Source organism: Desertivirga arenae, assembly GCF_017355785.1.
Lineage (GTDB): Bacteria > Bacteroidota > Bacteroidia > Sphingobacteriales > Sphingobacteriaceae > Desertivirga > Desertivirga arenae.
The window spans coordinates 922,743-980,413 of record NZ_JAFEWE010000001.1 but is presented as its reverse complement, the minus strand read 5'-3'; the positions used below and the strand labels follow the sequence as shown (position 1 = coordinate 980,413).

The following is a 57,671-nucleotide window of genomic DNA, read 5'->3' as shown; positions in this document are numbered from 1 at the left end:
TTGCATTCCCCCTAATTGCCCCTTATTTTCTCCCTTGTAAACGTAAGCCATACCCAGGAGAAGAAGAACGCCCACTAATCTCAATATGAAAATTTTTCCTTTTGTAAAGCCTTTGGGGTACTGCAACCAGATCAGGAAGAAGGCTGATGTTACCAGAAAGATCCACGTTGCTTTGGGTAATCCTGAAGCGTCGTTGTAGGTTTCTGCATTCACATGAAAGAATCCCATAATAATTAATGCCAAAGATCGCCCAAGGATATAGAGAGCTATCGAAAGTGAAGTTTTTCCTTGTTTAATTTTCCCATTAATGGCTAGTGGAATGGAGAGACCCGCTATAAATAAAAATGCCGGAAAAATTGTGTCAGCGAAGCCGAGTCTGCTTTCAGTTACTTCAGCATGCCCTATCCATTTAGGGAGGTTAGAAACGCTGCTCAGATCATTCACTAAGATCATCAGAAGCATAACGACAGCTCTAAGAACATCGATCGATGGTATTCTGAGGCTCGCGTGGGGCCGCAATTCAAGGTGACCTTCAGAATAGGCAGATCTATTGGTTTTTGAAAGAGTCTGAGTCATAAATTATTTAGTTAAAAAACACGGGGCCCTTTAGACCCCGCGTGTAACCAATTTATATAATTCCGGATGATGAGAAGGATTGATGAATCCCGCCGGAGAAGTGAGGCAAATTATTCTGTGATTTTGTCCAAAGGAGCAACGTTGTTCTCGTAGCCTGAGTAACCTTTGTTTTGGTTGATCCGACCGTTGGTGTTGAACCGTTGAGCATCTGCTGGAATTGGCCATAATACATGGTAAGGTGCTATCCTGTATTTAACACCTTGCACCGTAGGTACTTCATTCTTATAAAAATCATTTTTCTCTATAATCCTATCGTAGAAGAAGTTGTTGTCTGAGAAAGCCGCCAATGTATAGGTCTTACCGTTATATGCTGGCTTTCCTGTTGCGGCAAAAATGTAAGCGATCCGGGTTAGCTCAGTTTTCCGTGGCTCTTCCCAATACAGCTCGCGGGCTCTCTCGTCAAGGATTGTTCCTATTGTTACCTTTGACGCATCTGTTAGTAATTGAGCCTGAGCTCTGCCTCTTACTGCATTAATATCCGCCATTGCAAGTCCCAGATCATTTTTCCAATAGTATGCTTCAGCTCTTAGTAGCAATGTTTCAGCTACGCGGAAAACATACCAGTCTGTATTTGTACCTCTTGGTGGAGTCCAATAAGGATCGTTCGCGTATTGGTTGGTTGAATTGATGAACACTTTGTAGTGAGGCCAGCCAAACCAGTGGCGAATAGTATCGAATCCTCCGTTAGTAAACCTTTGATTTAAGTTAGAGCTCGAGTATTCCTGGAGCGGCTTCCCATAGATAGCTTTGTCTGCCGCATCCGTAGAGGTTTTTAAGGCGGGATTGTTATATACAAGGTCTGTCATGTCCATCCACATCCCTTTAGCATGACGCAGGTCTGTGTTGTCGGTCCAAATGTATTTAGTGCTGTATGGTGTTCCCCGGTACCGGCCAATTCCTCTACCGTACATCCTTGTTAGTGGAAACTCTGCTGTTACAGCATCCACAATCCCTTGTTTTCCTGTAGGCGTTTTTAGATTTGCAAAATGCCAGGCAGGAACACAGTTCCTCATCACCTGACTTCCGAATGGAGTAAACCCTGAAGCAAGATTATCGCGGTCAATAACAAGAAACAAAGCTTCTCTATTAGTTGCTAAAGCTTTATTGTCCATCCTGTGCAGGTCCCAAACAACATTCTTCGTTACATCTCCTGCTGTACTGCCGAAGCGCTGGGTCATTAAGCCATAGGGAGATCCGCTTATTACACTCGTTGCAGATGCAATAGCATCATCAAATTTTCCTAATGCGAGGTTAATTTTGGTTAAAAGGTGATTTACAGCTCCTTTGGTAACCTCTCCTTTGTTAACATTATCCGGAACCCAGGTTTTCGCCAGGTCCAGATCCTCTTTCATCTTTTGTAAGATCACCTCTCTCTTTGTGGTGTAAAAATCTTTTTTAGGTTCAGACAGATCCTTTAGGAGTAAAGGAACGTCTCCGAACTGATGAACCAGGCGATAGTAAAAATAGGCCCTATAGAAATAGGCAGATCCCAAAATTGCATTTTTTTCTGCCTCGGAAGCGTATTTCGGACGGTCAATGTTTGTAATTATGGTGTTGGCGTAGCGCACTCCCCTAAACCCTTCGTCCCAATAATATCCAATTTTATTATAGTCGTTGTTATTCAGTTCCGCATCAGGAGTGATCCTGGTTATAAGGTCCTGCGCTGGTGTGCTTTTGTCTGTTGTTCCTTCAACCGCAACATCCGAGAATATTGATTCCGTTAACATTGGCGCCGAGTCTCCAAAGTATTCTCCGCGAATTTGTAACCCACACTGATTTAACATTGCTTTCATCGCCGTTGCAGTACCTAATGAGGTTTCTGGCGCATAGCTGGACAACTGATCAGCGTCCAGATAACTTTTCTTGCAACCGCCGGCAGCTACTAATGCTGCCGCCATAAAAAATATACTAAGTTGTTTTCGAGTATTCATCTTGATAAAAATTATAAGGTTACATTGAGGCCAAGGGTATAATAACGTGGAGTTGGACCATTATTCTGAGGATCCCAGTAGTCCCATGTTGGAGCATAAAGAGCTGCATTGTTCACATTAAGATAGAGCTTAGCGCTTTTTAATCTAACCTGATTCACGAATTTGTTAGGCACAGAGTAGGCAACTGCAACTGTATTAAGGCGGATAAAAGAGTTATCACGATAAACGCCAAAGCTTGTTCCACTTAATCCGGAATTTAAACGAGCGAAGTCATTACGCGGATTTTCAGGAGTCCAGTAAGGAAGGATGTAAGAAGAAGAACGGCCGAATCCCACACTTCCTGGTTGATTTTTCGCTTGGTCAAAACGTTTCTTCTGCCCCCAGTTGGATAAAAGCTGGAATGAGAAGTCGAAGTTTTTAAGGATATTAAACTCGTTTCTCATTGACCAGGTGAACCTCGGACTTGTATAGCCCAGGAATTGTTTGTCGACGTCATTATAAACGTAATTCCCGTCCACATCCAGAAGTTTGAAGTCTCCTGCCTTTATTCCCTTATTGAATTTATTCGCCTCGGCTAATTCACTTTCCTGCCATACCCCTAGAATCTTGTAGTCCCAGATAACATCAATATCCTTTCCGATGAACCAGCCATTACCTGGATCGTCAGTTGGACTTGCAAGCATTTTTATCTGGTTGCGGTTGAAGAAGAGATTGAAGTTGGTATTCCAGTTAAAATTGTCTTTGCGAATGTTTTTTGTGTTTAAACTGAATTCGAAACCTCGGTTAGAAACTTTGGCAATATTTGAAAATACGTTATTGTATCCTGAAACTCTAACTACCGACTCTCGAATCAAAAGGTCAGATGTCTGTTTATCGTACACCTCTATAGTTCCGCCTATTCTGTCTCTAAGGATAGAGAAGTCCAATCCAGCGTTGAATGAAGCGGTCTGTTCCCACTGCAGGTTAGGATTTGGCATTCTTGGGTTTAAAGCAGCTGTATTTGCTTCAACCGCTGTTCCGCTCGGCGTCACTAACTGGTATTTTCCAGTATTTAATATGGCAAGTGCAGCATAAGGGTCAACAGTTCCATTATCAGGATTCCTTAAATCACGATTCCCGTTGATACCATATGAAACGCGTAGCTTTCCATAATTCAACCAGGGAAGGGATTTCATAAAGGATTCTTCCGTAAATGTCCATGCTAGAGCAGCTGCGGGAAATACAGCTCTTTTAGATTTTACCCCGAATACAGAGTACCCGTCCCTTCTTACGGATAATGTTAAATTATAGCGTTGCATCAAGCTATAGTTTAATCTACCCATTAGTGCATCGCCGGTATAAACCTTATCTTCTGAGTTTACGGCAGGTTTAACTCCGCTTGACACATTGTGGTAGGAAAGAAAGTCGCCCGGTACAAACCCTTCATTATATGCTGAGGTCCACCAGGTCTGATATTTTTCAGCATTTGCCAAAAGCGTTACATCAACATTATGAATTTTCGCGAAGGTTTTATTCCATTTAAGGAGATTATCCACTTGCCAGTTGTACCTTGTTTCCTGTGCACGTGTAACTGAACCTCCGGGAGTGGTTACATTAGGATTCAATGACGACGCGTGATTAAAAGTCCGGAACATATCAATGCCCGGACTAAAGTTGAGCTGATAAGAAATGCCAAAAGGCAGGGCTACTTTTGTATAAAGACTTCCAAATAGCGTATTCTGTCTGTCAAACCGGTCATTGTAAGTCATATCAAGAAATGGATTTCTTGCATTTAAACCGTTGTCGTCCGTTGGAATACGACGCAATGTTCCATCGGCATTATACATATCTCCATAGGGCGACAAATTGGTTAGCTGATTCCAATCAGCTTCAATAGCCCCCTCATTCCGGTCTGCATATTGCAGGTTGAGTCCAAGGGTAAGAAATTTGGCTGCCTTTGCCTCCAAATTAACACGGGTACGAAAAGTACTGAACTGTCCGCCCTGAATCAGGTTCTCATTTTTAAGATAGCCAAGAGACATATAGTAGTTTACCTCATCTTTTCTACCGGCAATGCTAACTGTATGGTCTTGTCTCTGGCCTGTTCTGAAAATCTCATCATACCAATTAGTAGTCTTTCCAGAGAGATAATTAGCTTGCTCATTCGCAACCAAGCCGAGGCGGTCAAGCCAAATCTTGGTAAGGTCTCCTGTTACACCATTGCGCCATTGTGCTTCCGTTACACCCTCTGGTAAATTATTAGGGTTATTGTAGAGATACGCAGCACTTGTCGCACCACTTCTGGCAACATCGGCCCGCCAGTCTAGAAATCCCTGGCCGTTGTAAACTTCCTGGTCTCTGGCAAGCTTTGCTAAACCGATGTTAGTATTAACTGTAATTGTCGGCGTACTGCTTTTCCCTTTTTTTGTTGTAATAGCCACAACTCCTGTTGCTGCTTTCGCTCCAAATACAGCGAGTGAACTGGCATCCTTAAGAACATCTACGGTCTCAATGTCATTAGGGTTTATATCAGACAACTGCCCGTTATAAATAACTCCATCCAATACAATCAGGGGAGATGTGCCAGCACTTAAAGTAGTTTTTCCCCGAACAAGAAGATCTCCTCCACCTTTCGCGCTCGTACTTAAACCTACGTTAAGACCGGGAATATTACCTCTAAGTATATCAGAAACACTCTGAGGGTTCTCATTTTCAAGCTGTGTAGCCTTTACACTTGATACTGCTCCGGTTACGTCCTTCTTTGTTGCAGTTCCATACCCAATAACAACGACTTCTTGTAATTGAGTATTGTCTGTACGAAGGGTGACGTTTACTGTGGAACGGTTATTTACAGGTACCTCCTGTAAGGAGAACCCTATACTGCTGAAAACCAAGGTGGCTGTTTGAGGAACGGAAATAGAATACTTTCCATTTGCGTCTGTGGCTGTGCCTCTGGTAGTTCCTTTTTCTTTTACAGATACCCCAGGTTGGGTTTCCCCTTTACTGTCTTTCACAACTCCTGTTACGGTAATGTTTTGTGCTCTCGCTCCTGTGATGATGACAAGTAAAAACGCAATTAATAGCGTAATTTTCTTTCTCATAATAATTGGTTAATAAAAAAATGAATAAACATTCGTTAACGAGGGCTAAGGTAAATGCAATAATTGAATTATAAAATACATAAATATCTGTAAATCAAACACTTAAAATGTATTTGATGCGCTTGCTTAACAATTTTATAATCTTGTAATTGTCTGATAAACAGACTGCTCTTTTCCTTAAGGCAGATCTAGGTGATACGCATAAAAAGCAATGAAAAAAAATAAAATAATTTTTAGCCATCTATTCGGATGCCGTTATGACGACTTCTATGTACATCACAGCCAACTGAGGTTCTTATTTTTTTTAATTGTGTGTAAAACGTATCGGAAAATAAATTGATCCCTGGCCGAATCCTATTTTAGGGCATCTCTATCAGCCGGATAACGATTTATATTCAGGCGATTTAAGCGTATTGTTTTTGTTTTAATCTTTTGATTTTCAATATTTTAAGTGATTTTTCTCTTGTTTGGTATAGATATTCTACACTAACTTTACAAAACCAGTTATAGACAATAGCCATGGTAATGGATTAGGCAAGTGCTCAAAGTACCGTATGGCAACATCGTAATTAGGATGGTTTGTAAGATGAATAAAAAGGGAAATGAACTTAGAGCGTGTTTTAAATCAATTTGAATTTAGAGGAATAATGTCAAGGGCCAGGTATGTTCAAATCCTGGTATTTATCATCACGATTAGTGTTGTTGGTCCAGCCTTCGCGCAACAGGGAAGGTTGGTGCTGAACCTCAGTCAAGGATGGTATTTTACCAAGGATAGGGTAGTGGTAGATAAAGTTGATCCTGAGACCAAATGGGAGAGGATAAATCTTCCGCATAGTTGGAATACTGAAGATGTAGTTGATGATACCCCGGATTACTACAGGGCAGCTTGTTGGTATAAGAAGGAACTTACAATAGACAAGTCACTGAAAGGGAAGAAAATTTTCCTTCAATTTGAAGGAGCTAATCAGGTTAGCCATGTATATATAAATGGTAAACAAGCGGCCACTCATACCGGTGGGTATACCGCGTTCATTGTTCCTGCAGACAATTTTCTAAATTTCCAAGAGGGAGCTTCCAATACGCTTCTTGTGAAGGTAGATAATAGTCATAACGATAATATTCCACCACTTTCAGCGGATTTTACTTTTTTCGGCGGGATATACCGTAATGTTAACCTCATCATCAATAACCAGGTACACTTTCAGCATTCTAAAGGAACAAGCAGTGTTTTCGTTTCAACTCCTTCTGTGTCTGAAAAGAAGGCATATGTACTTGTAAAAGGTGTTATTGAAAACCAGTCTTCCAAAGTTCAGAAGTTCATTTATAAAAATATAATTCTGGATGCTTCGGGAAAAGTTATTAAAGAAAGTGCAACATCGCTTTCTTTAAGATCCGGGGAACACAAAGATGTTAAGCAAGCCTTAGATAATATTCTAAGTCCTTCTTTATGGAGTCCGGAAAATCCTTATTTGTACCGGGTGGTATCTCAAATAAAGGATGCTAAATCAGGTGATATTTTGGACCAGGTGGTAAATCCTTTAGGAGTTAGGTGGTTTAGGTTCGACGGCGCTACAGGCTTCCATCTAAATGGAAAACCCTATAAACTTATCGGGGCAAGCCGGCATCAGGATTTCAAGGGTATGGCCAACGCTATCCCTGAAAACTTTAACTATAGGGATGTAAAGCTATTAAAAGATATGGGCGGCAATTTTTTGCGTGTAGCTCATTACCCTCAGGATCAAGCTGTGCTTAATGCTTGTGACATGTTGGGTATCCTTACCTCGGTAGAAATTCCGGTAGTCAATGCAATTACTGAGACAGAAGAATTTTCTCAGAACTGCAGAAATATGCAAGTGGAGATGATCAGGCAAAATTATAACCACCCTTCCGTAGTTCTTTGGGGCTATATGAATGAAATTATGCTTCGGCCTAAATTTATAGGTCAGGCAGAACGTCAAAAGACCTATTTCAATAATATTACCAGATTGGCGCAATCGCTTGATAGTCTTACAAGGGCAGAAGATCCTTCCCGGTATACCATGATTGCTCATCACGGCGACTTTAACCGCTATAAGCAAGCAGGCCTTATTGATATTCCTCAAGTGGTAGGATGGAATCTGTATCAGGGATGGTATTCGGGATCACCAGCCAATTTTGGAGAATTTTTAGATCGTTATCACAAAGAGTTCCCCGAAAAGCCAACCATGATCACCGAATATGGAGCAGATGCTGATCCCCGGATCCGGGCTTCAAACCCTGAACGCTTTGATAAGAGTATCCAGTATTCATTGAATTTTCATGATATTTACCTCAAAGCGATGATGGAAAGGCCCTTTGTTGCTGCCGGTATGATATGGAACCTGGCCGACTTCAACTCTGAAACAAGAGAGGAAACTATGCCGCATATTAATAATAAAGGTTTACTTACCCTGGACCGTGTGCCTAAAGATTTATATCGCTTTTATCAGTCGCAACTCCTGAAGACACCTTATCTAAGTATTTCAGATTGGAGAAAGAGAAGCGGGGAACAAGATTCGGCATCAGTAACCAGTACTCAGGAACTAGATGTTTTTTCAAATTCCTCTGAAGTGGAACTCTTTCATTCAGGGAGATCATTAGGTCATAAAAAGCCACTTAATGGACGCTTCACCTGGCTTGTTCCTTTTACAGACGGACAAAACCAAATTGAGGCGAGGACCTTGATTAATGGTAAGGAATACCGTGACGTTGCGGTAATAGACTACGATGTGCAATCTCCCGATAAGATCAATCACCTGAACCTGCTTTTAGGGGCAAAACGCTCTTTTGAGGACGATAAAGGGCAGGTATGGATACCCTCTAATCAGTATAAGGCGGGCTCATGGGGCTATATAGGTGGCAAACCTTTTAAACTTGGAAATGCCCGTCAAAGTTACGGTACTGATCGTGATATTAAAGAAACTCCTAATGACCCTGTTTATCAAACTCAGGTTACCGGGATACAAAAATATAAGCTGGATCTGGCAGACGGAGAGTATTCACTCACCCTTCATTTTGCAGAACTTACTACCTCAGAAGCTAAGGAAGCTCTTGCTTATAATCTGGATAACTCGGTTCAAAAAAATAAGGCAGAGAACCGGGTTTTTAATATTTCTGTCAATAAGATTCCTGTTTTCCAAAACTTCGACATCTCCAAACGTTATGGGCCGCTAAGAGCAGGTTATGAAAGCTTAAAAGTAGTAGCTGAACATGGCAAAGGAATAGAGATCTCTTTCAATGCTATTGTAGGACAACCTGTTTTAAATGCCCTGCAGGTAACTAGAATTAATTAAACAAGCAAAAAACAGCACCAGAATCAATCGTGAGAAGATTTTATATTTTACTTTTTAGCCTTGTAGTTACCTCCCTCTATAGCTATAGCCAGCAAACCAAACGGATAAATAGTGGCTGGCAGTACCTTCGACAGGATCTGGGAAGCGTATGGGAAGCAGTCAGACCAGTAGCAAAGGGAAGTTCAGAGAGTGTTCCCCTATGGACAGATGTTACTTTGCCACATTGCTTTAATGCACAGGATGGAGTGGATCCGGAACTTAACTATTATCAGGGCCCGGGTTGGTATAAGACCAGTCTCCGCGTGGATAATCCTTATCATCAAGGCCGTACGTTACTACATTTTGAAGGAGCCGGGCAGAAGACCTCGGTATACGTTTATACTACTAAAGTTGCAGAGCACACAGGTGGATATGACGAATGGACTACTGATATTACGGAAGCAGTAGAAGCATTCAAAAGAACTGAGGCTTTTACGAAGCAGTTTAAAGGAATGGTACCTGTTTCCATTCGTTGTGATAACTCCCGGGATGCTGAAATGATCCCTTCCAGCCTGAGTGACTTTAATATCTATGGGGGAATTTACCGGTATCTCAATCTTGTTTATGTGCCGGCTTTAAGTTTCGACAAATTATTTGCAGAAGCAGTGCTAAGTAATGATCTAAATACTGGGACAATTCAGGTAAGGGGCCGATTCTACAATCCTCATCATCTGGTTAAGGGGAACCTTGTTCTTAAGCTCAAGGATCCGAAAGGTAAAGAGATCGGTACTATAAAAAGTCCTTTAACGTCTTTGAATGGAGATTTAACGTTAGGCACATTAAAGATTAAGAATCCTGATAAATGGCAACCTGACAAGCCACTCCTATATTCAATAGAAGCTTCGGTGATCAGTCCGGAAGGAAGTTTTAAGCAGGTGGAGAAGGTTGGTTTTCGCAAATTTGAGTTTCAGGATAAGGGACCATTTATTCTGAATGGAAAAAGATTACTTCTCAGGGGAACTCACCGCCATGAAGATCATGCAGGCGTAGCTGCAGCGATGACTGAAGATCAAATTAGGAATGAAATGCTGCTGATCAAGCAGATGGGAGCAAATTTCATTCGCCTGGGGCATTATCAACAGTCTCGCATAGTACTCAACCTATGTGATAGTCTTGGGATACTGGTATGGGAAGAAATACCCTGGTGCCGTGGAGGTTTAGGCGGAGAGGTTTATCAAACACAGGCAAAAAGGATGCTTACCAATATGATCGAGCAGCATTACAACCATCCTTCCGTTATCATCTGGGGATTGGGGAATGAGAACGATTGGCCAGGGGACTTTCCTGCATTCGATCAGCAGCAGATCCGTACTTTTATGAAAGAGCTGAACAATCTGTCTCATCGTCTTGATCCAACACGAAAAACTGCCATACGTCGATGTGATTTTTGCAAAGATATTGTTGATGTTTATTCTCCTTCAATTTGGGCAGGCTGGTATCGTGGAATCTACACCGAATACAAAAAGGTGTCAGAGGAGGAGAACCAGAGGGTAAAACATTTTTTTCATGCAGAGTGGGGAGGCGACAGCCATGCCCGCCGTCATTCGGAAAACCCCGACAATGCCTTGATTCAGGTGAAGGAAGGTGACGGTGCAGACGAACGGGCCGGAGATGCTTCCCTTTTTGGAGGTTCAGCCCGTGTTTCTAAAGACGGCGACTGGAGCGAATCGTATATATGTAATTTGATGGATTGGCATCTTAAGGAGCAGGAGACCATGCCATGGTTAATCGGCTCTGCTTTTTGGACCTTTAAGGATTTCTCAACCCCTGTTCGACCAGATAATCCTGTTCCATACGTAAATCAGAAAGGTGTGGTGGAAAGAGATCTTACAAAAAAAGAAGCCTATTATGTCTTTCAATCCTATTGGACCACCGAGCCCATGGTGCATATCTATGGCCACAGCTGGCCGGTAAGGTGGGGCGGTGCAGGCCAATCTAAAATGGTTAAGGTATACTCCAATTGTGAGAAAGCCGAGCTTTTTCTGAACGATAAAAGCTATGGCATTAAAACCAGAAACAGTCAGGATTTCCCTGCTGCCGGATTACGATGGAACCTACCACTGCAGGCCGGTAAAAATACGATCAGGGTGGCGGCAACAAAGGGAAGGACCGTAGTTTCGGATACGATCAGCTTCAATTATGAAACAAGGAAGTGGACAGCACCAGCAAAACTCGAAGTTCAAAAAATAGATGAAAGGGACGGAACTATCACCGTGGAGGTAAAACTGTTTGATGCTGCGGGGGTACAATGCCTGGACGCAGCGAATGTTGTAAAGTTCGGACTTGCAGGGGATGGTAAGCTGATCGATAATCAAGGAACCTCAACGGGGGCAAGGGTTGTACAGCTATACAATGGCCGCGCTATTATTAAGGTAAATACGGGTAAGGGAAACAGTATTGTAAGTGCATCGATAGATGGCATCGGAACAGCTTTCTTAAAACTTGGAGATTAAACGCCAGCTGCGTAAAAAAAAATATCAGAACACATACTCAAACGAAAACCAATATGAAACGTACACTGCTTTTAACTGCGCTTATCGCTGGCTTAAATACGCTTTATGCCCAGAAGGTAAATGTGAAGAAAGAATTTGATTTCGCCCAAAGTCAGACCAGCTATATGCTTCGGGAAATACCTAAAGCCGAAGCTAAACCGGGACAGGTATCCCCCCGCACTTTCGAAGACGCAAAATTAAAACTTGTAGTGTCAAAGGATTGGACAAGCGGGTTCTTTCCCGGAATTCTATGGTACCTGTATGACTATACCAAAAGCCCGAAATGGCTTGATGAAGCTAAAAGATTTACTGCAAATATAGAGAAAGAGCAGTTCAATAAAGGTACCCATGATCTGGGTTTTATGATCTACTGCAGCGTTGGCAACGCTTACCGTTTAACAAAAGATGAGAGATATAAGCCGATAATTATTCAGGCAGCAAAATCCCTTTCCTCTCGTTTTAACCCTCAAACGGGGGTTATCCGCTCCTGGGATCACCATCAGGATATCTGGCAGTACCCTGTTATAATTGACAATATGATGAACCTTGAATTGTTATTTGATGCAACTAAGTTTTCAGGAGATTCTTCTTTTTATAAGATAGCTGTTACACATGCTAATACAACGATGAAGAACCACTTTCGACCGGACTATAGCTCGTATCATGTAATAGATTACAATCCACAAACCGGCGGGGTGAATAAAAAAATGACTCATCAGGGATATGCTGATGAATCAGCCTGGGCAAGGGGACAAGCTTGGGGCCTTTACGGATATACGCTCTGCTACCGGGAAACTAAGGATAAAAGGTATCTTGAACAGGCTAAACATATTGCTTCATTTATCCTGAATAATCCTTCAATGCCTAAAGATCTCGTTCCTTATTGGGACTACAATGATCCTGAAATACCTAATACCAGTCGCGATGCCAGTGCTGCAGCAATTACAGCTTCTGCCTTATATGAACTGTCGGGCTATGCAAATGATAAAACATACAGGGCAAAGGCTAATGCTATTCTTTCCTCTTTAAGCAAAAACTACCATTCTCCTAAAAATCAGAATGGAGGCTTTATTCTGATACACAGTACCGGGCACCGTCCGGCAAAAAGCGAAATTGATGTTCCTTTGACCTACGCAGATTATTACTATCTGGAGGCCTTATTAAGGAGCAAGAAGAAGTAAGGTTAAGCATGAGAGTCCTAAGGATCATTATCTTACAGTTATTTATCGTAGCTCAGTGTTTTGCCAGCTTTCAAGGAAAAGCCATTAAAGTGTTACGGAGGCAAATTTTGGAAGAAGCGGCCTGGGCGTTGCAGCAACAACCTGTAACTGTTACTGCGGCTTCATCTCCAAGAAGTGCCGGAGGCAAACACGATTTTTATTCAGAGGGCGACTATTGGTGGCCAGACCCTAAAAATCCATCCGGTCCTTATATTCAAAAGGACGGCCTCACTAATCCTGAAAACTTTGTTGCGCATCGTCAGGCCATGATTCGCTTCAGTCGCATTATAGGAGCATTAGCATCAGCCTACAAAATAACGGGGGACGAAAAATATGTGCGTCACGCGTTGATGCATCTGAAAGCCTGGTTTGTAGATGAGGGTACTTTAATGAACCCCAATCTCCTTTATGCACAGGCAATTAAAGGACGGTTTACCGGTCGGGGTATAGGCATTATCGATACGATCCATCTTATTGAAGTGGTAAAGGGGATCATGGTAATGGAACTGGCAAAGGCGATGGAAAAGAATACTGTTGCTAAAATTAAGAATTGGTTCGGTCTATACATTACCTGGTTAACAACTCATCCTTACGGAAAGGACGAAATGAATGCTACGAACAATCATGGGACCTGTTGGGTAATGCAGGTTGCTGCTTTTGCAAGGTTCACTGATAACAAAAGCATCCTCTCTATTTGTAGAGATCGATACAAGAACACCTTACTACCAGGGCAAATGGCCCTGGATGGCAGTTTCCCTTTAGAGCTTAAGCGCACCAAGCCTTATGGCTACTCCATATTCAATCTTGATGCAATGGTTGTGACCTGTATGATCCTTTCAGATAAGACCGAGAACCTGTTCAATTACAAGTTAAGCGATGGTCGAAGCATAAAGAAAGGTATTGAGTTCCTGTATCCCTACGTTAAGAATAAGAAGCACTGGCCCTTTGCCTGGGATGTGATGTATTGGGAGAATTGGCCTGTTGCCCAACCTTTCCTGATACTTGGAGCAAAGGCCTATAAGCAAAAAGCCTGGTTCAATACCTGGAAAGACCTGGACCATAACCCACAGGTCGAGGAGGTATTAAGAAACCTTCCGGTACGTCATCCTATACTCTGGCTAAATTAAAGCGATTGATATTAATGCCGGTTAATTCCAGAAATTTGATAATAGACATATTCAGTATAAATTAAAACTCAGATATTGCCGCAATAACCAATAAATATTCAAATTTAGTATGTCGACAAATACCGAGTGCATGTATTGCGCAAAAGATCAGCGTCTTTCTGATCTGATGATAGAAGTTGCTGAATTAGATGCTTCGATCCTGTATCTTTTTAAAGAGCAGACCTATAAAGGCCGCTGTGTAGTAGCTTACAAAAAGGAACATAAGAACGAGATCTTTGAATTGAGCGAGGAAGAAATGATATTGTTCACCAAAGATGTTGCAAGAGTAGCAAAGGCTGTAAAAACGGCTTTTAGCCCGGGAAAGATCAACTATGGGGCTTATGGTGATAAAATGCCTCATATTCACTTTCACATCGTACCTAAATATGAGAATGCACCGAAGTGGGGAAGTACCTTCGACATGCAGCCTGATGAAAAAGTATATCTTTCAGAGAGCGAGTATACCGAAGTGATTAACAAGATCAAGGAAAATTTGTAACAGTTCGTTTTCGATCGAAAGAATACCCTCATGTTAAGCAGCCTCATCCCTTGAGGCTGCTTTTTAATTTTATAGACCGTCATTTCTTCTTGTATTCCTTTGTAACTGCTTTGTGATACATATCTCATCTTATTTCTCTTTAATAAGCTGTAGGTTTGCCCGGCGTATTCAGCAGCATTTTTGATTTGGCCTTGATCCAGGGCTTTCTGAATAACAGGCTTTTGAACCATTTTTTAACAGAATAAAATTTTCTTATACAATGCTCAATAAACATAGGGTTAAGCTCTCTGCCGTCAGGCAAGCTTTTGTTTTCATCCTTTCTGCTGCAACCTTTATTTCTTGTTCATCCACAAGAAGCAATATGCCTCAGAAATCCACTTCTGAAATTCCATCAGTTGAACAGGTGGGAGCTCTGAACCTCCCGGAGAATATTGAACCCATAAAGGCTCCCTTTAACATGCCTCAGCTGAAGAGACCAATGTTTCCAGCCCTGTCTTTAAGGATCACCGAAAGAGGAGCAAAGCAAGGAGCAAAAGTAACCAAAGAGATACAGGCAAGCATTGATGAGGTAAATAGCCGGGGCGGTGGAACCGTTACTATTCCTGAAGGAAAATGGAACACCGGAAGGATTAGTTTAAAAAGCAATGTTAATCTGCATTTTGAGGATGGTGCTGAACTCTATTTTAGTGGTGAAGTAGAGGATTACCGTCCAGCGGTTTTTACCAGGAATGAAGGTGTTGAAGTGATGTCGCTTGGCGCTTGTATTTATGCCAATAACCAGGAAAACATAGCTATTACAGGCAAGGGCCGTTTAATAGGGCCAGCCAAAGGGGGATCTGTACGTAAGCAGATCATGAAGAGTGATGTGATCGAAAAGTTTATCGATGCTGCTACCCCCGTGTCTGAGAGAGTGTTCGAAGGTTACAATGGGGCTGAGATCCTTCCTCCGATGTTTATATCTCCAACGAATTGTAAAAACGTGCTGATTGAGGGTATTTCTCTCGAGAATACTGCTTTTTGGAATATTGTTCCGGTGTACTGTGATGGAGTTATTATCCGCGGAATTACGGTTAATTCAGTTGGTGTTCCCCGGGGAGATGGGATAGATATTGAATCTTCTAAAAACGTATTAATTGAATACAGCACACTGAGCTGTGGTGATGATTGCTTTACGATTAAAGCAGGCAGGGGAGAAGACGGGATCCGAGTGAACAAGCCTTCCGAAAATATTGTCGTACGTTATTGTTTGGCCAGGGAGGGACACGGCGGGATAACGGTAGGTAGTGAGACTGCTGGCATGATCCGCGACCTATACATGCACGATTGTGTTTTTGATAATACAGGGATTGGTATTCGCTTCAAAACCCGCCGACCACGCGGAGGTGGGGGCGAAAACCTTTACTACGAAAGATTAAGGATGAACTTAACAGGTGCAGCATTCAGATGGGATATGCTTGGTGGCACGTTATACGTTGGTGAGCTGGCTAACCGGCTTCCAGTCAGAACAGTAAACTCACTTACACCAGTCTTCAGAAATATTGTTGCACGGGATATTCTGATAGAAAAATCTACTCAATTTGTTTCTGTTACCAGTATCCCTGAAAGTCCTTTAAAAAACGTGCTTATTGAAAATGTAACTGTTAAGGCGGATGACTTGTTTAAGGCGGCCGATGTAGATGGATTTACGGTAAGGAATGCTACTATAGCAACAAAAAATCCCGTTATATCCCTTCTTGATACAAAAAATATACTTTTCGATAATGTCAGATTCGATGGGTTAGGAAAAGAACTGGAGGTTAAGATGACCGGAATTACCGAAGATGATGTAAAGTTTAAAAATTGTACACCTGCAAAACCTAAAGGCTGGAAGGAATAAAATCTCCATCATACAACTCACATAGTTAGTCCCGGATCGAATCCGGGGCTTCAGACAGATCTGCAACATCCTGGTGACAAACTCTAAAAATGGATCAGTTTGAATGGTTTTTTGGACTGGTATTACTTATTTAGTGTTGTAGCCATGGCCTAATTTTATCCCGGCAATTATAAACCAGTTTGCCTTTGCAAAGAAGAGGCTGCTTAGTAACGAACCAACATTTGCTAACCAACAGAGGATTTAAGATAAGATACACCAGAATTAAAATGCAGAAATACATTCTCCAACCTAAGATTTTTAAAAGAGCAATTTGCCTTCTGATAAATACGCTTGTATTTGCAGGGCTTTTCGCTCAAACAGCCAGACTTAAATACAATTTCAATCCATCATGGAAATTGATGGTTGGAGATATACAAGGGGCAGAAGCCGCTGACTTCAATGATGAGAATTGGAAATCTGTAACCCTTCCTCATGCATGGAACGAAGACGCGGCTTTTAAAGTGGCGATAGATCAGCATCCTACCGGGATTGCCTGGTATAGAAAGCATTTTATCATTCCTAAAGATGCCGCTGGAAAGAAGGTATTTATAGAGTTTGAAGGTGTGCGTCAGGCAGGAGAATTCTATTTGAATGGCAAGCCTATTGGTCTCCATGAAAATGGGATAACAGCCTTTGGTTTTGACATTACTAGCTTAATTAAGTTTGGCGAGGAGAATGTGATCGCCGCCAGAATAGACAATTCCTGGGATTACAGGGAAAAGACAACGAACACAAAGTTTCAATGGAGCGATAAGAACTTCAACGCCAACTATGGAGGGATTTCGAAAAACGTCTGGTTGCATATAACTGATAAACTGCATCAAACACTTCCCCTTTATTCGTTTTTGCAAAGCACCGGTACCTATATTTATGCGAAAGACTTCGATATTAAGGGAAGGAAGGCCACTGTAGTAGCAGAAGCAGAGGTGAAGAATGAAAAAACAGAAGATCAGAGGTTTACTTACGAAGTGGAAGTCAAAGATCTGAACGATAAAGTTGTGAAAGTTTTCCAAGGCGGAGAAACGCTGCTCAAAGCTGGGGAATCCAAAATCGTTTCTGCAAGTGCCCGCCTTTCTGATCTCAATTTCTGGAGCTGGGGCTACGGTTACCTGTATACAGTTAGCACCAGGTTGAAAGTAAAGGGAACCACGGTAGATGAAGTTCCTGTAAAAACCGGTTTCCGTAAGGTGGAATACAAGAACGGAATGGTTTACCTGAATGACCGCGTACTGATGATGAAAGGGTATGCTCAGCGTACCAGTAATGAATGGCCAGCTATTGGTCTTTCGGTCTCTCCCTGGTTAAGCGACTATAGCAATGGACTGATGGTTGAAAGTAATGCAAACCTCGTAAGATGGATGCATATCACCCCCTGGAAACAGGATATTGAGTCATGCGACCGGGTTGGTTTAATTCAGGCGATGCCGGCAGGAGATGCGGAAGCTGATGTACAAGGTACGAGGTGGGAACAAAGGGTTAAAGTAATGCGCGATGCTATTATCTATAACAGGAACTCCCCAAGTATCTTTTTTTACGAGTGTGGTAACGAGTCGATCAGCGAAGAACATATGGCAGAGATGAAGGCCATCAAGTATAAATACGATCCTAATGGAGGAAGAGCTATCGGGTCTCGAGAGATGCTGGATAGTAAGGTCGCAGAGTATGGAGGGGAGATGTTGTATATTAATAAAAGTGCAGATATCCCCCTATGGGCCACCGAATATTCGAGGGATGAGGGTTTAAGAAAGTATTGGGATGAGTTTTCACCTCCCTATCACAAAGACGGTGATGGCCCTCTTTATCGCAATGCTCCGGCTAAGGAGTACAATCGCAATCAGGACTCGCATGCGATTGAAGATGTGGTTCGATGGTTTGATTATTGGAAAGAAAGACCTGGAACAGGTGAAAGAGCGAGTTCCGGTGGTGTAAACATTATTTTTTCTGATTCTAACACCCATTTCCGCGGTGCGGAGAATTACCGCAGAAGTGGTGAGGTAGATGCCTTGAGGATTGCCAAAGATGGATTCTATGCTCATCAGGTAATGTGGGACGGATGGGTTGATCCTGAAAAGTACCGCGTTCACATTATTGGCCATTGGAACTATAAGCCCGGAACTGTCAAGGACATCAATGTGGTAGCATCAGGAGAGAAAACTGAGCTGTTTATCAATGGGAAATCCATGGGTTTTGGCAGTCGTAGTAATAATTTCTTGTTCACCTTCAAGAATATAGTATGGCAATCCGGGCTTATCAAAGCGATCACCTACGATACTAAGGGTAAGGCTGTGGCTGAAAATGAGATTAAAACAGCAGGAGAACCAGCAGCGCTGCGTTTAACTACCCAGATGAATCCCACAGGGTTCAAGGCAGATGGGGCGGATCTGGTTCTCGCCCAAATTGAAGTAGTAGACAAAGACGGCAACCGTTGTCCTACCGCTTTAAATATGATCAACTTTAAGCTTGATGGAGAAGCAGAATGGCGTGGAGGCCTGGCCCAGGGACCGGATAATTATATTCTTTCTAAAAGCCTTCCTGTTGAGTGTGGTGTTAATAGAGTGTTGATCCGTTCTACGACCAGAGCAGGCCAGATCAGCCTGACTGCAGAGTCAGAGGGACTAAAAACTGTATCTGTGGCATTTAAATCAGTACCGGTAACCGTAGAAGGCGGTTTGTCATTGGATATGCCTGCAGATGGCTTGCAGCCGGCATTCAGAAGAGGACCTACCCCAACAACCTCGTCCTTTATTCCTTCCCGTAAAACGTTGAAGATAGCCGCCGTTACTGCAGGGGCGAACGCTGATAAAGCTGTGGCTAGTTATGATGATAACGAACTAAGCGATTGGGTAAATGATGGTAAATTAAATACCGCCTGGATCACCTATACATTAAAAGAAGCAGCAATAGTAAATGAAGTGAATTTGAAGCTGAATAATTTCAGGACCCGTGTATACCCGCTTCAGATCCTGGTGGATGATAAGATCGTGTTCGACGGAAATACAGAAAAAGGTCTTGGTTATTATTTAGCGAAATGCAAGCCTGTTAAAGGGAAGAAAGTAACGGTTCGCCTGAACTCAGAAAATTCAGGAAAGGATGATTCTAACATAGGCACCGAAATGGGCGGAAAGAAACTTGACGATGGCGTGGCAAGAACTGACGGCAACTCAAAAGGGTCCTTAAGTATTATAGAAGCAGAGATATATCAAAAGATCTAATTTAGGTTGTAGTGGCAATAGGAGCAATTCGGGATATCTGGTTGCTCCTTTTTTGTTTCTGCTATTTAACCTTGTCTAACCCAAATTCTCTCTGGTATTGAGCGGGAGACAATCCCGTATATCTTTTAAAGTAACGGTGAAAAGTAACCCCATTATTAAAACCACTTTCGTAGCAGATCTGCTTCAGGTTCAAACTATCCTCAATTAGCAATTTGCAGGCATGCCCAACCCGTATCTCTAATACGAAGTCTGAAAAAGTTTTTTTCATGCGCGATTTGAAATAGCGGCAGAAGGACTCGGGAGTCATTTTCGCTACTTCTGCAATTTCCTCCAGATAGATCTTGCGATGGAAATTGTTTAATGTGTAGTTATAAATGGCAGAAATACGGTCCTGTTCACTTTCACTGTATTCGGTGGTAAACCCAATTGACGAAAGGACCTGTTCCTCAGATTTCGAGTCAGCGATCAGATAGAGGATCTGCAGCAGTATAATCAAACGTTCCTGAACACCCACTTCGAGCATTCTCTCCATTAATGCAGCTACTTTCTTTTTCGCCTCACCATTGACAAGAATACCCCTGTGACTTCGTTCCAGCATTGATTTGATCGGAGCATTTTCAGGAATGTTTAAGAAGGTCTTCCCCCAAAAATCCTCCCTGAAGTGAACCACGAGGATATCAGGCTTTGAGGTAGAAAAGTAGTCAGGATCAAATTTGGTAAAATGTGGCAGGTTGGAACCAATCAGCACAACATCATTGTTGTTGAACCTTCTCACATTATCACCAATGAAGTGTGTTCCGCTACCTTCTTTGAAGCAAATTAGCTCGACAACATTGTGATAGTGCCACCGGTTATTGATGTCTGGTACCAGGTCTCTTCGTACACTAAAAGATTCTGTGACCCCCGAAGCAACTTTTCTTAATTCAGCCCTCATTTACATATCTAAATCATCATGCTAAAATAGTTTATAATCCTGTTAAAATTTACATCTATTATCAGATTCTAACCCGTTTTCTTTGTAATTATATTCAATTCCATAGGGGGATTATAAACTTAATTTACATTAAATCATTATTTATGTCATCAAATCTAAACGGCAAAGTAGCTGTCATCACCGGAGGTGGTGGAATACTTTGCAGCACCATGGCAAAAGCACTTGCTAAAGAAGGAGCAAAAGTTGCTGTATTGGACCTGAAAGCAGAAAATGCTGAACTGGTAGCTCAAGAAATTTCTGCAGCCGGAGGAGTTGCAATAGGTGTAGCGTGTAACGTACTTGATGTAAATAGTATAAAGGATGCGCATGCAATAGTACTAGAAAAACTAGGAGCATGTGATATATTGATCAACGGAGCAGGAGGAAATCATCCTAAAGGAACTACTTCAGGAACTCATTTAATAGCTGAAGAGGTAGATGCGCAAACAGAAGGACTCAGAACCTTTTTTGATCTGGACCCCGAAGGGATAAAATTTGTTTTCGATCTTAATTTTATAGGAAGTTTATTGCCAACACAGGTATTTGCTAAAGATATGGTAAGTAAACCCGGTTCGGTTATCATCAATATTTCTTCGATGAATGCTTTCCGTCCACTTACCAAGATCCCGGCGTATAGCGGAGCGAAAGCAGCTATTTCAAACTTCACTCAATGGCTGGCAACACATTTTAGTAAGGTGGGTATTCGCGTAAACGCGCTGGCGCCAGGTTTTTTCCTTACTGAACAAAACCGTACCTTGCTCACCAATGCTGATGGTAGCCTAACTGCGCGCGGTAATACGATTATCGAGCATACTCCGATGGGAAGGTTTGGTACCGCGGATGATCTGACAGGAACTCTGTTATGGCTGTGTGGCGATGGCTCTGAGTTTGTAACGGGTGTAGTAGTACCTGTCGACGGCGGATTCAGTGCATTTAGTGGAGTTTAATTTAATAGAAACACATAAAAAAATAATAGAATACAATGAGCTTAGAGCAAACCTGGCGTTGGTATGGCCCGAAAGATCCTGTTTCCCTTTGGGATGTTAAACAGGCTGGTGCAACAGGAGTGGTAACTGCTTTACACCACGTTCCTAATGGTGAAGTGTGGACAAAAGAAGAGATCTTAAAGCGTAAGGCTGAGGTGGAAGCGGTTGGCTTAACCTGGTCTGTTGTAGAGAGTGTTCCTGTACACGAGGATATCAAAAAAAGAACAGGTAACTACCAAACTTATATCGAAAACTACAAACAGAGCCTGAAGAACCTTGGGGACTGTGGCATCGACATCGTATGTTACAATTTCATGCCGGTACTTGACTGGACGCGCACGGATCTTGATTTCCGTATGGAAGATGGATCTACCGCGCTGCGCTTTGAAGCAGCTGCTTTTGCTGCCTTTGAATTATATATTTTAAAGCGCCCGGGTGCTGAGAATGACTACAATGACGAGCAGAAGGCGAAAGCTAAAGCTTTTCTGGATGGTCTTTCGGAGGAGAATCAAAAGCTTTTGATCAGAAATATTATTGCGGGTCTGCCAGGATCTGAAGAGGGTTATACTTTAGAGGAGTTTTTAAAGGTACTGGAAAGCTACAATGGAATTGGACCTAAAGAGCTAAAAGCTAACCTGTTTAGCTTCCTTTCAGAGGTTGTTCCCGCTGCGGAAGAGGCTGGAGTATTGATGTGTATTCACCCTGACGATCCTCCCTACCCAATCCTTGGCTTGCCCCGTGTAGTAAGTACAGAAGCAGATATTCATGAACTGTATGCCGCTGTACCTTCTCCGAATAACGGCTTAACGTATTGTACAGGTTCTTTTGGTGTTAGAGCCGATAATGACCTTCCTGGTATGATTGAACGCCTTGGTGATCGCATTCACTTCATTCACCTTCGTGCAACCAAACGCGACGAGGAAGGAAACTTCCATGAAGCGGATCACTTGACCGGCGACGTAGATATGTATGCCGTAATGAAAGCCTTATTAAAAGAGCAAAAGAAACGTGAGGCAGCAGGTCGTAAAGATCTTAGGATGCCTTTCCGTCCGGATCATGGTCATAAGATGCTTGATGATCTGAATAAAAAAACCAATCCTGGATATTCAGCTATCGGACGTTTAAGAGGACTTGCCGAGTTAAGAGGCCTGGAGTTGGGTATCGAACGCTCAGGAATATAATTATACCGTTGTCACAGGTATTTTACCTGTTAAGTCATAATTTTAAAAGCTTGGTTCTCAAGGGATCCAGGCTTTTTACTTTGATTTCATTTCCTATAAGCAAGATACGATCTCAAATCTGGTAAACATTTTTGCAACAATACCGTACAATCAAACCTTTTTAATCTATACTACAATCAACCTAATCTTTTAATTGTTTATAGATCACACACGCCAAAGAAGATTTGAGTATTCACATCAAGTTTGAATTTATTGCATGGATAGTAAAAACGTTTCGGAGATAAATAAGCACGAGTTATCTAACTGGCAGATGACAGAGGTGTTGAATAGCATCAACATTGGTTTTTTCTCTCGAGACCTCATCACTGATAAATATCTCAGTCTTTCGGAAGGTTTACCTAGAATTTATGGATACGATCTGGATGCATTCAGAAATAATAGCAAGCTATGGTATGAGGTGATTATTGAAGAGGATAGGCATGTGACTGAGGAGGAGATGCGGGACCTTAAGAACGGAAATAAAAGCGTTGCAGAATACCGTATCTCTCATCCGGATGGGAGTATAAGATGGCTGGAGGTTAAAACCCTTCCAGTGTTTGAAGCCGGGACGATGATTCGCGTAGAAGGCGTGGTTTACGATATCACCAAACGCAAACAAGCAGAACTCCAAACGATAAGAGAAAAGGAACTTTCAGAGAATATAATCAATAGCCTTCCCGGGATCTTTTACCTTTTTGATGAAGACGGGCATTATTTAAGCTGGAACCGGAATTTTGAGAGGATAACCGGATATACGGCCGACGAAATAAGAGACCTCTCTCCATTGGACTTTATTGAAGAAGAAGATCATTGCGCTGTTAGAGAAGCGATGCTTGGAGTTTTCAGGGAAGGACAGGGAGATGTAGAAGCGAGACTAAAGGTTAAAGGTGGTCTTAGTTTCATGTATTACTTTAATGGACAGAAGTTAGTTATCGACGGAAAAAACTGTATAGCGGGAATGGGGATTGATATTTCGGAAAGAAAGGCAGCTCAGGAGACCCTTCAAAAGAACGAGCGGATGCTTTCTCATATCCTTGATCTGATTCCTCAAGCTATTTTCTGGAAGGATGCTAATTGCTGCTTTCTGGGGGGAAACAGCATTTTTGCTAATTTAATGGGAGTGGATAACGTTAAAGCGCTGATCGGTAAAAACGACTTTGATTTTTCAACAACTCCTGAAGAAGCCATGATGTACCAGAAGGACGATCAGGAAGTAATGAGGAGCAAGCAACCAAAAATGCATTACATTGAAACTCATGCTCAGAGCAATGGTGAAGTTTTTTGGCTTGATACGACCAAAATACCTCTGAAAGATCAAAACGATGAAGTCTACGGTATATTGGTAGTGATTGATGATATTACGGAAAAGAAAATCCGGGAAGATAAGCAGAGAAAGATCAATGAAGATCTGATCAGGAAAAATATAGAGCTGACTGATTTTTCTTATATCGTGTCTCACCACTTACGCGCTCCTATCTGTAAGGTATTGGGACTAGCCTCCTTATTTGATAAAGAGGATCCTGATACAGCACTGAATGGAGAGTTGATTGAGCATATAGCCGGTGAAGTGTCCAGTCTTGATACGGTAGTCAAAGACCTGAACACTATTTTGGCTAATCAAAGTTCTGCAGGGAAATTAGTAGAGATAATGTCACTGGCTGATCTGATTGCAGAGTCTAAAAAAAATCTTGAAAACGAGTTAAACAGGACTCAGGCAGATCTAACCTATGTTTTTGAAGTAGAAACGGTCAAAACAGTGAAAAGCTACCTTTACAGTATCTTTAATAATCTTATCAGTAATGCGCTGAAGTATAAGCATCCCGACAGGAATCCTAAAATACATATTCATGCCTTTGATGCCGGGACGGGAGTTTATATCACTTTTCAAGATAACGGAATAGGGCTTGACCTTAAAAAAGTCGGAAACAAGATATTTGAGTTCTATAACAATTTTCAGCGTGGTTATGGTAGCGGCAGGGGTATCGGACTTAAATTAGTAAAAACTCAGGTAGAAGCAGTTGGTGGAGGCATTGAAGTAGATAGTATCCTGGGGGAGGGTAGCTGTTTTAAAATTTATCTTCCCCACCAATAAGGAAGATTATCAGTGTGATCTCAGGTATAACAATCCTCGGTAATCCTTATCCCTTTTTATTTAATTTCCTTATTTAGACTAATTCTTACTAACTTAGCGCCAGCTTAAGGCAGCAGAAATCAGCCTTACATGTACAGTAAACATTGTCTTTAAAAATGAAGAAATTACTTATTGTTATCTCAACAGTAGTCTCCCTTTCCACTCAGGCGCAAAAAAACGTTTTCCTTGATCAAACTTTCTGGCAAACAAAGCCGGACGTTAGCCAGGTGAAATCTGAAATTGAAAAAGGAAATAGTCCCTCTCAGTTAAACTTTATGAGTATGGATCCTGTTGTTCTGGCAATTAATTCGCAGGCTCCAAATGAAACAGTGAAGTTTCTTTTAGATCAAAAAGGCAATGATGTTAAGAAACTGACCCATGATGGGCGCACCTATCTTTTTTGGGCTGCCAGTAAAGGTAATACTGAAATAATGGAGTATCTGCTTCAGAAAGGAGCAGATGTAAAAGTTCAGGACAGTCACGGGTATACGCCTTTAACGTTTGCCGCTACAACCGGTCAGCAGAATACAAAATTGTACGATCTTTTGCAGAAAAATGGTGCAGATTTCAAGAAAGATGTAAATCACGACGGAGCTAATGCCTTATTGATCGGTGTTGGCAATGATAAAGGTCTTGCACTTACCGATTATTTCATCTCAAAGGGGGTGGATATAAAAAGCACTGATGCAGCAGGCAATACAGCCTTTAATTATGCTGCACGTTCTGGCAATATTGAAAATATGCAGGCGCTCATAAAAAGAGGTGTCAGCTTTAATGAAAACGCGATGTTGATGGCGAGCCAGGGTTCACGAAGGGACGCAACAAAGCTTGAAGTTTACCAATACCTTGAAAGCCTTAAAATAAAACCGGCAGCAATAGGCAAGGGAGGTGAGAATGTACTTCATAACATTGCCCGTAAACCAAATCAAAAAGAGATCATCCAATATTTTATCTCGAAAGGTGTGGATGTAAATAAAGCAGATGCGGAAGGAAATACTCCGTTAATGAACGCTGCTGCAATGAACAGAGACACAGCTACACTAGCACTACTGCTTTCAAAAACCAAAAACATTAATCAGGCTAACAATAAAGGTGCAACAGCTCTTGCCCTTGCAGTAGGCAATAATTCAGAAGCTGTTGTAAGATATCTGATAGACAAAGGTGCTTCTTTAAACGTAGTGGACAAGAATGGTGATAATTTAGCTGCCTACTTGCTTCAGGCTTATCAGCCACGCACTTTAGAAGATTTTGCTGCTAAATGGAAGTTGCTGGAAGAAAAGGGTGTAAATCTGGCAACAGCACAAAAGAATGGCAATACACTTTATCACCTCGCGGTATTAAAGAATGACCTGTCGCTGCTTAAACGTTTTGAAAGTTTGAAGATCGATATTAATACAAGAAATAGTGAAGGTTTAACAGCGCTTCATAAAGCCGCTATGGTGTCGAAAGACGATGCCATTTTAAAATACCTCGTTTCCTTAGGTGCAAAAAAGGATGTTCAGACTAACTTCAAAGAAACAGCATTCGATCTTGCAACGGAAAATGAGTTCCTGGCAAAAAATAAAGTTTCTGTAGATTTTTTAAAATAACTGATGAATAAGATATTTGGTGCGGTAGCAGCCGCTTTATTAGTGTTAACGATTTCGACCGCTTCTTTCGCGCAGAAAAGTGGATCATCCAAATACAAGTGTATGATCCAGATGACGAACTATATGGGCGAGGGAGCTTATATTGTGGTGTCGTTGATCGATAGCAAAGGTGCTTATGATAAGACCTTATATGTGATGGGGTCCGACAAGAAATGGTATCCCGATCTGAAGGAATGGCATAAAGCTTTTGCTAAGAAAAAGCAGGACATCAGTGCTATTACTGGTGCTTCTGTTGCCGGAGGAGATCGAAGTGTACACGTTATAGAGGTGGAGAATGCAAAGATTAACGCAGGCTATAAACTGAGATTCGAAAGTGCAGTGGAGGATAACAAGTATCAGCTTAAGGATGTTGAGGTTCCCCTGACTACAGAAACTCTTTCCGGAAAAAATGAAGGAACAGGCTATATCCGCTATGTTCGCTTCATGCCCAATTAATAGCCTTCCGGTATGACGATATCTATCTGGAGATATAGCCACCTGGCCCTGGCTATATCTTCTTTTATTTTATTGACACTGGCATCTCTGACGGGAATTATCCTTGCCTTTGAGCCAATTACCCAAAAAGTTCAACCTTTCCGATCGTCTGACTTTGAACAAGTCACCCTGGCAAAAGCCCTGCCCGTATTAAAAAAGAAATATGCTGACATAAGCGAATTAATTGTTGATCAAAACGGATTTGTCCTTATTAAGGCTACTGATGAAGAAGGTGAAGCCCTGGAGGCTTATGTAGATCCGGCTAATGGAAACATCCTGGGAAAGCCTGCCAGGAAAAGCGATTTCTTTGAATGGGTAACCAGCTTCCATCGCTCTCTTTTTCTTCATGAAACAGGCCGTTTCATTATAGGCTTGGACGCTTTTCTCCTGTCTTTAATTACTATATCCGGACTCATCCTTGTTATTCAGCGGCAACGTAGCATAAAGCGTTTTTTTGCAAAAATAGCGAGGGATAGTTGGGCTCAGTACTATCACGTAGTTTTAGGAAGATTAAGCTTAATCCCTATTTTGATTATTGCACTTAGCGGGACCTACCTGTCTTTGCTTAGATTCAAGCTGGTAGAGGAAAAGAAGATAGCTAAGGAGGTTAATTTTGATGCTATACGATCAACACCCCAAGAAGAACTACAAAATATTGAGATATTCAAGCATACCCCCCTGTCGGAGGTAGAATCGGTAGAATTTCCTTTTTCGGAGGATGTGGAAGACTACTATACGCTAAAACTGGTAGACCGGGAAATAACGGTAAATCAGGTTACGGGCGATGTTCTAACAGAAGTACCCCTGTCAAAAGCTACGCTGGTTGGCAAATTAAGCCTCAACCTGCATACGGGCCGAACGAATGCTATCTGGGCGGTTGTGCTTATGATTGCTGCGGGAAATATCTTGTTCTTTATCTATTCGGGATTCGTCATCACTTTTAAACGCCGGAAGAATTTAGGAAAGAACAGGTATAGTGCTGATGACGCACGTTTTGTTATTCTTGTTGGCTCTGAGAACGGTACCACCTTCAAATTTGCTAAGATCGTGCATGAGCAATTGCTTGCTAAAGGAGAGAAATCCTTCATCACCGAATTAAACAGGTATAAGCAATTTCCGAAGGCCGAACAATTATTGCTAATGACTTCTACCTATGGCTTAGGTGAGGCACCGAGTAATGCAGATCGTTTTCTTTCCCTTCTTAAAAAATACCCCCAGCAGCAGAAGCTGAACTTTTCTGTGCTTGGTTTTGGATCTCATGCCTATCCTGATTTCTGTCGCTTTGCTTATGAGGTGAATAATGAGCTGACTTTGCAAGATTGGGCCTCGGCCCTTTTGGAAGTTCATACGGTGAACGATAAGTCGATCGATGAGTTTAATTTATGGATGGAAGCCTGGAGCAGCCAGGCCAATATTAGTCTCGAGCAAAAAGATTCCATCAACCTTACTGCGGCTGTTAACTTAGAGAAATTTCGGGTACTAGCTATTACAGATGCCCGGAAGGACGAAACCTTCCTGCTTCGCATAGAGAGCTTAAGTTCTGCTAAGTTTACGTCTGGTGATCTGTTGGCTATCTATCCTGCCGGAGATCATAGAGAACGCTTATATTCTGTGGGAAAAATAGGGAAGGAGATCCAGCTAAGTGTAAAGTTGCACGAGAATGGCTTAGGTTCAGGTTATTTAAAAAAATTAAAGGAAGGTGAGGAGATCCAGGCGCGGTTGGTATCTAACTCGCATTTTCACTTTCCCGAAAGCAGCCCTTCGGTTATTCTGATCGCCAACGGTACGGGTATCGCACCTTTCCTGGGGATGATCGCAGAGAACAGGAGAGGAACTTCGGTCACTCTTTATTGCGGTTTTCGTCAGCGAAGCTCTTTTAAAGTTTATGAGGATTTTCTTGACAGGCAGCATGCAGAAGGACGGGTGCAAAGAATTGAGCTTGCACTGTCCCGGGAGGAAAATAAACAGTACGTAAGCAATTTGGTAGAACGCGATGCTTCCTTTATTGCCGGGTCTCTTGCAAATAAGGGAGTAATTATGCTTTGCGGTTCACTATCTATGCAAAAAGATATGATTACCCTTTTAAATAACATCTGTACTACGCAGAACGGCAAAGATCTGAGCTATTACCAATCTCACGGCCAGTTACTAATGGATTGTTATTAGTGTTTCAATCGCTTCATTTTTAATCGCAGATCTTTTGACGAATAGATACGGCCTTTATCGGTGATTAAAATATAGCTGTATTCCGGAAATTTCCTGATTAATTCAATGCCTGACTTTTTTCCAAGTACCATCATGGAAGTACTGAAACCATTAGCCTTCTCTGTGCTTGGACCAAATATAGTAACACTGCAAACCCCTGTTGCTGGATAACCCGTCGCAGGGTTAATTATATGAGCATAGCGCTTGCCATTAAAAACAACAAACTTCTCGTAACTGCCAGAGGTAACCACAGCGTTTTTGCTTAGCGTCATTACCTTGAATATCTCGTCATTTTTCAAGGGGTTAGTAATGCCGATCTTCCAATTGGTTCCATTAGGATGTTTACCCCACACCGCCATATCTCCCGAACCATTCACGATTCCAGCTTTTATCCCTTTTGCCTGCATCATTTCACGGCAGCGGTCGGCAGCGTACCCTTCGCCCAAAGCACCAAACCCAATCTTCATCCCGGCTCTTCTCAGAAAGATTGTGGATTTTTCTTTATCTAAGACAATGTCCTTGTATCCCACCTTCTCCACTGATTTTTTAACAGCTTCGGGTGAGGGCATTTCAGTCATCGATCCATCGAATTTCCAGATCCTGTCCATCGCTGCAAAGCTAATATCAAAAGCGCCGTTCGTTAACCGGGACAGTTCAATCGCTCTTTCCGTCAGTTCAAAAACCTCCTTATCTACCTTTACCGCTTCGATACCAGCCTTTCGGTTAACTTCAGAAATTTGCGTCTCCTGCTTCCAGTCCGAGATCAGGTATTCAATCCGGCTAACCTCTGCAATAACCTTATCTATTTCCCGTTGAGCCGTAACCGAATCAGCCGCCACCAGGGTAATGTCCCAACGGCTACCCATCAGTTTAGTAGTTCTTTTTCCAAGCACCTGGGAATAAGTGCCTAACGTACATATTGATAATAAGATAAACAGAAAAAGCTTTTTCATCTAGTACAAGACAAGGTAATCGTAAAAAACCTGAAAGTTCAGATTCAAACTGTAAAGGTAAACCTTCTTTTATAGATGAAGCATTTCCGCATCAATTCTTACCTCGATATGGATTAGAAGGGAAGTATGCTCATTGGCTTTTCCGGAATTGAGATGGAGTAAGCTCCAGATGCTTTTTGAAGAAATTATTGAAATGGGTACTTTCTTCAAAACCCAAAGCATAAGCAATCTCAGAAATGTTCCAGGTACTATGTTTTAAAAGGATCTTAGCCTCCTTTAGCAGTCGCTGAAGAATAAGCTCGGAGGTTGTTTTACTGGTCGCTTCCTTTACTGACTTGTTTAGATGATTAACATGTACAGCCAACTGTTCCGCAAAATCAGAAGCGGACCGAAAGGCAAGCCTTTGTCCCACATTGGTGATCGGGAACTGCTTTTCCAGCAGGTCGATGAAAAGTGAGAAGATTCTTGAAGATGCGTTAGAAGGATCGGCTGCGATGGTTGCGGATGGCCGAAGCTTCAGGGTTCTATGAATGAGCTGGAATACCAGGTTTCGCAGCACATCATTTTTGAAGTTGAAGTCGGTAGTGATCTCTTCCAGCATTTGCTGGTAAACGGAGGCAATTCCTTCCACTTCTTCATCTGCTAATTCATACACCGGAAAACCTCCGGGCTGAAAGATAGGATACCGTTTTAAATCCCCAAAGCCGTCGAAATAATCCTCAGAGAAGATACAACTAAAACCCCTCTGCTCTGGCTCGAGTGGCACCCAGTTGTAAGGAATCATGGGATTTGCAAAAAGAAGTGCGTAGTTCGAAATCTCGAAGCTTTTATCAGCATAATGGATCCTGCTTCTCCCTTTTACCAAACAGATCTTAAAGTAGTTCTTTTTATCGAAGGAAACAGCCGGTGAATCTGTGGCTGCAAGCTCATTAATTTGAAATACATTGAAATGAGCACGTCCGTTATTAAAATCAAGAGGTTTCTTAAGAAATCTTTCCGTGTAATATTGTTCCAGTGTTTGCAGTTTCATCGGTAAATACTCCCTGTAATGCCGGGTATGCTTATCAACAACCGCTATAAAATTATGCAAAAATTTCATTTGTTGGATTTGAAACAGGGACAAAGTCAAGGTTTGCCCCTGCGGTTTGATCTAAGCGACGCTATCTTTTACAAACGTCTCGAGAGGGGCTTCAATGGCTTCCATTGCTACCAGGGGGTTCCAGAAGTCTACATACTTCGTTATCTTTCCGTCAATAGTGTTATTTACAACAGAGATGTATTTCTGATTGTAAGGCTTACCGGTAGAAATGGCATGACCTTTACTTGTGAATTCAGCGATCACTAAAGTTGGGTCTTCCGTTGCATGGAAATGTAAATTCTCGAACTCAACCTTGAAATGCTCAGGGAAGTTTTTCATATACTCCAAAAGCTCCTGTTTTCCTTTTACGCTTTGAGGAAAGCCTTTCGGACCGTAAGGAAATTCAAGAACGCCATCCTCTGTGAAGAGATCTACCCATTCAGGAATTCTTCCTGCTGAAAGGTACTCTAAGTGATTTTTAAATGCTTGTTGTGCTAGTTCTCTTGTGTTTTCTTGTGATTTCATGATTGTATCTCCTTTTAATTTTCTTTTTGTTAATTGTTGATACAAAGGTAGACCTGAATGCAGGGGTAGGGATAACGGTATTCAAATCGAAAATTATAAAAATCAAATAAAGAAGGTTTAATTGATTTTTTTAAGAGCGTATTGCAGGTTTAGAAATTCAAAAATGCTCTTGGCACTGTAACTCTTTCAGCAAGGGAGAATCTAAGAAAGGTAAATTAAATTAGCTCTACTATATATGACCCTGGAAATCTTTCTTCGCTATATTCATTTTATAAGCATTTTTACCATATTCAGCGCGCTTGTTTCAGAACATCTATTGTTGAAGGAGGAGTTGGTCAGAAAGGAGATCGGCCTCCTTGCCAGGATCGATGCAGTATACGGTATCGCAGCACTTACTTTACTTTGTGCCGGATTAACCTTATGGTTAAGCGGTGCAGGAAAGCCCACTGTTTTCTATACGAAGAATTGGATCTTTCATACTAAGATCACCTTATTCATTTTAGTCGGATTACTTTCAATTCATCCTACTATCTTCTTTATTAAGCAAAGGAAGGGTAATGCGGATGACCTGGTTCAAATTCCGGCTTCTGTATTTTGGTCCCTAAGGTTAGAACTGCTTTTACTGTTAATTATTCCTCTGCTTGCAGGTCTGATGGCTAAGGGAATTGGTTTTTTTGGATAGTAAGGTCCACAAACCAATCCTTCTTCTAGCTCCCTTTTATACTTATCTGCTCCTGTCGTGAGCTATTACTACGGGCGTATTTCCCTTTGAATTTATCGCAGCGGATCATTTTATCCTCTTAGCTAGAAGGCTTACTTGGATATTCTTTATTTGTTTGTATATTTTTATATATAAATGTTTTTATAATTATATAATTAATTATAATATTGTGTTGTCGTAAATTTCAAAATGATAGTTGATTAGAAATTTTTTCTATTATATTTCGCAAGTTTTATACTTAGAAGAAATTGCAGCATCTGCATTGTATCTGAACCTTGAATGTGGGAACTCAGGGATTAGAATGGGGACAATAAGGGTGCTTATTCAAAGGCTCTGCCCTTGCTTGTTTTGTTCAAGTTTCTCCGGCTTGAAAAAATAAAATGAGGGCAGAGTCCTTTGATGTTTCAATCTCTATAACCGAACTTATTTTTTCTAACACAATTACATAATGAGTACTAGCTTAAACCCCGATTCCCGCAGCCTTTCTCAGGTAAAAGTAATGCAGGATTTTTTCAAGGATTACCCAGCTGCTAAAGCTGAACAATTATTCTGGCACTGGTTCCTTCTATGTCTGAACGATGATTTCAGAGATGTTGGACAGGAGGATCTCCAGGAGCTCTCGCAGTTCTTTGATCGTTTGCATGAACTCGAGCAGGCGGTGAAGGAGCCAGAAAGCGTAACTCTCTCAGGCGATAGCAAAAAAGAATAGTGGTATGTATAAAAGGCCATTTCGCATTCGATTGAGCATTGAAGAATGCCTGATCATCCTGGCTGCTGTTATTTCTATTGTTGGCTTAATTGTTCTGTTTTCAATTTAGATAGGAAAAGAACTTAAACCTCAGAGCGGTTAATTGCTTATTAGACGTATTAAGTCGGGGATAAGTAGAGGCTTATATCCTCCCAAGTTATTCCCGACTTAATATGATTTTAAATATTGGTCTTTCTGACCGCTCTGTAGCCTATTTAAATTAAGCTCATGCTGGAAAAGCAATCAGCTTCCCTTATCTTAATTTAAAATGTGTGATCAATTTTGCAAGCGGACAAACAGAAAATAAATATGACAAAGTTTTTAATGAATTTTATTTTGATGTATTCTCTTGCTCATGTGCTTTAAAGAAAGAGAGGACTATGAGGGTTGAGTTTAGAATAGTTGATAGAATTATTAAAGAAGATTCGCCTGTCACTTTATTAATTAGTAATAAAACACCAACTAATTATTTATTTACCTGTAATAGCTCCATTAAATAGTGAGAAATGGAGATATATTTTATCTGCAGATGAAAATCAATTCTTTTTTTTACATTCAAAATGTTTCGATTTTAAAGGGAATCCGTGTATTGGAGTTCCGAAAATCGTTGCGCAGAACATATAGTAGATCCAGAACTAGAGATGTTCCATAAACTATGGGAAGAGAAGAAGCAAAGGATATAACCGAAGGATCAGTGTTCACTAAATTCTCTATCATTTATTTTTTTTAATAGCTCATAATCCTATCTTTGCCCAGCCGCATCCGTAGTTCAATGGATAGAATGTGAGATTCCGGTTCTCATGATATAGGTTCGATTCCTATCGGGTGCACAAAAAGGTCTTCATGAATTATGAAGGCCTTTTCTTTTGAAAGGCCCTCAGAAATAATTTAAAAATAAAAAGGCCGGAACTAACCGGCCAATTTTGCTCAACTAATTAACCCAAGAGAGAGTTTCTTGCTGTGCCGGAGAGTGTTCCAGAAATGGAAGCACATACCTGATAGCACTATCATAAGTCCAAGCAGGCCATAAAAGCCAGGTAGGGGAGTTCCTTTTAAAATCATTTCGCCTGCAAGGGTAAATAGTATTTCAAATACCTGAGTGGCTTCAATAGTAGCCAACGCTACAGGGTTTTTCTTCACCATTTGAGTTGCCTGGTAAAAACCTACCCCTCCAAGGAAGCCGGAGAATAACGCGGAGTAGAGGGATGATTCGCATTGAGCAAGGGGAGGCAATCCTACCTTCATATATCCAACGACACTCAAAATTACAAGCAGGGGAAGGCATCCTACACTCATACCCAACACTCTTTGAAGAGCATTCAGATGTACTCCTTTATGTTCCAGATCTACCAGTAATTTTCTGTTTCCGAGTGGCCATACTATTGCGCCCAGTAGTACTATGAAAAAGCTTAATAGTACATTGCTAGCTGAGTTCAATTGACTCATTTTCTCAAATTGCATAACAAAAACACCGGCAATAATGACCACAGAAAGCAGAAGTGCCCTGCGTGGAATTGATCTTCTTTCATCCGGGTAAATAAACGGAGCTAATAGTATTCCGGCAAGGATGTTAATTTGGAAAGTAGCGGCCACCATCCATCCGGGAGACAAAAGTGAAGCAACAGCTAAGGCCGTATATAGTACACCAAAGCCGATCACTCCCCATTTTATAAAAATCCAGGGCTGCTGCAGAAATGCGCTTATTAATGGCTTCAACTGCTTGGCGGAGAATACCACTATTCCAAGGATGGGAATTAGGAACAGGCTTCTAAGTGCTGCTGTCCATGCCCAATATCCACCTGATCCTGCAAGGATGCTATTGATAATGAAAGTTGAGGATAGGAACAGGGAAGCAACTACTCCCCAGCCTATGGCATTTATTACTTTCTTTTGCTCTGACATGATGTTGGCAAAAGTAGAGCGAATAAAAAGTTAAATCTGGTACATTTCGGGTGTTTTGTGGTTTATATCATCCTGGTTTTTCGAAACTCGGCCGGTGTTAACTGCGTGTGTTTTTTGAAAAAACGTCCGAAAAAAGCGGGGTCATTGAAGCCTAGGGCATAGCTTATTTCTTTTACAGATCCTGCTGAAGTTTGCAGTTGTATCTTGCTTTCAGTTAATAGTCTTTCCTGTAGTAATTCAAAAACCGTTAACCCGGTAGCTAGCCGGCATACTTTGTTAAGTTGTTTGATATCTGTACCCAAAGCACTAGCATAAAATGCAGCTAAATGTTCTTGCTTGAAGTTGGCCTCTATTAATTGTTTGAGCTTATGGAATAGCAACTTGTTCCGGGCTGGGAGCTGAATCTGTGGGTGCTGGACTATTTGAGTCCGGTTGGCATGCAGCAATAGCAGAGATACGTAATGTAATAGAATATCAACGTCTTGTTTGGGGTCGGATAACTCTGTGTTTAACTGCTCGATAAGGAGAGAGAATATTTTGTTAAGACCGGCATGTAGATCCACAAAGGGATTATGGGTATACGAGTCAAGTAATCCATACTCATCTTCATGAGGATGAATGTTCAGAAAACGTTTGAAAAGTTCTTCCCCAAATAGGATGAGCCAACCACTCCGTTCAAAGGGTTCTATGATATGCACTTGTCCGGGATGAATGAAATAGACCCTGTTAGGTTTTATGTAATAGTTTTTGAAGTTTATGGAATGCGTGCCATTACCCTCTGTTACGATCATCATTTCGTAATGATCATGACGATGGGGGACAACTGAAAGATTATTTAAATCCTTATGCAGACGAGTTACCCGTAAGTACTCACCTTCCAGTAATTCCTGAACCGGGAGATCGGCTTTTTTTGTTCTCATATAAAACCAGGCTACGAAGTTAGATATTAGTGCGTATCCCCCACAAAATCCTCAAATCATTTTTAATTGTGATGCGAATCATACTTCTGCCGCCCCATTCCCGCTACTTTTGAATCATAATTAAAAGCAAAACAGTATGAAAACAGATGTCAAAGCAATCCCATTTGTGCCAGGAGATTGGAACACAGCGCTAAATGTATATGATTTTGTTGTAAAGAATATAAAGCCATATACAGGCGATGCATCGTTCCTTGCCGGTCCTTCTCCAAGGACTCAAAGCCTCTGGGATACAGTAAAAGTTGCCTTATTGCAGGAGAGAGCAAATAACGGATGCCTTGCAATTGACACTGAAACTATTTCTACAATGACAGCTTTCCGTCCGGGTTATATTAAAAAAGAGGACGAAGTTATTGTTGGTCTGCAAACAGACAAACTACTTAAACGAGCAATGAAGCCTTTCGGCGGAATCAAATTAGTTGAATCTGCTTTGAAAGAAAGAGGTCTTAAACCTTCAGATCGGGTTCTGGATGTATTTAATTACGCTAAAAACCACAACGAAGGGGTGTTTAATGCCTATGACTCTGAGATCCGTGCTTTCCGGTCTAAACACGTTTTAACAGGCTTACCTGATAATTATGCCCGCGGTCGTATCATTGGTGACTTCCGTCGCCTTGCGCTGTACGGAGCTGACCAGCTTATAAAATTCAAAAAAGCTGACTTCTCTAAGGTAGGTGGCGAAATGACTGAACATAAAGTTCGTCTACGTGAAGAGATCAACACTCAGATCAGTGCCTTGAATGATATGATCAAAATGGCTGCTGAATATGGTTTTGATGTTAGCAGACCGGCTGAAAATGCCCGTGAAGCAGTACAGTGGGTTTACTTTGCCTACCTGGCAGCAGTAAAGGAACAAGATGGAGCAGCGATGTCTTTGGGTAACGTTTCTTCATTCCTTGATGTTTACCTGGAAAGAGATATTGAAGCAGGTTTGTTAGACGAAGAAGGTGCTCAGGAGTTGATCGACCAGTTCGTGATGAAGTTACGTTTAGTTCGTCACCTTCGCCCTGGATCTTACGATGAGATCTTTGGTGGAGACCCTACCTGGGTAACTGAATCCATCGGTGGTATCTTACATGACGGTCGTACGAAAGTAACCCGTACTTCATTCCGATTCCTTCAAACCCTTTATAATTTAGGGGCATCACCTGAGCCAAACTTGACAGTGCTTTGGTCTGAGCAATTACCTGAAGGCTTCAAAAAGTTCTGTGCTCAGGTTTCTATCGATACCTCTTCTATCCAGTATGAGAATGATGATTTGATGAGAAGTATCCGTGGTGGAGATGATTATGGTATCGCTTGTTGCGTATCTTACCAGGAGATCGGAAAATCAATTCAACACTTTGGTGCAAGAGCCAATCTTCCTAAAGCTTTATTAATTGCCTTGAATGGTGGCCGTGAAGAGCATGACGGAGTGGAGGTGATCAAGAATATACCTCAAATTGCAGACGGCGCTTTGGACTATGACGTAGTGTTTGATGTGTTCAAACGCACGTTAAGCGAACTCGCCAGAGTGTATGCTAAAGCAATGTTCATTATTCATTACATGCACGATAAGTATTACTATGAAAGAGCACAGATGGCTCTGGTTGATACTGATCCGCATATCGACATTGCTTATGGTGCTGCAGGTATTTCAATTATTGCCGACTCTTTATCTGCTATTAAATATGCAAAAGTTACCCCTGTAAGGAACGAAAAAGGCTTAACCGTTGATTTCAAAATTGAAGGAGAATATCCTCAGTATGGTAATGATGATGACAGAGTAGACAGCATCGCTCAGGAGGTAACCAAATATTTTGTAGCAGAGCTTCGTAAGCACGTAGCTTACAAAAATGCAACTCCAACACTATCACTGCTTACTATCACCTCAAACGTGATGTACGGTACAAACACTGGAGCAACTCCTGATGGTCGTAAAGCAGGTGAAGCTTTCGCACCAGGCGCAAATCCAATGCATGGTCGTGACTGTAGCGGAGCTATAGCATCTTTAAATTCGGTATGTAAACTGGATTATAACGACGCTCAGGACGGGATCTCCAACACCTTCTCTATGGTTCCGAAATCATTAGGAGATAGCAGAGAGGAACAGGTAAATAACCTGGTGAATACGTTGGAAGGATATTTCCTTCAAAATGCTCATCACCTGAATGTGAACGTGCTTAACCGCGAAACGCTCATCGATGCCTACGAGCATCCTGAAAACTACCCTCAATTAACGATCAGGGTATCAGGATACGCTGTGAACTTCGTAAGATTATCAAGGGCACATCAATTAGAAGTAATTACACGTACTTTCCACGAAAGTATGTAAGTAGATAAAGAATCTGTTTTTTGTCTGTGGTTTGAAGTCAGGCCTTTACCCCGGGCCTGGCTTTTTTTTGCCCTATACCCAGCCTCCTGATAAAGACGCTCAGCAAGAAGTTGTACTGCAGATTTAGAAATGAAAGGCTTTAATCTCGATCTTTAATCGGAACAAAACGCTACCGAAAACGTAAAATACACTATGAATTATTTCCCTTTACAAGATATAGATGCTGCCAAGTTGAATGTGAACGATCCGGAACATTTGAGGATCCATTCACTGGAGACCTTTGGTACCCATGACGGCCCCGGTATCCGGATGGTGGTTTTTGTTCAGGGATGCCAGTTCAGATGTCTTTACTGCCAGAACCCCGACTCCATAGATGTAAAGGGAGGAACCTTGGTTGAAATTGAAGAATTGGTAAAAAGGGCCAAGCGTCAGCGGGCTTATTTCAGAAAGGATGGTGGCGTAACAGTATCCGGTGGAGAACCTTTACTACAGAGAACTAAATTACTTACCTTCTTCAAACGCTTGCAGGAGGAGGGTATTAATACTTGTCTTGATTCTAATGGACGCTTAAATAACCAGGAAGTACACGATCTTTTGGACTACACCGATATCCTTTTGCTGGATGTAAAGCATATTAATGACGAATGGCACCATAAGCTGACTGGATTAACCAATAAGAATACGCTGGAATTGGCTAAATACCGGGAAGACAGTGGAAGGAAAATGTGGTTGCGCTATGTGCTTGTGCCAGGCTGGTCTGATCAGGAGGAATATCTGGAGCAATGGGGGCAGCATTTTACAAATTATAAAACAGTTGAACGCGTTGAGCTTATTCCTTTTCACCAGTTAGGTAGTCATAAATGGGATCTTCTTGGGATGAACTATCCTCTTAAAGATACCCCGGTCCCTTCAGAAGAATTGAAACAAAAGGCGAAAAAGATTTTCGACAAATATTTTGATAATGTGATCCTGAAATAGGAGGTGTTGAGTGATATCAGCCCGGTGAATCAAAGCAAAAATTGATTCTCCTCATCTTTTTCAATCGCCTGTTATCTCCTATAAAGGTTCATTGCCCTTTAGCCTTGTCTGGTGGTTTTTTTGGTTTCAACTGGCTTGTATTCAGATAATAATGTTTCGTGACTTTATGCCTTAAACCTCCCGGATAAGAATATTTTGGGAGATTAGCTACCTTAATTAACCCGAACATCGATCCAAAAATCTATTAGCTCACTTTGTTCTTGTCCTACTCTTGATACGTATCATAAACAGCCTTGATAACTATCATTTCCTTAGTGTAGTAATTACACCATCTTTACTTGTGAAGAGAGATTTGCATGCAACTGATTTCAATTAATTAAGGAATAATCAGCCACTAAAGCTGATCAAATTATTAGTCATGAAAACAACAAATACCGAAAAGCTGATCGCCCAGATCGAAAAGATCCGGGAAGCACAAAAGCAGTTCTCAACATTCAACCAGGAGCAGGTTGATGAGATTTTTAGACAAGCAGCTATTGCCGCAAATAATGCTCGAATAGAGCTGGCGAAAATGGCCGTTGCTGAAACGGGAATGGGGCTTGTGGAAGACAAGGTGATCAAAAACCACTTCGCATCCGAGTACATCTATAATCAGTACAAGGACGAAAAAACTTGTGGCGTTATTGAAACCGACGAGGCGTTTGGAATCGTGAAGATTGCCGAACCGATAGGTGTTATCGCTGCAGTAGTGCCAACAACCAACCCAACCTCTACTGCTATTTTTAAAGCTTTAATTGCTTTGAAAACACGTAACGGTATTATTTTCTCTCCTCACCCACGGGCTAAGAAATCAACTATTGCAGCTGCGAAGATCGTTTTAGATGCGGCAGTGAAAGCTGGAGCTCCTGAAGGGATCATTAGCTGGATTGAAGAGCCTAGTGTAGAACTGTCTCAAATCGTAATGGCACAGGCCGACCTGATTTTGGCTACCGGTGGTCCTGGTATGGTTAAGGCGGCCTATTCTTCTGGTAAACCAGCAATCGGAGTGGGAGCAGGTAATACGCCTGCAATTATCGACGAGACTGCCCACCTTAAAATGGCGGTTAACTCTGTGCTGCTTTCTAAGACTTTTGATAATGGAATGATCTGCGCCTCAGAGCAAAGCGTGATTGTGGTAGACAAGATCTATGAAGAAGTGAAACGCGAATTTGCAGAGCGTGGTGCATATATCCTGAAAAAAGAAGAAACCAGTAAAGTCGGAGCAATTCTCCTGATCAATGGTGTTCTGAATGCTAACATTGTTGGTCAATCAGCTCACAAGATCGCCGCCTTAGCAGGTGTTACTGTGCCGGAAGAGACTAAGGTCCTTATTGGAGAGGTAGAATCTGTAGAGCACGAAGAACCATTCTCTCATGAGAAACTGTCACCGGTGCTGGCCATGTACAAAGCGAAGAGTTTTGACGAGGCATTGGATAAAGCGGTGAAATTAGTTAAAGCTGGTGGATTTGGTCATACCTCTGTTCTTTATACAGATGCAGTTAAGAGTCAGGAGAGGATTGAGAAATTTGGCGCTGCTATGAAAACGGGTCGTACGATCATCAATATGCCATCTTCTCAAGGTGCTATTGGCGATATCTTCAACTTTAAGCTGTCTCCATCTTTAACTTTAGGTTGCGGTAGCTGGGGCGGAAATTCCGTTTCAGAAAACGTAGGAGTAAAACATTTATTAAATATTAAGAGTGTAGCAAAACGTCGCGAAAATATGCTTTGGTTCCGGATGCCAGAAAAGGTTTATTTTAAATATGGATGTCTTCCTGTGGCCTTACGTGAATTGAAAGACCTCGGTAGAAAGCGAGCCTTTATTGTTACCGATAAAGTTCTTTACAACTTAGGTTTCATTGATCACGTTACGAAAGTCCTGGATGAATTAGGAATAGAGCATACTGTTTATTTCGATGTTGAACCAGATCCAACGCTTTCTTGTGCCAGAAAGGGTGCTGCAGAGATGGCGATCTTTAATCCAGATACCATTATAGCTTTGGGAGGAGGTTCACCAATGGATGCGGCCAAAATTATGTGGGTATTGTATGAACATCCGAAAGAAAGATTTGAAGACCTGGCTATGCGCTTTATGGACATCCGTAAACGCGTGTATAGTTTCCCTAAAATGGGCGAAAAGGCAATGTTCGTAGCAGTACCAACTTCTGCTGGTACCGGTTCAGAGGTTACTCCGTTTGCTGTTATCACGGATGAAAATACAGACATCAAGTATCCTCTCGCTGATTACGAGTTGACTCCTGATATGGCGATTGTTGATGCAGAGCTGATGATGAATATGCCAAAAGGCCTAACCTCTGCTTCAGGTATCGACGCTTTGACTCACGCTCTCGAAGCATACGTTTCTGTTCTTGCATCTGAGTTTACCAATGGCTTGGCTTTGGAAGCAATTCGTTTGATTTTCAAATACCTGCCGGATGCTTATAATGAAGGTACAACGAACATAAAGGCCAGGGAAAAGATGGCTCATGCTTCTTCTATTGCAGGAATGGCCTTTGCCAATGCCTTCCTGGGTATTTGTCACTCTTTAGCCCATAAGCTAGGTGCTACGCATCATGTTCCGCATGGTGTAGCTAATGGAATGTTAATCACTGAGGTGATTCGTTTCAACGCAGTAGATAACCCACGCAAACAAGCCGCCTTCCCTCAGTATAAATATCCTAATGCAAAATGGAGATATGCACGTATAGCAGACTATTTGAACCTTGGAGGAAATACCGAAGATGAAAAGATTGAGCTTTTGATCAAGGCTATAGACGAGCTGAAAGCTAAAGTTGGTATTCCAAAATCCATTAAAGAGTTTGGGGTGCCAGAAGCGAAATTTTATGCTTCATTAGACAACATGTCTGAACAAGCTTTTGATGATCAATGTACGGGCGCAAATCCTCGTTATCCTTTAATCAGCGAATTGAAGGAAATTTACATAAAGGCCTTTAAAGGAAAGGAAGCTGCACAAGCTCCTAAAGAGAAAAAGCTTGAATTAGCATAAGCTTCATTACAAATAGATGTACCGAAGGTGGCCATTGTTATGATGGCCGCCTTTATTTTTGCGCATCATTTATAATAAATATTAATGGCCTTCATAAAAAAAGGCGAAGAGATGATTCCCTTCGCCTTTTTCTCTTTTTTGAATGCCTTAAAGCCTGTCCTCGGCTGTCTCGTGCTTTTTTCGATTATTTTTTTCCTTATCTCTATCAGAAAATTCTTTCTTGAAATTAACGGGTTTAAGAACAAGTATTGGAAAATCCGCGTATTGTGCCAGTTGGCTTACCGGATTTGGATGAAGAATAGTATCTAAAAAGGCAGGTGTTTTTAAGATAATCGTTACCAGTTGCATATCATTATTAAGAGCAAAGCTGATTGTACTCTCAACGGCTTGTTCTCCTTGCACATAAGAAAGATTTGGTTCTATAGAGTCAAGTAGTTGATATAAAGCCTTTAAATGTTTGGCTGCTCTTGGGTCAAAATCTTCCGATTCGTTCTGATAAAAAATAGAAGAGATCTTGCTATGTAAAAGGTGAATGAAATTACGGTTATCACGCAGGGAAATAGAAGCAGTTTCATGGAGTTCGCAGGCAAAGACCGCTTTTTGAATGATTTGAAATTCGGTATCGGGCGGAACGATCAATAAGGGGATTTCAGAGATATGAGCAAGTTTGTGCGTATTGCTTCCAATAAAGCTTGTTTTGTCAGAATTTCCCTTGCTACCTAAAACGATCAACCCAACCTCTTTTTCGTCGCTGATCCTCTTAATCGTCTTTTCAAGGCAGCCTTCATCTGTTTTTATTTCGATACGCGTTGTTTTGCTTGCAAATAATTCCAGAAGTCCCTGCATATCGTTTAATCGTTCCAGTGCTTTAATCCAGGGATCCTGAACCTCCGATGCATAGGGGGGAGCAGGATCTTCACAATTATTGAATGAGTGTAATAGTATCACTTTTGCTTCAGGCAATTTATTCGCCAGGTTGACTGCATATTTCGCTGCATTGTATGCAGTATATGAAAAATCGGTAAGTACTAGAATTGAATCCATAGCTCTGATTAGATTAAATGTCTCTATCAAATTTGCCGGAAAATAATAGGAGATAAAATGACTGGTATCATGAGGCTCTGTGACTTTCGGAAGGCCTGGAGTTGCCGAGATCGCCATATTGATATTTATCATTAAGGATCGGCTTATCTGACCAGTTTAGAAGGAATGGTTGACGAAGATCATTTATCGTCGGGTTGTAAGTCATTCAAAAACAGAAGGATCGGTTTTAATTTTGTTTTAAAATGATACTTATGACAACTACTATCGAAGATAAAGAACTGAGCAAGGAACTAAGGGAGCTAACCTTAATAGGAAAAAACTGGCTCTCAGAGCTCGATTTGCTTGAAAAAGATATACGGGTTTTGAAAAAGGGATATATGAAAGCGCTTTCCCGTGTATCGGCAGAAAACAATTCCGAAGAAGCGGATGAAGTATTATTCCTTTTTGATAAAGTATGGAGTATTATGGAAGATGTAAGGATTGAAGCTCAGGCTTATCTTGCATTTGTTGCTACCCTGATAGAGCATCCTGATTCAGTATATAACCTCAGCCTTCTTGAAAATCATTTCAAGATAGAAGTTAAGCTTAAAGATCTTTTGAGAGCATTTAATGCGGTAAAGCAGATGTCAGGCAAATTATATTCCCATTACTAAGGTCTTTTTAAAAATATAAGGATTTGCAAACAATCACAGTTTAAAGTGATGCAAATCATTCGCAGGGTTATTTTTTAGTCTCACTTTTACACTCAAGCAGAACGGATATGAATACCATCCTCGTAGTTACAGACTTCACCATTCGTGCTCAGCAAGCTGCAGAGTTTGCCTTACAGATTGCTATTAAAACCGAAGCAGATCTGGTATTATGCCACGCAATAGAGCTTGCAGACGACGAGGATGAGGCAGAAAGAATTTCCTGGCCCATAGCAGATAATATTGCTTTGAAGCAGGATAGTTTGATGGACCTTCGCGATTTAAGTAAGCATTTAAAGAAGCTTGCACAGCAAAACTTAACATCCTATCAGCCTTCTATTACTTGCGTTAGCGAATTTGGAAAGTTAGCTCCGGTAACAGCAGGTTTGGTAAAGGAAAAAGGTGCAGATCTGGTGGTTATGGGGGCACATAAGTCGACGGGTTTTAACCGTTTTCTAATGGGTAGTCATACTCATGAAGTTTTGGACAAAGTTAACTGTCCTGTACTTTTATTGCCGGAGGGTTTAAGTATGACTGATTTTAGTACGATAACCTACGCTACTGACTTAACTTTCAGTGATACTTTGGTAATCAGTTATCTTGCTAAAATTGCCTCTGCTTTTAAAGCCGAAATCCTTGTAAGCCATATTTCAAGGAAGGGTTTTGAAGGACTGAATTCGGGAAAGATTTTATTAAGAACGTTAAACGAGTTGTATCCGGAGGGGCATCCAAAGATCTCTTATATTAATATTAAGGGGGATAATATTGCTAAATGCCTCACTCAATTAACAACTTCAAGCCGCCCTGGAATTTTAACATTAGTGCACAAAAGGTATGGTTTCCTGCAGGGCCTGTTTCATTCCAGTATTAGTAAAAAAATGGCAGATACAGCAAAAGTGCCACTGTTAGTTATGCCTTATTCATTTAGTGTAAATGTAACTGACCTGACGAACGAGCTAATCGAGCGTTATAGTTACAACACAGATGAACTTAGATAAGTTAATCCTTTCAATACATATTTCTCAAAGTCACCAGCTAGAAGCAGTTCGGATCCCCTCCGAGACTGCTTCTTTTTTTTTATATGGATTAAGATCTTTCACTTACTTGATTAAGATCGTCCCTTCACCTGATCATCGTTTTCTCAATTGTCACATTTTTTTCTATTTAATGTTTAAGATCACATTTTTTGAAAAGTAACATCATTCTGTAGCCCATATAGTCGCCATACCTTTGGAGTATAGAAACAAGCGCAGGTTTCCTTAAACAACAAAAGGTATGAAAGTTTCAAAATTAAACACAGACAAAATCCAAAGATATTCAGTAAGAATTTTAACACTGATTTTAGCTCTTGGTCTAAATGGTTTATTGCAAAATGCAAAAGCTCAAACAGCATTCAAAGCTGTTGCCGGTTCTCAGATTAAAGTAAACGGCACCTCAAATCTACACGATTGGACAATGGCCGCCAGTTCTTTCAATTGTACTGCCACCGCGGTAGTTAAAGGCGATCAGATCCAGGATATTTCTGCTCTAAGCTTCGTGCTACCGGTAACAAATCTAAAGGCTAAAGAAGATCTAATGAATACCAGGGCATATAAAGCTCTTAATCAGGAGAAATACAATCAGATCACCTTCAAGCTGACAGATGCAGCCGTAAGCGGAAAAACAGTAAAAGCAACCGGAAATTTAACCATTTCAGGTGTCACTAATCCAGTAACCCTTCAGGCAAATTACGTAGTGAATGGCGACGAGGTGGTGTTTAAAGGTTCTAAAGTTATCAAGATGAGTGATTTTAAGGTTAAAGCACCAAGTTTTATGATGGGAGCTTTGAAAACTGGCGACGAAGTAACTATCGATCTCGCACTAAAACTTAAAAACTAATAATTACTAACAGAATAAGACAACATAAATTTTTTCAGATATGAAAACTCAATTAACCAGCATTATTAAAACCGCAACTACTGCACTTTTATTAGCAAGTCCAGTATTATTAAATGCTCAAACTAAAGTTGCAAATCTACGTCCCTATGATAAAACTGGTATAAATGTTTTCGAAGCTCCAAAGGATACTAACGCAGTATTTGAGGACTTGAAAGTAAAGGTGGGAGCGGGCTTCACCCAATCTTTCCAAAATTTAAAACACGAGAATACCGCAAATAACCTGTACAAAATTAGTCCAGGATTTAATACAGCTAACGCTAACCTGTTTCTTGATGTCCAACTTGCAGACGGTATTCGTTTAAATCTGACCACTTACCTTTCTTCTCGTCACCACAATGAAACTTGGGTAAAAGGTGGATATATTCAATTCGACAAGCTTCCATTCAAAGGTCAGATCTGGGATGATATCATGAAGGTGACTACGATCAAAGTGGGGCACATGGAGATCAACTACGGTGATCAGCATTTCAGAAGATCTGACGGTGGTCAAACGATCTACAACCCCTTTGTTGAGAACTATATAATGGACGCGTTTGCGACAGAGATCGGCGGTGAGGTTATGGTTAGAAAGAACGGATTGTTTGGTTTGGTAGGAGTAACTAATGGTTTGATCAAAGGAAATATTGACAGCGTTCTTGTTACAAAGGTTAATGGTACTGTTACAGATGACCTTCAACATAAGTATCCTTCAATCTTTGGTAAATTAGGAGTTGATAAACAATTACAGGAAAACCTAAGAGTAAGATTAACTGGATCTTTCTATCATAATGGTGGTGCAGGCGCAGGCGGTAATACCCTTTACGGTGGAGACAGAACAGGATCTAACTACTTTATGGTATTGGAACCAGCTTTGACAGGTACACCTGCTGCAGCTCCAACTTATGCATCTGCTGCCTTCTCTGGAAGATTTAACCCTGGTTTCACTAAGAAAATAACATCTTACCAAGTGAACGGATTTGTGAAAGCTGCAGGTTTGGAGGTTTTTGGAACTTACGAAACATCTAAAGGTAAATCTAATAAAGAGCTTGAATTAAGAACCGCTAATCAGGCTGCTATTGAAGGTGTTTACAGATTTGGAAAAGAAGAAAACCTGTTTGTTGGAGCGCGTTACAACACAGTGAAATCTGAATTACTTGTAGGAACTGCAATTCAGGATGTAAAAGTAAATCGTGTTTCTTTTGGAGCTGGTTGGTTCCTGACAAAAAACATCTTATTAAAAGGTGAATATAGCAAACAAGAATATAAAGACTTTGCAGTAGGAGACATCAGGAACGGTGGTAAATTTGATGGATATGTTATCCAGGCTATCGTTGGATTCTAAGAAAAACTAAAACTAGAAAAAGCAGGTTGCCATGGTAACCTGCTTTTTTTATAGTAGAAAGGAGTAGCCATGTTCCCATTACGTAATTTGTTATTTTTCCTGATCATAGTACTTCCATCTTTTAGTTGGAATACTAATAATTCTCAAGTAACTAAATGGGTTATCATGAAAGGAGGTTCATTAAGAGTAGATGGTAGTACTAATATTAACAAGTTTAATTGTGAGATCACTAATTACTCCAATCCCGACACTATTAACATTTCGAAAAATCCTGATCGAAGTGCATTAAGTATTGCAGGTGATGTGAAGTTGAACGTGCAGAATTTTGACTGCCATAATCCTGTTATGACTGCCGATCTCCGCAAAACTTTAAAAGCAAAACAATATCCTAATCTTATTATTCGATTTCTAAGCCTTAGCAAGTATCCCAACCTTGCTATCAAACAAGATTATGTAAAAGGCCTGGTAAGTATCGAATTAGCGGGAGTTACACGGCGTTTCGAAGTCGATTATAAATTCCTTTCTGGCAAAGAGGATGTTCTGGATCTTATAGGAACCCGGAAAATAAACTTCACCGACTTCAATATCACTCCTCCAAGGAAAATTGGAGGTATGATCCAAACCGATAATGAACTAAGTGTAATGTTCGCACTCAGAGTAAAAGTTATAGATTAAACCTTTCAATCTAGAGCCAGCCTTTCTTCTTTTGGAAAGGGTTCCTTGCGCCAAAGTCTTGTACCCAGTAGTGATTAACTAAAGCTATTCCTACCTCCTTGAAATTAGGGTTCATAAGGTTTCTGCAATGTCCCTCGCTACCTATCCAGCCATTCATCACTTCGCGAATAGATCTTTGTCCCAATGCAATATTTTCACCAATAAAGAAGCTTTTAAACCCGTCATAGGTATACCCAACGGCGAAAACACGGTCTTTAAGTTTGCTTCCGTTCTTGCTTATATGGTCAAAGTATTTATTTCGGTTCATATCTTGTGCGTGACCCAGGGCTGCAATCTCTAACTGATCGTTCCAGATCAACGGGCCAACCGGCGGCATGTAGTCTCCTCCACAATTACAACCTTCAGCTCTTAGTTTGTTTATACGGGAAAGGAATTCTTGCTTAAAGTCTTCTGACGCAACTGTTTTGGTTTTTTCTGAAAGCAAAGGGGTTTTGCTTGTAAAGCTTTCTTTTGCTTTAGAAGTGCTCGTTTTTTTTCCCTTTACGGGAGTTTTTACAGCAGGTGTGGCAACAGAACAAAAGCTGGTAACTAAAATTGATAATATACTTATCAGGAGATATCTCATAATCGCACTAAATCAGATTATGAACGTAAGACGCAAAAAATTATTGGAGGTTTATTTATTTTTTAATAATCCTGATATTTTGTAGGTATTGTTGCCCAGGATTATCACATGTTGCGTCTTTCGGATCTCGTAAAGTGAATCAGGATAATAATGAAGCTCTTCTGTTGTGGAATAGAGCATATTATTCACTTCGTTTCGGATATAGATATGCTTTGCTTTTCCTCGCTGAGCTTTTTCTATCCTTATCCTTCTCGTTCGAAGTTTATTATCCAGGGCAATGTACTCAGTGCCATGAGCAGTGTGAAGTACTCTATAACTCTTGTTCCATGCTGGTTTATTAATGTCAGAGCTACTGAACAGCTCAAATTCTGTCTCCCAGTTTATGTTACCAATTGTTTTTTGCTCTGCTCTGCCATTTTGTAATACTGTCTTTATAACTGTAGCATGTTTGTTCTGTAAGCTCGCAGACTCTGAAGAGAAAAAGCCACTGAGGTCAAAATAAGATTTGACCTCAGTAGCTTCTTGCTTATTCGTACAGCCCGTTAGTAGCAAAAGCAGGCTGATGATATGTATTGACTTTAACCTCATTCCTTAAACAAGCACGTCGCCTGTCATTTTCTCGGGTATTGGTACATTTAATATTTGGAGAACAGTAGGAGCGATATCTCCCAGCTTACCATTGTTGATATGCTTGTAATCTTTATCTATCAATATACAAGGTACCAGGTTGGTAGTGTGCGCTGTATTTGGCGAACCGTCAGCATTGATCATGTAATCTGCATTGCCATGATCTGCAAGAACTATAAATGAATAGCCAAGTTGAAGACCTGTCTCAACCACCTTTTGTAAGCAAGCATCTACAGTTTCTACGGCTTTAACTACAGCCTCAAAAACTCCTGTATGTCCTACCATGTCGGGGTTGGCAAAATTAAGGCAAACGAAGTCGGGCTTTCCTTCTGCAAGCTCCTTACAGATGGCGTCTCTGATTCCTTCAGCGCTCATTTCTGGCTGAAGATCGTAAGTGGCTACTTTAGGTGATGGAACTAAAAGGCGCTTTTCTCCAATAAATTCCTTTTCCCGGCCACCTGAGAAGAAAAAGGTCACGTGAGGATATTTTTCAGTTTCGGCAATACGAACCTGAGTTTTTCCGTGCTTCTCAAGAACTTCCCCTAAGGTTTCTGTTAGATCGTCTTTTCTGAAAACTACCTTAACTCCTTTAAATGATTCGTCATAGGTGGTCATTGTTACATAATGCAAAGCCAGGGGAGTCATTTGCTGCTCAGGAAATTCTTTCTGAGTAAGGGCAACCGTAATTTCGCGACCACGGTCGGTACGGAAGTTGAAACAGATAACCACGTCTCCAGTCTCAATTTTTGCTACTGGCTGGCCATCTTCACCTACTTTAACTACAGGCTTGATAAATTCGTCTGTTACACCTTCTGCATAGGATGCGTCGATCGAGGCGATCAGGTCGGTGGAAGCAGTACCAGTTCCGTTAACCATCAGGTCATACGCTAATTTTACTCTTTCCCAGCGATTATCGCGATCCATTGCATAGTAACGGCCGATTAAAGAAGCAATCTCTGCATTTCCATTAATCTGATTTTGAAGATCTGTAACGAATCCTTTTCCTGAATTGGGATCAGTATCACGACCATCAAGGAATGCATGGATAAATACATTACTAACCTGGTGTGCTTTTGCAGCATCAACAAGTCCGTAGATATGTTTGATATGTGAATGGACTCCTCCGTTAGATACCAGTCCGATCAGGTGTACTTTTTTGTTTTCTGCTTTAGCGTACTCAAACGCTTCTGTTAAAGTTGGGTTGGAAACTAATTCACCGTCGTCAGTAGCTTTATGAATACGCCCCAGTTCCTGGTACACTACCCGGCCAGCGCCTAAGTTCATATGACCAACTTCTGAATTACCCATTTGCCCTTCAGGTAATCCTACAGCCATCCCTGAAGCTTCAAGCTTAGAATTGGGATAGGTGTTTATCAGGCTGTGAAAGAAAGGGGTTTTTGCGTTTTCAATTGCGTTTGATCCATCGGCTTTGCCGTAACCCCATCCGTCTAAAATGATGAGTGCTAATTTTTTATTTTCCACGATCGCAAATATACATTCGAATTATGGCGATGCAAAATGATATAGATCATTAGAACTTACGATGGTAGAGTTTTCAGATATTGTCTTTCTTTCAGCGGCCTTCAAGAAGGCTTCGCTGTTTACGAATTACGATTGAATGGGCAGGTATTGCAGCTTGATTAAAGAAGTTAAGTCTAAAACAACAATCCCAAAACCAGAAGGGCTTTGTTGAGTTTTCATCTCAAATCTAAGTTCTCACATCTCATATCTAATATTTATTTTAGCCGCAGGTATGCAAAACGAAAAAGACTTACTCGATAAATTTATAAAGGACGCCCTGCTTGAGGATATCGGCGACGGTGATCATACTTCATTATCAACAATTCCAGACGGAAAAGAAGGAGAGGCTCAGCTTATTATTAAGGAAGAAGGTGTTTTGGCTGGAGTGGAAGTGGCGTTGGCAATTTTTGAAGCGGTAGATGCCGACCTGGAAGTTGAAGTGTTTATAAATGACGGCGCTGAAGTTAAGGCTAAAGATATCGCGTTGAAAGTAAAAGGAAAAGTATACTCGATCCTGACTGCCGAGCGTCTTGTTTTAAATACCATGCAGCGGATGAGCGGTATCGCCACCACTACTCAACGTATTACAAAAACTCTTGAGGGTACAAATACGAAGGTGCTCGATACCCGCAAAACAACTCCTAACATGCGCTTCCTTGAAAAAGCTGCGGTTAAAATTGGGGGAGGTGTTAATCACCGTTTCGGTCTTTATGATATGATCCTCATTAAGGATAATCATGTGGATTATGCGGGCGGGATTAAGCAGGCACTGACTGCAGCAAAAAATTATATCAAAGAGAAGAATAAAAATATACAGATCGAGATAGAAGTTCGTAACCTAAAGGAGCTTCAGGAAGTAATAGAATGCGGCGAGGTAGATCGTATCCTGCTTGATAATTTTGATTTTGAAACCTTAAGGCAAGCTGTAAAGCTTGTTGATGGAAAATTCGTAACAGAAGCTTCCGGAGGAATAACAGAGCAAAATGTTTTGCAATACGCTCAATGTGGGGTAGATTACGTGTCGATGGGAGCGCTAACGCATTCTGTTAAAAGTTTGGATATGAGCTTAAAAGCCCTAAAAAGTTAATTTTTCAAATTCTTACCTGAATTTGACTTTTCTTTTTTTAGTATACTTGCAAGCTGAATGATATCAATTTACTCGATAGGAGCACTCATCCTGGCATATCTGTGTGGATCAATTCCAAGTGCGGTTTGGATAGGTCAGGCGTTTTATGGAATAGACGTTCGCGAATACGGAAGCGGAAATGCCGGTGCCACAAACACTTTTAGAGTTCTGGGAAAAAAGCCAGGAATTGCGGTCATGGTCATCGATATTGTAAAAGGTTGGACCGCTACAAATCTTGTTTATTTTATCGGGCTTTCAGTTACAGGTCCCCTCCATTCTGTTCAATTTACAAATTATCAGCTCGCTCTTGGCATAACTGCAGTTATGGGCCATTTATTCCCCATTTTTGCCGGCTTTAGAGGAGGTAAAGGTATTGCAACCCTCTGCGGAATGATACTGGCTGTACATTTGCAAGCAGCCCTGATCTGCATAGGAGTTTTCCTTGTGGTGTTACTAGTGTCAAAATATGTCTCTCTGAGCTCTATTAGTGCGGGTTTTGCATTCCCCTTAAGTATAATATTTGTTTTTCATTCGCCACTGCGCTCAATAGTGCTGTATGGAATGTGTATATGTATATTGATTCTGGTTACTCATCAGAAAAACATCGAGCGTTTGCTTAAAGGCAAGGAAAACAGGATAAATCTGTTTCGAAAAAAAACAGCATAAACTGTAAACTGTTAATTGCAAAAACACATTCTATGAGAAAGATAAAAATTTTAGGCACACTTGCGTGCTTTGTTATAATGGAAGCATGCTCTACTGTTCCAATCACCGGACGTAGACAATTAAATCTGGCAAATTCAGATCAGATTCAACAGGAAGCTGCACAAGCCTACCGGCAGTTCCTTTCTGATCCTAAAACTAAAGTAGTTAGCAGTGGTAGCGATGTTCAGAGAGTAAGGACCGTGGGGAACAGAATCGCTCGTGCTATAGAAACATTCCTTTCGCAAAATGGTCAGGCCAACCAGTATAACTTCCAATGGGAGTTCAATGTAGTTCAAAGCAAGGAGATCAATGCCTGGTGTATGCCTGGAGGGAAAGTTGCGGTTTATACCGGAATCCTGCCTGTTACTCAAACCGATGCAGGTTTAGCAACTGTTATGGGCCATGAAATTGCTCATGCTATAGCTCGTCACTCCGAAGAAAGATATTCTCAAACAGCAGGAGCTCAAGCTTTGGGAGGTATTGTTGGAGCAGCAACAGGCTCTCAGACTGTTTCGCAGCTTTACGGTCTTGGAGGTCAGCTAGCTTTGTTAAAATATGGCAGAAATCAGGAATCAGAAGCAGATAGGTTAGGTTTGATCTTTATGGCTATGGCTGGATATAATCCTGAAAGTGCAGTTTCTTTTTGGCAGCGAATGGCTTCTTCTAAAGAAGGAAACGGTGCGCCACCTGAATTTTTAAGTACTCACCCTAGTGATCAAACAAGGATTGCAAACATCCAGAAACGATTACCGGAGGCAAAACAATATTACAAGCCTTAATTGGAGAAAGCTGCAGCAATGCAGCTTTTCTTGTTTAAGATACTTCTTGTACCCGCCGAATGTTCTCAAAATAGAAATCTCAACTATCGCAACTTTCTTGTTTTTCTTACGTTTACAGCTCAGATCATATGATGAGACGTACACGTATTTTTAGTAATTTATTAATTGTATTTGCTTTTTATTTTTCTTCTGCTGCATCAGTTTCTGCCCAGGTTAAGACTGACCCAATAGCAGAGAATATGCTTATCTATCAACGTAGCTATGGGGGATGGCCAAAGGCGATTCACGAGAAAAAGGTCGTGTACGAGGGGGTATTGACCGACGCGCAGAAAAAGGAGGTATTAAGTGGAATTAACGATGAAGACGGGACTTTTGATAACAAAGCTACAAGTCGCGAAATAAGATACCTTGTAAAAGCTTATAAGGAGACCCAGAACCCTGCTTACCTGAAAGCGGCAGAAAAAGGAATTGATTACATCCTCAAAGCACAATATCCTAATGGAGGCTGGCCTCAGTATTTCCCACGTAAAAATTTGTACAGAGGACAGATCACGTACAATGATAATGCGATGATTAACTTGCTTAACGTTCTTCAGGATATTGTTGAAAAAACAAATGATTTTGAAGTTGTTGATGCCCGCTTTACAAGTAAGGCAGCAGAAGCTGTTAATAATGGTGTAAAATGTATTCTTAAAACACAGATTAAAACGAAAGGTAAGTTAACGGCATGGGCTGCACAGTATGATCAAAATACTTTAACCCCTGCTAAAGCAAGAGCATTTGAACCTGCATCTCTCAGCAGTGCTGAGTCGGTTGCTATCGTTCAATTCCTGATGCGTATGCCTAATCCTTCAAATGAAGTGAAGGATGCAATAACGGGCGCTGTAGTTTGGTTTGATCTGGTTAAAATTGCAGGTTACAATACAAAAGATATCGAGGCTCCGGCTATGACTAAAGGTAAAGACCGTATTGTGGTAAAAGATGATGCCTCAACCATCTGGGCAAGGTTTTATGAGTTAGAAACCTTTAAACCAATCTTTATAGGACGCGATGCGGTAGTACGATATGCGCTGGCAGACATTGACGATGAAAGGCGAATGGGATATGCCTGGTATGGCACATGGCCGGCTAAACTTCTGCAGAAGGATTTTCCTAAATGGAAGAAGGCTAACGGGTTGAACTAAAACCCTTATTCTTTGTCGATTTGTTCCCGTATAATATTATGAGAAGTCTCCACAAGTTGGGGACTTTTTTATTTTCAGTCTACTCCTGGAAATATTAATACCGGGACAATTAGATTGCTGGTACAATTTCCCTTTAATTTCTTGAACCTTATCCCCATCTATCCCCCAGAAAGTATTGGCTGGTTCCGTATTGGAATTTCCCAATACGTGGGGTTGAACTCATGCATCCAATATAATTTCACACTGGGTATTTAATTTCTCTTTTTGTTGTTTCTTTTCCGTTGATGTTGGGGAAAAAACTCTCTGTTATTTTGCTTCAATGCTCTCCAGCTACAAAATATCTCACAGTAAAATTCTTTTCATCAGGCTTTTATACGTGAGGAATATAAATGATGTTGCAACATTTTTTCTGGTTAGGTTTTTGTCTTTAATGTTAAAGCTTATGAGCTTTTTCGATTTAGTTTTCTCTTCGTCGAAAATTCCTTGTAGCATAAGTATGGTGAGTAATTAAGGAAGCCTCTCTTATTAGCTTCCAGTTTTTAACGCATTTAACATTAACGCAACTCTCATGGATTCATTAATTCAAAGGATTTTTGTATTCCTATTTATTCTGGGTATAGGCATAGAGAACCTTTCATCTCAAACTGTTTCACCTCCCAAAGTTACAAGTCCTATTAGTTATTGTCTAGGGGCTTCTGCGTCTCCGTTAACCGCTACTGGTTCTAATCTCTTATGGGAAAGTCCCGTTGCATCTTCCGTCGGCCCAGCAATGTCTGCAAACATAATATGGTGCGGAGAAGGTAATAAAACCTTTTTTACTACATCTGTTCCGAATGTTAAATTAATATCAGTAGATATTAATGTCCCGTCATACCAAAGCTTTGGGTCGAACTTAAAATACTCTTTGTATGACAATAATGGGAATGTCTTAAAAACTGTTAATAGCGAAGATGTGACAGCTGTTAATACGGGTAATAGAGCTACTATTACGTTTAATTACTTACTACCTTCTGCTGGTACTTATGCGGTCGCTATTTCAGCCGGAAATGGAGTAAACGCTTATCAGGATAATTATTCTCTAATTACATCAACTTTGATGAATATTACTGGAACAAGTTCGGGGACCAGAGCATTCAGCAATATTCAGTATAGCGGAACTTTATCTTCTTCAGTAGCACCCACACCTGTTACTACTGTTGGAGGAACCTATAACTACTATGTGTCACAGACTGTAAATGGTATCAAAAGTAATACTTCAACAATTTCTGTAATAGTTAATTCAATAGCCTCTCCTGATTTATCTAGTTCTTATAGTTTTTGCCAGGGAACTAGTGTTTCCTCTTCAACTTTTTCAACTTCAACGCTTTTATGGGAGAGTATAATCCGTCCTGTTATTTCGAATGGATCCATTCCTAAGTCTAATTTTTATGTCAGCAGTACTAATGATAGGGGTAAAAAGGTATATTTCAAAACCTATCTCCCCGGCGTTACCCTAACTTCGCTCGATTATTATTTAAGCCCCTATAGTTCTGTATCAGATTTAAGGTTGGGAATTTATGATGGAGATGGAGCCCTGCTAGCTCAGTCTTCTACACTTACAAGCCAAACTTCAGCTGCTGATGCCATAAAGATTACAAACATTTTCAATTACACCATTGATAAAGCTGGCACTTACGGGATTGGTATTGTTTCAGGAACTGGTCACTTCGGAGACATTGCCTCATCTAATGTTTTACCCCTTTCCGAAATTAGTGGAACAGTAAGTTTAACGAGTACAAGTTTCTCTTCACTCTGTTTCGACAATTTAAAGTTTGTGGTTAAAAACGAAGCACTTCCAGCAAGTTCTGTTCCTTATACAAATTTAGGTGGATCATACGAGTACTACGTGTCAAAAGTGGATGGCAACTGTAAAAGTTCTCCGGTTATCGTTGGTGTGAATATAAATGGTATAACCTCTGTAACCCCCGGAACCGCATGCTCGAATGCAAAAGCTACATTAAAGGCAACAGCAACATCGGGATATAGTGTAACATGGTGGGATTCTGCTACAGGCGGCAACCAAGTTGGGTCGGGAACAACCTGGGAAACTCCTGCTTTAACGTCTTCTGATAAAACCTACTATGCTCAAGCAAGTATTAATGGGAAGAATTCATGTACTACCACGAGAACTCCTGTACTCGCATCGCTTGGCGGAATTAAATGGACGGGTGCAAGCGATGGGGCCTCTGGTACTACAAGTAATTGGTCAACCTGTAACGGTAGTGCTGTACCTAATGGTACAACAGATGTAATTATACCTCTTACATCGAATAGTCTCACACTCAATGCGGATCTTCAAGTAAGAAATTTAGTATTGGAAAATAATGTGAAGATTTATTTGAATGATAAAAAGCTTACAGTATCGTCAATTTCCGGTCCAGGAGTAATTGTTGGAAGCCCTAAAAGTGTACTTGAAATTACCGGCACCACAAATGTTAATCTTCGTTTTGATCAAACAACACCTGGTAGTACTAACAGTCTAAGTAAGCTTATTGTAGGCGGAGCGACTGCGGCAAGAGATATCATTTTGGAAAATGAGCTTATATTGTTTGGTAATCTACAGATTGGTGCTAATTCCGAACTAATATCTGATGGCAATTTAACTCTTAAGGCAACAGCAACTACTAATGCTAATATTGGACCCCTGTTAAATGGAGCTCAGGTCTCAGGAAATGTTCATGTACAGGCTTTTTTAACTGGAAGCTCTATCTCTAATAGGAACTTTCGCACTTTAACTTCGCCAGTCTACACTGCAAGTAGTCCGTCAAAGGGATATAAAGTTGCGGGATATAAAAGTACAATGTATGTAACAGGCCCAGGAGGTGAAGTAAATGGTTTTGATGCATCTCCAACTAATGGTAGTACTATTAAGTACTATAACGAACCACAGAAGAATAGTCAAAACCAGTATTTATATCCTGCTAATGCAACAATAGAAGTTATCCCGCAGGGTAAAGGGATCTATTTCTATTTCCGAGGAAAGAAGGATAATTCTAAGGGAAATAAGTTTGTAAAGG

Annotated in this window: 41 protein-coding genes and 1 tRNA gene (2 of these 42 cut by a window edge); 29 read left to right on the top strand and 13 right to left on the bottom strand. The window is 41.0% G+C overall.

Features of this window, described 5'->3' with window-relative positions; translation table 11 throughout:
• The 3 genes from J4N24_RS03860 to J4N24_RS03850 all read right to left on the bottom strand — a co-directional run.
• Nucleotides 1-576 carry the 5' portion of a DUF5009 domain-containing protein gene (locus tag J4N24_RS03860; protein ID WP_207532301.1) on the bottom strand. Its footprint begins 642 nt before the window's first position, so only the first 576 of its 1,218 coding nucleotides appear in the window; the start codon lies at nt 574-576; its stop codon lies beyond the left edge, outside the window.
• A 110-nt stretch (nt 577-686) separates the two neighbouring features.
• Nucleotides 687-2,567 carry a RagB/SusD family nutrient uptake outer membrane protein gene (locus J4N24_RS03855; RefSeq protein WP_242691489.1) on the bottom strand — a complete coding sequence of 627 codons (1,881 nt, stop codon included), beginning with the start codon at nt 2,565-2,567 and terminating at the stop codon, nt 687-689.
• Between the two features lie 11 nt (nt 2,568-2,578).
• Nucleotides 2,579-5,647, bottom strand: a complete 3,069-nt coding sequence (locus J4N24_RS03850; protein ID WP_207532300.1) for a SusC/RagA family TonB-linked outer membrane protein — start codon at nt 5,645-5,647, stop codon at nt 2,579-2,581.
• Between the two features lie 602 nt (nt 5,648-6,249).
• On the opposite strand from J4N24_RS03850, the gene J4N24_RS03845 reads away from it, so the two are divergent.
• The 7 genes from J4N24_RS03845 (at nt 6,250) to J4N24_RS03815 (ending at nt 19,501) form a co-directional block, all read left to right on the top strand.
• Nucleotides 6,250-8,958 (top strand): glycoside hydrolase family 2 TIM barrel-domain containing protein, encoded by a 2,709-nt coding sequence (locus J4N24_RS03845; RefSeq protein WP_242691488.1) that lies wholly within the window; start codon nt 6,250-6,252, stop codon nt 8,956-8,958.
• A 29-nt stretch (nt 8,959-8,987) separates the two neighbouring features.
• A complete protein-coding gene (locus tag J4N24_RS03840; RefSeq protein WP_207532299.1) occupies nt 8,988-11,450 on the top strand; it encodes a glycoside hydrolase family 2 TIM barrel-domain containing protein in 2,463 nt (820 codons plus the stop codon).
• A gap of 53 nt (nt 11,451-11,503) precedes the next feature.
• Complete coding sequence (locus J4N24_RS03835; protein ID WP_207532298.1) at nt 11,504-12,670, top strand: glycoside hydrolase family 88 protein; 1,167 nt, start codon at nt 11,504-11,506, stop codon at nt 12,668-12,670.
• A gap of 8 nt (nt 12,671-12,678) precedes the next feature.
• On the top strand, nt 12,679-13,836 hold the full coding sequence (locus tag J4N24_RS03830) for an alginate lyase family protein (protein WP_207532297.1): 1,158 nt from the start codon (nt 12,679-12,681) through the stop codon (nt 13,834-13,836).
• 109 nt (nt 13,837-13,945) lie between these two features.
• Nucleotides 13,946-14,374: an HIT family protein gene (locus J4N24_RS03825; protein WP_207532296.1), complete on the top strand. Its 429-nt coding sequence runs from the start codon at nt 13,946-13,948 to the stop codon at nt 14,372-14,374.
• Nucleotides 14,375-14,633: 259 nt separating this feature from the next.
• The gene (locus J4N24_RS03820) at nt 14,634-16,250 is read left to right on the top strand and encodes a glycoside hydrolase family 28 protein (protein ID WP_207532295.1); all 1,617 of its coding nucleotides are present in this window, start codon (nt 14,634-14,636) and stop codon (nt 16,248-16,250) included.
• Nucleotides 16,251-16,516: 266 nt separating this feature from the next.
• A complete protein-coding gene (locus J4N24_RS03815; protein WP_207532294.1) occupies nt 16,517-19,501 on the top strand; it encodes a glycoside hydrolase family 2 protein in 2,985 nt (994 codons plus the stop codon).
• A gap of 61 nt (nt 19,502-19,562) precedes the next feature.
• On the opposite strand, the gene J4N24_RS03810 is transcribed toward J4N24_RS03815, so the two are convergent.
• Nucleotides 19,563-20,435 carry an AraC family transcriptional regulator gene (locus tag J4N24_RS03810; RefSeq protein ID WP_207532293.1) on the bottom strand — a complete coding sequence of 291 codons (873 nt, stop codon included), beginning with the start codon at nt 20,433-20,435 and terminating at the stop codon, nt 19,563-19,565.
• A 143-nt stretch (nt 20,436-20,578) separates the two neighbouring features.
• Between J4N24_RS03810 and J4N24_RS03805 the strand changes: the two genes are divergently transcribed.
• The 6 genes from J4N24_RS03805 to J4N24_RS03780 all read left to right on the top strand — a co-directional run bounded on the left by J4N24_RS03805 (nt 20,579) and on the right by J4N24_RS03780 (nt 29,100).
• On the top strand, nt 20,579-21,421 hold the full coding sequence (locus J4N24_RS03805; RefSeq protein WP_207532292.1) for an SDR family oxidoreductase: 843 nt from the start codon (nt 20,579-20,581) through the stop codon (nt 21,419-21,421).
• 35 nt (nt 21,422-21,456) lie between these two features.
• On the top strand, nt 21,457-22,641 hold the full coding sequence (gene uxuA, locus J4N24_RS03800; RefSeq protein ID WP_207532291.1) for a mannonate dehydratase: 1,185 nt from the start codon (nt 21,457-21,459) through the stop codon (nt 22,639-22,641).
• Nucleotides 22,642-22,897: 256 nt separating this feature from the next.
• Nucleotides 22,898-24,772 (top strand): PAS domain-containing sensor histidine kinase, encoded by a 1,875-nt coding sequence (locus J4N24_RS03795; RefSeq protein WP_207532290.1) that lies wholly within the window; start codon nt 22,898-22,900, stop codon nt 24,770-24,772.
• Between the two features lie 155 nt (nt 24,773-24,927).
• Nucleotides 24,928-26,400, top strand: coding sequence for an ankyrin repeat domain-containing protein (locus J4N24_RS03790; RefSeq protein ID WP_207532289.1), 1,473 nt, complete (start codon nt 24,928-24,930; stop codon nt 26,398-26,400).
• 3 nt (nt 26,401-26,403) lie between these two features.
• Complete coding sequence (locus J4N24_RS03785) at nt 26,404-26,895, top strand: DUF2271 domain-containing protein (RefSeq protein WP_242691487.1); 492 nt, start codon at nt 26,404-26,406, stop codon at nt 26,893-26,895.
• Between the two features lie 12 nt (nt 26,896-26,907).
• Nucleotides 26,908-29,100 (top strand): PepSY domain-containing protein, encoded by a 2,193-nt coding sequence (locus tag J4N24_RS03780; RefSeq protein ID WP_207532288.1) that lies wholly within the window; start codon nt 26,908-26,910, stop codon nt 29,098-29,100.
• Here the strand turns inward: J4N24_RS03780 and J4N24_RS03775 are convergent.
• From J4N24_RS03775 to J4N24_RS03765, 3 genes are all read right to left on the bottom strand, one after another.
• Nucleotides 29,097-30,092: an FAD:protein FMN transferase gene (locus J4N24_RS03775; protein WP_207532287.1), complete on the bottom strand. Its 996-nt coding sequence runs from the start codon at nt 30,090-30,092 to the stop codon at nt 29,097-29,099. The two genes, J4N24_RS03780 and J4N24_RS03775, sit on opposite strands and share 4 nt — an antisense overlap.
• Before the next feature lie 130 nt (nt 30,093-30,222).
• A complete protein-coding gene (locus tag J4N24_RS03770) occupies nt 30,223-31,191 on the bottom strand; it encodes a helix-turn-helix domain-containing protein (protein WP_207532286.1) in 969 nt (322 codons plus the stop codon).
• A gap of 51 nt (nt 31,192-31,242) precedes the next feature.
• Nucleotides 31,243-31,695 carry a nuclear transport factor 2 family protein gene (locus J4N24_RS03765; RefSeq protein ID WP_207532285.1) on the bottom strand — a complete coding sequence of 151 codons (453 nt, stop codon included), beginning with the start codon at nt 31,693-31,695 and terminating at the stop codon, nt 31,243-31,245.
• A gap of 235 nt (nt 31,696-31,930) precedes the next feature.
• On the opposite strand from J4N24_RS03765, the gene J4N24_RS03760 reads away from it, so the two are divergent.
• The 3 genes from J4N24_RS03760 to J4N24_RS03750 all read left to right on the top strand — a co-directional run bounded on the left by J4N24_RS03760 (nt 31,931) and on the right by J4N24_RS03750 (nt 33,994).
• A complete protein-coding gene (locus J4N24_RS03760) occupies nt 31,931-32,377 on the top strand; it encodes a DUF2214 family protein (RefSeq protein WP_207532284.1) in 447 nt (148 codons plus the stop codon).
• Between the two features lie 487 nt (nt 32,378-32,864).
• Complete coding sequence (locus J4N24_RS03755) at nt 32,865-33,125, top strand: hypothetical protein (protein WP_207532283.1); 261 nt, start codon at nt 32,865-32,867, stop codon at nt 33,123-33,125.
• Between the two features lie 797 nt (nt 33,126-33,922).
• Nucleotides 33,923-33,994: transfer RNA gene (locus tag J4N24_RS03750), tRNA-Arg, on the top strand.
• 97 nt (nt 33,995-34,091) lie between these two features.
• Here J4N24_RS03750 and J4N24_RS03745 read toward each other — a convergent pair.
• Together J4N24_RS03745 and J4N24_RS03740 are read right to left on the bottom strand one after the other, a co-directional pair.
• On the bottom strand, nt 34,092-35,066 hold the full coding sequence (locus tag J4N24_RS03745) for a DMT family transporter (protein WP_207532282.1): 975 nt from the start codon (nt 35,064-35,066) through the stop codon (nt 34,092-34,094).
• A gap of 62 nt (nt 35,067-35,128) precedes the next feature.
• On the bottom strand, nt 35,129-35,986 hold the full coding sequence (locus J4N24_RS03740; RefSeq protein WP_207532281.1) for a helix-turn-helix domain-containing protein: 858 nt from the start codon (nt 35,984-35,986) through the stop codon (nt 35,129-35,131).
• A gap of 136 nt (nt 35,987-36,122) precedes the next feature.
• On the opposite strand from J4N24_RS03740, the gene pflB reads away from it, so the two are divergent.
• From pflB to adhE, 3 genes are all read left to right on the top strand, one after another.
• Nucleotides 36,123-38,357 (top strand): formate C-acetyltransferase, encoded by a 2,235-nt coding sequence (pflB, locus tag J4N24_RS03735; RefSeq protein WP_207532280.1) that lies wholly within the window; start codon nt 36,123-36,125, stop codon nt 38,355-38,357.
• 192 nt (nt 38,358-38,549) lie between these two features.
• Nucleotides 38,550-39,335, top strand: coding sequence for a pyruvate formate-lyase-activating protein (gene pflA, locus J4N24_RS03730; protein WP_207532279.1), 786 nt, complete (start codon nt 38,550-38,552; stop codon nt 39,333-39,335).
• Between the two features lie 418 nt (nt 39,336-39,753).
• A complete protein-coding gene (adhE, locus tag J4N24_RS03725) occupies nt 39,754-42,381 on the top strand; it encodes a bifunctional acetaldehyde-CoA/alcohol dehydrogenase (protein WP_207532278.1) in 2,628 nt (875 codons plus the stop codon).
• 147 nt (nt 42,382-42,528) lie between these two features.
• On the opposite strand, the gene J4N24_RS03720 is transcribed toward adhE, so the two are convergent.
• The gene (locus J4N24_RS03720; RefSeq protein ID WP_207532277.1) at nt 42,529-43,557 is read right to left on the bottom strand and encodes a universal stress protein; all 1,029 of its coding nucleotides are present in this window, start codon (nt 43,555-43,557) and stop codon (nt 42,529-42,531) included.
• Nucleotides 43,558-43,676: 119 nt separating this feature from the next.
• Between J4N24_RS03720 and J4N24_RS03715 the strand changes: the two genes are divergently transcribed.
• The 5 genes from J4N24_RS03715 to J4N24_RS03695 all read left to right on the top strand — a co-directional run bounded on the left by J4N24_RS03715 (nt 43,677) and on the right by J4N24_RS03695 (nt 48,048).
• A complete protein-coding gene (locus J4N24_RS03715) occupies nt 43,677-44,078 on the top strand; it encodes a hypothetical protein (protein ID WP_207532276.1) in 402 nt (133 codons plus the stop codon).
• A 107-nt stretch (nt 44,079-44,185) separates the two neighbouring features.
• Nucleotides 44,186-45,112: a universal stress protein gene (locus J4N24_RS03710; RefSeq protein WP_207532275.1), complete on the top strand. Its 927-nt coding sequence runs from the start codon at nt 44,186-44,188 to the stop codon at nt 45,110-45,112.
• A 277-nt stretch (nt 45,113-45,389) separates the two neighbouring features.
• Entirely contained in the window at nt 45,390-45,992 is a 603-nt protein-coding gene (locus J4N24_RS03705) for a YceI family protein (RefSeq protein WP_207532274.1), read from the top strand.
• A gap of 40 nt (nt 45,993-46,032) precedes the next feature.
• Nucleotides 46,033-47,373 carry a hypothetical protein gene (locus J4N24_RS03700; protein WP_207532273.1) on the top strand — a complete coding sequence of 447 codons (1,341 nt, stop codon included), beginning with the start codon at nt 46,033-46,035 and terminating at the stop codon, nt 47,371-47,373.
• A 69-nt stretch (nt 47,374-47,442) separates the two neighbouring features.
• Nucleotides 47,443-48,048, top strand: a complete 606-nt coding sequence (locus J4N24_RS03695; protein WP_207532272.1) for a YceI family protein — start codon at nt 47,443-47,445, stop codon at nt 48,046-48,048.
• A gap of 10 nt (nt 48,049-48,058) precedes the next feature.
• Here the strand turns inward: J4N24_RS03695 and J4N24_RS03690 are convergent, their stop codons facing one another.
• From J4N24_RS03690 to gpmI, 3 genes are read right to left on the bottom strand one after another with little or no spacing between them, the layout of a single operon-like run.
• The gene (locus J4N24_RS03690; RefSeq protein WP_207532271.1) at nt 48,059-48,673 is read right to left on the bottom strand and encodes a CAP domain-containing protein; all 615 of its coding nucleotides are present in this window, start codon (nt 48,671-48,673) and stop codon (nt 48,059-48,061) included.
• A gap of 51 nt (nt 48,674-48,724) precedes the next feature.
• Nucleotides 48,725-49,261, bottom strand: a complete 537-nt coding sequence (locus J4N24_RS03685) for a hypothetical protein (protein ID WP_207532270.1) — start codon at nt 49,259-49,261, stop codon at nt 48,725-48,727.
• A gap of 3 nt (nt 49,262-49,264) precedes the next feature.
• Nucleotides 49,265-50,782, bottom strand: a complete 1,518-nt coding sequence (gene gpmI / locus J4N24_RS03680; protein WP_207532269.1) for a 2,3-bisphosphoglycerate-independent phosphoglycerate mutase — start codon at nt 50,780-50,782, stop codon at nt 49,265-49,267.
• A 271-nt stretch (nt 50,783-51,053) separates the two neighbouring features.
• On the opposite strand from gpmI, the gene nadC reads away from it, so the two are divergent.
• From nadC to J4N24_RS03655, 5 genes are all read left to right on the top strand, one after another.
• Complete coding sequence (gene nadC, locus J4N24_RS03675) at nt 51,054-51,908, top strand: carboxylating nicotinate-nucleotide diphosphorylase (RefSeq protein ID WP_207532268.1); 855 nt, start codon at nt 51,054-51,056, stop codon at nt 51,906-51,908.
• A 57-nt stretch (nt 51,909-51,965) separates the two neighbouring features.
• Nucleotides 51,966-52,613, top strand: coding sequence for a glycerol-3-phosphate 1-O-acyltransferase PlsY (gene plsY / locus J4N24_RS03670; RefSeq protein WP_207532267.1), 648 nt, complete (start codon nt 51,966-51,968; stop codon nt 52,611-52,613).
• Nucleotides 52,614-52,645: 32 nt separating this feature from the next.
• Nucleotides 52,646-53,431 carry a M48 family metallopeptidase gene (locus J4N24_RS03665; protein WP_207532266.1) on the top strand — a complete coding sequence of 262 codons (786 nt, stop codon included), beginning with the start codon at nt 52,646-52,648 and terminating at the stop codon, nt 53,429-53,431.
• Between the two features lie 128 nt (nt 53,432-53,559).
• Entirely contained in the window at nt 53,560-54,615 is a 1,056-nt protein-coding gene (gene pelA, locus J4N24_RS03660) for a pectate lyase (protein WP_242691486.1), read from the top strand.
• Between the two features lie 568 nt (nt 54,616-55,183).
• A protein-coding gene (locus J4N24_RS03655; RefSeq protein ID WP_207532265.1) for an Ig-like domain-containing protein crosses the window boundary here: on the top strand, nt 55,184-57,671 show its 5' portion. It continues 1,409 nt past the right edge of the window; the window shows 2,488 of its 3,897 coding nt (coding positions 1-2,488); it begins with the start codon at nt 55,184-55,186; the stop codon falls past the right edge of the window.

What these genes read in the sequence shown, in the direction of transcription:
- J4N24_RS03855 (WP_242691489.1), bottom strand. Translation starts at nt 2,567, where the DNA reads ATGAATACTCGAAAACAACTTAGTATATTTTTTATGGCGGCAGCATTA.
- J4N24_RS03850 (WP_207532300.1), bottom strand. Translation starts at nt 5,647, where the DNA reads ATGAGAAAGAAAATTACGCTATTAATTGCGTTTTTACTTGTCATCATC.
- J4N24_RS03845 (WP_242691488.1), top strand. Translation starts at nt 6,250, where the DNA reads ATGAACTTAGAGCGTGTTTTAAATCAATTTGAATTTAGAGGAATAATG.
- J4N24_RS03835 (WP_207532298.1), top strand. Translation starts at nt 11,504, where the DNA reads ATGAAACGTACACTGCTTTTAACTGCGCTTATCGCTGGCTTAAATACG.
- J4N24_RS03830 (WP_207532297.1), top strand. Translation starts at nt 12,679, where the DNA reads ATGAGAGTCCTAAGGATCATTATCTTACAGTTATTTATCGTAGCTCAG.
- J4N24_RS03825 (WP_207532296.1), top strand. Translation starts at nt 13,946, where the DNA reads ATGTCGACAAATACCGAGTGCATGTATTGCGCAAAAGATCAGCGTCTT.
- J4N24_RS03820 (WP_207532295.1), top strand. Translation starts at nt 14,634, where the DNA reads ATGCTCAATAAACATAGGGTTAAGCTCTCTGCCGTCAGGCAAGCTTTT.
- J4N24_RS03815 (WP_207532294.1), top strand. Translation starts at nt 16,517, where the DNA reads ATGCAGAAATACATTCTCCAACCTAAGATTTTTAAAAGAGCAATTTGC.
- J4N24_RS03810 (WP_207532293.1), bottom strand. Translation starts at nt 20,435, where the DNA reads ATGAGGGCTGAATTAAGAAAAGTTGCTTCGGGGGTCACAGAATCTTTT.
- J4N24_RS03805 (WP_207532292.1), top strand. Translation starts at nt 20,579, where the DNA reads ATGTCATCAAATCTAAACGGCAAAGTAGCTGTCATCACCGGAGGTGGT.
- uxuA (WP_207532291.1), top strand. Translation starts at nt 21,457, where the DNA reads ATGAGCTTAGAGCAAACCTGGCGTTGGTATGGCCCGAAAGATCCTGTT.
- J4N24_RS03795 (WP_207532290.1), top strand. Translation starts at nt 22,898, where the DNA reads ATGGATAGTAAAAACGTTTCGGAGATAAATAAGCACGAGTTATCTAAC.
- J4N24_RS03790 (WP_207532289.1), top strand. Translation starts at nt 24,928, where the DNA reads ATGAAGAAATTACTTATTGTTATCTCAACAGTAGTCTCCCTTTCCACT.
- J4N24_RS03785 (WP_242691487.1), top strand. Translation starts at nt 26,404, where the DNA reads ATGAATAAGATATTTGGTGCGGTAGCAGCCGCTTTATTAGTGTTAACG.
- J4N24_RS03780 (WP_207532288.1), top strand. Translation starts at nt 26,908, where the DNA reads ATGACGATATCTATCTGGAGATATAGCCACCTGGCCCTGGCTATATCT.
- J4N24_RS03775 (WP_207532287.1), bottom strand. Translation starts at nt 30,092, where the DNA reads ATGAAAAAGCTTTTTCTGTTTATCTTATTATCAATATGTACGTTAGGC.
- J4N24_RS03770 (WP_207532286.1), bottom strand. Translation starts at nt 31,191, where the DNA reads ATGAAATTTTTGCATAATTTTATAGCGGTTGTTGATAAGCATACCCGG.
- J4N24_RS03765 (WP_207532285.1), bottom strand. Translation starts at nt 31,695, where the DNA reads ATGAAATCACAAGAAAACACAAGAGAACTAGCACAACAAGCATTTAAA.
- J4N24_RS03760 (WP_207532284.1), top strand. Translation starts at nt 31,931, where the DNA reads ATGACCCTGGAAATCTTTCTTCGCTATATTCATTTTATAAGCATTTTT.
- J4N24_RS03755 (WP_207532283.1), top strand. Translation starts at nt 32,865, where the DNA reads ATGAGTACTAGCTTAAACCCCGATTCCCGCAGCCTTTCTCAGGTAAAA.
- J4N24_RS03745 (WP_207532282.1), bottom strand. Translation starts at nt 35,066, where the DNA reads ATGTCAGAGCAAAAGAAAGTAATAAATGCCATAGGCTGGGGAGTAGTT.
- J4N24_RS03740 (WP_207532281.1), bottom strand. Translation starts at nt 35,986, where the DNA reads ATGAGAACAAAAAAAGCCGATCTCCCGGTTCAGGAATTACTGGAAGGT.
- pflB (WP_207532280.1), top strand. Translation starts at nt 36,123, where the DNA reads ATGAAAACAGATGTCAAAGCAATCCCATTTGTGCCAGGAGATTGGAAC.
- pflA (WP_207532279.1), top strand. Translation starts at nt 38,550, where the DNA reads ATGAATTATTTCCCTTTACAAGATATAGATGCTGCCAAGTTGAATGTG.
- adhE (WP_207532278.1), top strand. Translation starts at nt 39,754, where the DNA reads ATGAAAACAACAAATACCGAAAAGCTGATCGCCCAGATCGAAAAGATC.
- J4N24_RS03720 (WP_207532277.1), bottom strand. Translation starts at nt 43,557, where the DNA reads ATGATAAATATCAATATGGCGATCTCGGCAACTCCAGGCCTTCCGAAA.
- J4N24_RS03715 (WP_207532276.1), top strand. Translation starts at nt 43,677, where the DNA reads ATGACAACTACTATCGAAGATAAAGAACTGAGCAAGGAACTAAGGGAG.
- J4N24_RS03710 (WP_207532275.1), top strand. Translation starts at nt 44,186, where the DNA reads ATGAATACCATCCTCGTAGTTACAGACTTCACCATTCGTGCTCAGCAA.
- J4N24_RS03705 (WP_207532274.1), top strand. Translation starts at nt 45,390, where the DNA reads ATGAAAGTTTCAAAATTAAACACAGACAAAATCCAAAGATATTCAGTA.
- J4N24_RS03700 (WP_207532273.1), top strand. Translation starts at nt 46,033, where the DNA reads ATGAAAACTCAATTAACCAGCATTATTAAAACCGCAACTACTGCACTT.
- J4N24_RS03695 (WP_207532272.1), top strand. Translation starts at nt 47,443, where the DNA reads ATGTTCCCATTACGTAATTTGTTATTTTTCCTGATCATAGTACTTCCA.
- J4N24_RS03690 (WP_207532271.1), bottom strand. Translation starts at nt 48,673, where the DNA reads ATGAGATATCTCCTGATAAGTATATTATCAATTTTAGTTACCAGCTTT.
- J4N24_RS03685 (WP_207532270.1), bottom strand. Translation starts at nt 49,261, where the DNA reads ATGAGGTTAAAGTCAATACATATCATCAGCCTGCTTTTGCTACTAACG.
- nadC (WP_207532268.1), top strand. Translation starts at nt 51,054, where the DNA reads ATGCAAAACGAAAAAGACTTACTCGATAAATTTATAAAGGACGCCCTG.
- plsY (WP_207532267.1), top strand. Translation starts at nt 51,966, where the DNA reads ATGATATCAATTTACTCGATAGGAGCACTCATCCTGGCATATCTGTGT.
- J4N24_RS03665 (WP_207532266.1), top strand. Translation starts at nt 52,646, where the DNA reads ATGAGAAAGATAAAAATTTTAGGCACACTTGCGTGCTTTGTTATAATG.
- pelA (WP_242691486.1), top strand. Translation starts at nt 53,560, where the DNA reads ATGATGAGACGTACACGTATTTTTAGTAATTTATTAATTGTATTTGCT.